This window comes from Desulfovibrio sp. (assembly GCF_018379785.1).
Lineage (GTDB): Bacteria > Desulfobacterota > Desulfovibrionia > Desulfovibrionales > Desulfovibrionaceae > Desulfovibrio.
The window spans coordinates 1-57,198 of record NZ_JAGZUV010000009.1; the positions used below are offsets into that span (position 1 = coordinate 1).

Here is a 57,198-nt window from a genome sequence, read left to right on the forward strand (position 1 = left end):
TCTGCGCACCGAGGCCGGGTACATTCCCGGCGACGGGGACGGAACTCCCCTGGCCCCCGGCTTGCTGGACTCGCCTTTGTCGCAGCCTGTGCTTGTCACCATGTACGCCATGCGGGGCGACGGCTCGGGAAACGGGGCAGCCGTGGCCACGCTCCGGCCGACAGGCAGCATCCTCTTGCCCAGAGCATACGCGAGAGAGGGCATCGTCGTTCTGGCAGTGGACAACGACGCGGCCGCGCCATAGAGCAGTTTAACTTTCAAAGTTAAACTGCTCTGACGGCCACGAAAGTGGCTGCCCGCGCCTGAAGCCAAGGTGGGACCGCGTTCCCGCCGCAGGCTGAAGGCAGCGCAAACTTTGAGAATGTCAATTCTCAAAGTGGATCTGCTCGAATGCGCCGGGGAGCGCATGTCGGCATCGACACGCGCGCCGACTGCCCCGCGAGCGGCGAACTGTTCGCCATCACCCTTCCCCACGGGGAGATCGTCCTGCGCCGACTGCTCTGGGAGGAGGATTATTTCCGCTTATGTGCCGTCCTGCGCCGACTGCTCTGGGAGGAGGATTATTTCCGCTTATGTGCCGAGAATCCGATGTATCCTGACCGCCGGATCCGGTTTGCCCGGACGGAATTGATTCTCGGGCGGCTGGCCTGGGTCATGCAGGAAGTGTGAGCAGGGCGTGAGGAGAGAAATGGAAGGAGCGAACGTTTTTGATACGCGGTTTAGAGCTGTTCCCGCATGAAATGCGTCAAGTGCACTGCAAGGAGTTGCAGACACATCCTTGCCGCGAAATATGAGCAGGCGGCTTTTGCTCGCTGCAAACGAGCATTTTGAGTGTCGAATGCTCTAACAAGGCGCGAGCGTGCCGCCCTTTTCCGGCCTTGAGGGAGCCGGGGGGATTGTTCCCCCCCGGCGGAATTTGGGGCTGCCGCCCCTGGCCTCTTCAGAACTGGTACAGAAAGACCGGCGTACGCCAGTCGCTGCCCGCGGCGTTAAGCCCGCTCACGGTTGCAAGGGCCGAAAGGTCCAGGCCGAACCAGGATTTGAGGCTGTCCGCGAGCCAGGAACTTTCCTTGGGTTTGGTCAGCAGCTTGCGCTCGGCGGGCACGCCGGTCCGCTCGGCCAGCCAGCGCAGGGCCGCGTTCTGGCCGCCCAGTTCATCCACCAGGCCCAGCTTCAGGGCCTCCCGGCCGGTAAAGATCTTGCCGCTGGCCAGCTGTCCGGCCCGCTCGCGCGGCATGTCCCGCCCCTTGGCCACAATGCCCACGAATTGCTCGTGCATGTCCTTGAGCACGCCCTCGAAATAGGCCCGGTCCTCGGGCGAAAGCGGGTGCAGATAGGAACCGGCGTTCTTGTAGGGCGCGGTGACCAGAGTTTCCTGTCCCACGCCGATCTTGCCCAGCAGGCCCTGGAGTTGCGGGATGTCCATGCGCACGCCGATGGAGCCGGTGACCGTGGACGGATTGGCGAAAATCCGGCCTCCTGCCATGCTGACCATCAGGCCGCCGGACGCGGCCATAGAGCCCATGCTCACCGCCAACGGGCGCTTTTGGGCCAGGCGGGCCAGCGCGTCGTAGACTTCCTGCGAGGCGGCGGCCCCGCCGCCGGGGGAATCCACGCGCAGCAGCACTCCCTTGACCTGGGGGTTGCGTTCGATTTTGCGGATCCAGGCCAGGGTGGGGGCCACGTCCATAATCGGGCCGCGCACCGTGACCAGGGCCAGGCGGTCGCCGCCGCTGAGCAGGCCCCGGCCGTCTTCGTCCCGGCTGAAAACGGCCAGGCCGATCAGAACCAGGACCAGGAGCGAGAGCCAGAAGATGAAGGGATGCCGCTTGCGGAAGGGGCGGCGCAACAGGGCTTTCCAGACAGGGGCCGGAATCCGGGCCAGCGGGCAGACCGCGGCGCAGACTGTGCCGTCAGGATCGGCATTCGAGGATGGGGCGCTGTTCAAGGCGGAGGCTGTCCTGGCCGGAGCGGCCGCATCATCAGGGGTCAGCGTAAAGTTTTCAGTGTTCATGGGCCGTTGATTAGCACGACGCGGGCTCGGAGAAAAGGCCGTCCCCAGGCAGCGCGGCACCGGGCTTGATGTCCCGGAGCCGCATGAGGCGTTGGGAGCGCTGATGCGTGAGGATTTTTGTTCTCTGCCGAGGAAAGCGAATGTGTATCAAGACATCCGTCGCGGGCAGAAGGCAAAAAAGGCGGTAATCGGCTCTTGGATTATTTTACCGGGGCGTAAAAGCAGCGCTTGGGGGACATGACTTTCCCCTCTTTTTTCAGGGCGGCGATGGCCTTGCTGACGTCCTTGGAATCAACGCCCAGCTCTTTGGCAATGTCGCCGGGGCGCAGGGGCTTGTCCGCTTTGGTCAATATTTCGAGAACCTTGTCTTCCATGCTGTCAACTCCTTTTCGGATGCGCGCCGTCCGGCGCGGGCCTTTTATTGCATGGGCTCGGGCCAGCGCTCGGCCGCCATTTCGCGCAGCTTGTATTTCTGGATCTTGCCGCTGGCCGTGAGCGGAAAGGCGTCCACCAGGGCCACGTATTTGGGAATCTTGAACCAGGCGATCTTGCCCCGGCAGAAATCGCGTATGTCTTCGGGCAGCAGGTCCGCGCCGGGCCGGGGGATGACGAAGGCCCCCACTTCCTCGCCGTATTTACGGCTGGGCACGGCCACCACCTGCACGTCCAGCACGCCGTCCATCTGGAGCAGAAATTCTTCCACTTCGCGTGGATAGACGTTTTCGCCGCCCCGGATGATCATGTCCTTGATCCGGCCCGTGACGCGCACGTAGCCGTGCTCGTCCATGACGCCCAGATCGCCGGAGTGCAGCCAGCCTTCCGGGCTGATGGCCCTGGCCGTGTCCTCGGGCATCTTGTAGTAGCCCTTCATGATGTTGTAGCCCCGGCAGAGGATTTCGCCCACTTCGCCGCGCGGCAGTTCCTCGCAGGTCTCCGGATCGCCCACGCGCACCTCGATGCCCGGCATGGCGCAGCCCACGGTTTCGCAGCGCACGGCCAGGGGATCGTGGATGTCGGACTGGGTCATGACCGGCGAGGCCTCGGTAAGGCCGTAGCAGATGGTGATCTCCTTCATGTACATGTCTTCCACCACCCGGCGCATGAGCGGCTCCGGACAGACCGAACCGGCCATGATGCCGGTGCGCAGGCTGGAGACGTCAAAGCGCTTGAAGAGCTTGTGCTCCAACTCGGCCAGAAACATGGTGGGCACGCCGTAAAGCGCGGTGCAGCGCTCGCTGTCCACGGCGGCCAGTACTTTCAGGGGATTGTAGGTTTCCAGAATGACCATGGTGGTGCCGTGGTTGACGCAGGCCGACACGCCCAGCACGCAGCCGTAGCAGTGGAAAAGCGGCACCGGCAGACAGAGCCTGTCCTGCTCGGTAAAGCCCTGGTGGCGGCCGATCCAGTAGCCGTTGAGCCCCACGCCCACGTGGGTCAGCATGACCCCGCGCGGAAAACCCGTGGTGCCCGAGGTATACTGCATGTTGATTTCGTCCCAGGGGTCCAGAGCGGCCTGGCGGGCCTCATATTCTTCGTCGTCCACCATCACGGACATGGCCAGGATTTCCGGCACGGAATACATGCCCCGGTGCTTTTCCGCGCCCAGAAAACAGACCCGCTTCAGATGCGGCAGCTCGGCGCAGCGCAGGTTGCCGCGTCCCTGGGTGCGCAGCTCGGGCACGATCTTGTAGAGCGTGGCGATATAGTCATGGTCGCGCAGATTGTCGATGAGGAAGATGTTTTCGCACTCGGACTGGCCCAGCAGGTAGCGCAGCTCGTGCTCGCGGTAATTGGTGTTCACCGTGAGCAGAACGGCCCCGATCTTGGCCGTGGCGAATTGCAGGGCCACCCAGTAGGGCACATTGGTGGCCCAGACCGCCACTTTTTCGCCCTTTTGCACGCCCAGGGCCATGAGCCCCTTGGCGAACTGGTCCACCACGCCGGCGAATTCCCGCCAGGTCAGGCGGTAGTCGCGGTCGGCGTAGACAATGGCCTCCCGGTCGGGAAAGCGGGCCACGGTATGATCGAGAATCTGCCCCAGGGTCCATTCGCGCAGTTCAAACCGCGCCTGCCGTTCGCGTACTTTTTCGTCCATGCCTTTTCTCCGCGCCCTCCGCTCGGGTCGTCGCGTCGCAATTGCAGAGTGAATCCGGTCCAGGGTTCTCTAAGGATTATACGCCACGGCCATGATCCTGACCGGCGCGTCCCCGGCCGCGCCCACAAAATGCGGCACAATGGAATTGTAATAGATGGTGTCCCCGGCCTTGAGCACATGACTCTCCCGCCCGTAGATCACCAGCAGTTCGCCCTCAAGCACCAGGATGAATTCCTCGCCCTGATGGGACGAAGTTTTGCGCTCCACCGAGGGGTCGGGGAAAATTTCAATGTAAAAGGGCTCCATGTTGCGGTCGCTCTTGCCCTTGCCCAGCGCATGATAAACATAGGTGGGCCGGGCCATGCGCCCGGTGTGCAGGGCCGGATCGCCGCCCTCGCCGCCGATGCGTCCGATGATCGGGTCGCGGGTGTACTGGTCGTCCAGAAAGGTGCCCAGGCGCACGCCCAGAGCGCGGGCCAGCTTCTGCATGGGGCCGATGCTGGGGTAAATCTCGCCGTTTTCCAGCTGGTTCAGGAATTCCACACTCAGATTGGTGTCCTGGGACAGGGTTTCCAGATCAATTTCACGTTCCTCGCGGAAGGAACGGATCCGGCTGCCGATATTGTGTTTTGTGGGCATGGGCGCTCCTCCTTGCCGCCGCAACGGCGGGGAACAGTTTAATGATCCGGTTATAACAGAAGAGAATACAGAAAAGCCGTTGGCACCGCAAGAGCGTTCAATCTTGAGCAATTGAACAGTCTGGCGGCATTTTTTCTTTTGGGCTACAGTGCGACAATGGACATGAAACAGACAGCGCGCCGGGCCTTTGTGGCTTCCGGCCAGGTTCAGGGCGTGGGTTTCCGCCCCTTTGTCTACCGGCTGGCGCAGGAGGGCGGACTCACCGGCACGGTGGGCAACACCTCCGACGGCGTGCGCCTGGAAGTGCAGGGCTCGCCGGCGGAGGTGGCGCGTTTCGGCCGCCGCCTGCGCGCGGAGTTGCCGCCTCTGGCCCGGCTGGTGGGCCTGAGCGTGGAAGAACTGGCGCCCCTGCCCGGCGAAACGGCTTTTGTCATTGTGCCCAGCCACGGCCACGCCGGGCACAGTGTGCTGGTCAGCCCGGACATGGGCATCTGCCCGGACTGCCTCGCGGACATGCGCGACCCGGCCAACCGCCGTTACGGCTATCCCTTTACCAACTGCACCAATTGCGGCCCGCGCTATACCATCACCCGCGCCATACCCTATGACCGGGCCACCACCACCATGAGCTGTTTTCCGCTCTGCCCGGATTGCGCGGCGGAATACGGCAATCCCGCCGACCGGCGTTTTCACGCCCAGCCCATCGCCTGCCCGGTCTGCGGCCCGCGTCTCTGGTTTGTGGACAGGCGCACGCGGCAGGGCGGCGACACCGGTCCCACGGCAACCAACCGGCATGAAGCCCTGGCCCGCGCCGGGCAGGTTCTGCTGGACGGCGGCATTCTGGCGCTCAAGGGCCTGGGCGGCTTCCAGCTGGCCTGCGACGCCCGCGACGCTGCGGCCGTGCACGAACTGCGGCGGCGCAAGAACCGTCCGCACAAGCCCCTGGCCCTGATGGTGGCGGATCTGGCCACGGCGCGCGCGCTTTGCGAACTCACGCCCGAGCACGAGGCCCTGCTGCAAAGTCCGGAAAAACCCATTGTGCTCTGCCCGCGCCGGACCGTCCCGGCCGGAGAGGCAGACCCCCTGCCGCCGGAGGTGGCTCCGGACACGCGCAACGTGGGCCTGATGCTGCCCTATACGCCCCTGCACGCGGCGCTTTTTGATCGGCTCGCGCCACGCGCGCCTCTGCCCCCGGTGCTGGTGATGACCTCGGCCAATCCCCACGGCGAGCCTCTCTGTCTGGGAAACCGCGAAGCCCTGGCCCGCCTGGATCATCTGGCCGACGCCTGGCTGCTGCATGACAGGGACATCCTGGTGCGCGTGGACGACAGCGTGCTCGGCGTGGCCCCGCGTCCCCCCCGGCTCCGGCAGCCCGAGAGCGGGAGCGGCAAGGCCGATGCGGCCACTGCCCCGCACGCGGTTGATCCGTTTTTCTATCGGCGGGCGCGCGGCTATGTGCCGCGCCCGGTCTTTCTGCCGCCATTCGGAGAGGGCGGGGAAGAAGGCGACCCCACGGTGCTGGGAGCCGGGGCCGAACTCAAGGGCACCATCTGCCTTATCCGCGGGCATGAGGCCTTTGTGGGCCAGCATATCGGGGACCTGGAAAATCCGGCCACCCTGGGCTTTTACGAGGAAGTGGCGGCCCATCTGGAAAGCCTGCTGGAAGTAAGGCCCAAGGCCATTGTCTGCGATCTGCACCCGGATTTTTTGTCCACCCGCTATGCCGAGGCCCGTGCCGCGCGGGAGGGCCTGCCGCTCTGGCGGCTCCAGCACCATGCGGCCCATGCCGCCTCGGTACTGGCCGAAAACAACTGCTATGAGCCCGCCCTGGCCCTGTGTCTGGACGGCACGGGCCTCGGCGACGACGGCACCATCTGGGGCGGGGAACTGATCCATATGGACCTGGGCCGTGCGGACTGGAGCCGCCTGGGACGCTTGGCCCCCTTTGCCCTGCCCGGCGGCGAGGCCGCCATCCGTGAGCCCTGGCGCATCGCCCTGGCCCTTCGGATTCAGGCCGGAGAGGATGCCGGTCCCGCGCCCTGGGACGCCGAATACGCCATGGCCGCAACGGCTGTGCGGGAAATGCTGGTGCGCGGCCTGAACTGCCCGCTGACCTCCAGTTGCGGCCGCCTGTTCGACGCGGTGGCCGCCCAGTTGGGCCTCTGCCTGGCGACCAGTTACGAAGGCCAGGCGGCCATCCGCCTGGAAGCGGCGGCGGACGAAGCCGCGTTGCGCGAGGGCGCGGCCTGGCCTCTGCCTCTGGTGGAGCGCAACGGCCTGTTGGAGCTGGACAGCACGGCCCTCTTCCGCCGGGTGTTGCAAGCCCAAGCGGCCGGCGAGCCCGCGGGACGCATCGCGGCCCGTTTTCATCTGAGCCTGGCGCACGCCCTGGCGGCCATGGCCGCCCAGGCGGCCCGAAAGACCGACACGCGCCGGGTGGGCCTTTCCGGCGGAGCCATGCAGAACGCCCTGCTGGCCCGGATCTTGCCGCAAGCCCTGGCGGAGCATGGCCTTGACCCGCTCACCCACCATGAATTGCCGCCGGGCGACGGCGGCCTTTCCCTGGGGCAGGCGGTCTGGGGACGTCAGCTTTTGCGCGAGCAGCGGCTTGGGTTGGCGTGATGCTGCATCAGGCGCGGTTTTGGCCTTGGAGACGTGGACGGGAAAGTATGCTTTCCTCGTCGGAAATTCGTTTCCCTTGTCCGGCGCCGGACCATATCCGCCCCCTCTTCCGTCGGGCCGGGGCATTGACGCGCTGCCCGCGGGCGGCTATGCACTCGTCTATCTTTCTTCCAATATCTTACAAGGAGTCGCATCCATGAAACGTCTTTCCGTCCTGGCTCTGGCCGCCGCCTTCTGTCTGGCCCTGAGCCTGCCCGTGGCCCATGCCGCCGACAAAAAGCTGATGATGGCCACCACCACCAGCACCCAGGATTCCGGCCTGTTGGAGTATCTGCAGCCCACCTTCAAGGCCGAGACCGGCATTGATCTCAAGTGGGTGGCCGTGGGCACGGGCAAGGCCCTGGAAATCGCCAAGAACTGCGACGCCGACGTGTTGCTGGTGCACGCGCCCGCCGCCGAGATGGAATTCGTCAAAGCCGGGCACGGCGTGGACCGCCGACAGATCATGTATAACGATTTCGTGCTGGTGGGCCCGGTCAAGGACCCGGCCCAGGTCAAGGGCAAGGCCACGGCCGAGGCCCTCAAGGCCATTGCCGGGCACAAAAGCCCCTTTGTGAGCCGCGGCGACCAGTCCGGCACGCACAAGGCCGAGCTCAAGCTCTGGAAGGCCTCCAGCCTGTCGCCGGACAAGGAAGCCTGGTATGTTTCCGCCGGGCAGGGCATGATGGCCACCCTGAACATGGCCGCCGAGAAAAAGGGCTATGCCCTTACCGACCGGGGCACCTGGATCAAGTTCGCCAACAAGCAGGGCGACAAGAACCCTCTGGCCATCCTGGTGGAGGGCGACAAGGCTCTGTTCAACCAGTACAGCGTGATCACGGTCAATCCGGCCCAGTGCCCCAAGGTCAAGAAAGATCTGGCCCTGGTCTTCGAAGACTGGTGGGTGAAGCCTGAAACCCAGAAGCGCATCGCCGACTATAAGCTGGAAGGCAAGCAGTTGTTCTTCCCCAATGCCGGGAAGTAGATGAGGAAAGCGGAAGCGGAACGGATGGTTCCGCTTCCGCGCTGCTCCTTTGCCGCAAGCTGGGAGAGGGCCGAGCCTAAGTGATGTTTGGCGTGCCCTGCGGGCGGCAGGCCCCAATAACTCCGCCCCGCAGGGTACACCTACGGTTATGGATTATCTGTCTCAAGGCCTCACGCAGGCCCTCGCCCTGCTCCTGCACATGGACGCGGCCACGCTGTCCGCCATCACGGCCACCCTGGTCTCCACGGCCTACGCCATGACGGCGGCCATGCTGCTGGGCCTGCCCTGCGGGTTTGCCCTGGGCTATTACGATTTTCCCGGCAAGCGTTGCCTGCGGCTCATTTCCGACACCCTGCTGGCCTTTCCCACCGTGCTCATCGGCCTGCTGGTCTATGCCTTCATCACCTACCGGGGCCCGTTGGGCGAATACGGCCTGCTCTTCACTCTGCCGGGCATGGCTGTCGGCCAGGCCGTGCTGGCCCTGCCCATCGTGATTTCCTGGACGGCCCAGGCCGTGGAAGGGCTGGACCCGCGCTGCCGCCAGACGTTGCTGACTTTGGGCGCATCGGGCGCGCAGGTGGCCTGGGGCTCGCTGAAGGAAGCCCGTTATGAAATCGGCATGGTCTGCGTTACGGCCTTTGGCCGGGTGATCACCGAAGTGGGCATCGCCATGATGCTGGGCGGCAATATCCGCTACGAAACCCGCACCATGACCACGGCCATCGCCCTGGAAACCAGCAAGGGCGAATTCGCCCAGGGCATTGCCCTGGGGCTGGTGCTGCTGCTCATGGCTTTTGTGGTCAACCTGGCTCTGGCGGTTTTGCGGCAGCGCGGCCGGGACGATCACGGCGGGCGGGGAGGCGGGGCATGAGCGTGTTGTACCAATGCCGGGCCCTGACGCAGCGCTACGGGGGGCGCACAGTGCTGCGCCTGCCGGAGCTGAGCATTGCTCGCGGCGAAGTGCTGGCGCTCACGGGTCCCAACGGCGCGGGCAAGAGCACCTTGCTGCGCCTGCTGGCCTTTCTGGAAAGTCCCGCTTCCGGCGAACTGTGTTTTCACGGCACGCCGGGCCGTCCGCCCCGGCAGGACGTCACCCTGCTGCTGCAGGAACCCTATCTGTTCAAAGCCTCGGTTTTTGAGAACGTGGTCTACGGCCTGCGTGTGCGCGGCCGCCGCCGGGATCTGCGGCGGGCCGCCGAGGAAGCCATGCTGGCCGTGGGCTTCGCGCCGGGACAGGACATGCTGCGCCGCTCCTGGAAGGCGCTTTCCGGCGGCGAAAAGCAGCGCGTGGCCCTGGCCGCCCGGCTGATCCTGCGCCCGCTGGTCCTGTTGCTGGACGAGCCCACCTCCAGCGTGGACGCGTCCAGCGCCAAGGCCATTGAGACGGCGGTGCGCGCCGCGGCCGTGGCCGGGACCACCGTGGTGGCGGCCAGCCATGACATGGCCTGGCTCTCCAGTCTGGACGCGCGCCGTCTGGATCTGGGCCGTCCGGCCTGACTATCCGGCTTCGTCCTGTTCTGTTTCGTTTTTTCTACAGATACTGGTAGGTGCCGCGCCAGCGCCAGACGAAAAAGGCCGCTACCAGCGCGGCAATGGCCTCGGCCAGGGGAGCGGCCAGCCACACGCCGGTCAGGCCGAGGAATTCCGGCAGCACCAGCAGGAAAAACGCGATAAGCGCGAAGGTGCGCAAAAAGGCGATGATGGCGGAAACTTTGCCGTTGGACAGGGCCGTGAACAGGGACGAGGCGAAGATGCCGTAGCCGCAGAACAGAAAGTTGAAGACGAAAATATGAAAGCCCTGGTCCGCGAGGACGAAAACCCGGCTGTCCGGCGGCGCGAAAATGCCGATGAGCCGGGACGCGCCCAGCAGGGCCGCGCTGAAGACCAGAATGGAACCCACGCAGATGAACAGCAGGCAGGAGCGGAAGATGCGGCGCTGGCGGGCATGGTTGCCGCTGCCGTAATTGTAGCTGATGACCGGCGCCACGCCCATGGAAAAGCCCAGAAAGAGCGTGACCAGAAAATATTCCGAATAGGCCGTGATGGTCAGCGCGGCCACGCCCGCCTCCCCGGCCAGGCGCAGCATGGTGATGTTGAACAGGTAGGTGGTCACGCTGATGGAGAGTTGGGCGATCATCTCGGAGCTGCCGTTGAAGCAGACCAAACCGAACTCCCGCAGGCGCATGCCGGGCCGGGTGAAGTGCAGCGGCCCCTTGCTGTACAGGAAAAAGCACAGCCCGCCCAAAGGCGGGATCAGAAAGGCGATGCCCGTGGCCAGGGCCGCGCCCGCCACGCCCATGCCCAGCAGCACGATGAAGACATAGTCCAGAAGCGTGTTGGTCAGGCCCGAGGCAATGATCAGGGCCATGTTCAGCGCGGGTTTTCCGGCGGTGACGAAAAGAAAGGCGAAAAGGGTCAGCAGCAGGGCCGCCGGGGTGAAGAGCAGCAGGGTGCCGAAATACTCCCGGCAGTAGGGCGCGAGAATGTCGCTGGCGCCCAGGGCGCGGATGATCGGCTCCAGAAAGAGCAGACCCAGGCCGGAAAAGAACAGGCCCAGCAACACTCCGGCCAGGATCAGCAGACTGAAGTTGCGTCGTGCCCCGGCAGCGTCGCCGCCGCCCATCTTGCGCGCGATGAGCGCGCTGCCGCCGGTGCCCAGCATGGTGCCCAGGCCCCAGAGCACGCCCATGGCCGGATTGATGATATTGATGGCCGAGAGCGCCTCGGTGTTCACGAAACGGGCCACAAAAATCACGTCCACAATGGTGTACAGGCCGTTGAAGACCATCATGACCATGGTGGGAAAGGCGAAGCGCAGCAGGGAAAGGAGGCCGGAAACCCTGTCAAGGGCGTTGGCCGGTTCGCGCGCGGGCGCGGCGGTACTGGTGGACATATTTGAACCCGGAACAACGCGGCGCGGACCGGAAGTTGTTTCTAAATCTTTCGCGGGAAAAGGGCAAAAAGGCCATTACGCAGTGTTTCCCTTAAGCCACGCCGTCCTCTTGGGCAAGCTCTTTTTCCCAGGGCAGGATCTGGATCACGGTCGTCACGGAGCGGAAGAAACGCCGGGCCGCCGCCGGGTCTGAAGGCCGGGGCGGCAGCGGACATCCGGGCCGGCGGGCGTACCAGGGCAGGGTGCGCAGCAGGGCGGCTGCCAGCAGGTCCGGGTCGGGCGGCAGCAGATCGGCGGGGCGGCTGGATGCGGCGTCCTCGCCGGAGGCGCAGGCTCTGCCCAGCACCAGATAGCGGCGGCAGGCCAGGGGCCGCACAACATAGGCCGCGCAACGGCCGTCAAGCAGCAGGGGGCAGTTTCGCCGCAACGGCGGCAGAGCCAGGGCGGCGGCATGGTTCCGGGCCAGGGCGGCGCGTTCTTCGGACCCGAGCCGCAGATGTACGAAGCGCGTCAGCAGCAGGGCTTCCAGCGGCGTGAGCGGGATGGGCTGGCAGCAGCAGGCCGCGCAGCCCGGCTCGCAAGCGGGCGCGCGCCCGGCCCGGCGCGCCCGCGCCAGAGCCTCGGCCACGCTCAAGTCCACCAGGGCGCAGGCATCCAGAGCCAGGTCCGCGCCGGGCAGGGATTTTTCCAGCAGGGAGTCCCGGTGGCGGAAGCGGGCGGCTTCGGGCCGCCAGCGCAGCAGGCTTTCCATGCGCGTCCCGCCCGCGTCAATCCCGCGATGCGGACGCGCCGGAGGGGGCGCCGTCGCGGGCGTCATCCAGAGCGATATTGTGCAATCGCGGCGCGTGCGCCAGGGCGAAACGGCGCACCTCGTCCTCCCAGAGGCGGAAGGCCGCGACCAGCTCCTCGCCCGCGGGCGTGAGGCTGTAGCCGCCACGCCGGTTGTCGCCGCTTTCCACCAGAGGCCGGCCCAGGGCTTCCTCCATTTTTTTCAACCTGCCCCAGGCCAGGCGGTAAGACATGCCCATGCTTTCGGCGGCTTTTTTCAGCGAGCCCAGCTCGGCCATGCGGCGCAAAAGCTCCACCCGGCCCTGGCCCAGCAGTTCCTGGCCCGCCGTGCCGGTTTTTTTGCCGTCGGCGCGGGTCAGCCAGATTTTCAGATGCATGTGCGCATTCACGGGCATGGGGGGCCTCCTTGCTTGCTCCAGGGAAATGAGAACAATTTGAAACAGAATCCGCTCTACCTGAACGCGGCCACGGCACGGCCCTGCTTGAGCGCAATTCGCCCCAGAGGCAGATCACGCCACCAGAGCCCGGCCTCACGGCCCGCCAGGCCGGTTTGGCGGCTCTGGCCCGAAAGCAGGGCCGTCAGGTCCGCAAGCTCGTCCAACACCAGGGCCGTGTCCGGTTCGGGCGGCTCCGGCAGCAGGCAACGCAGGCGCGGGGCCGGACTCAGGCGGCCGCCGGCCAGACGGCCCAGCAAGGCCCCCTGCCAGATGCATTCCGGCGGCAGCAGGCCGGCCGCCTGTGCGGGAATAAAGCGCACATGCCCGCCGTAGAGCGCGGCGCGGCCCGGCGGCAACAGAGCGGGGTCGCAGCAGGGTCCGGCCAGGCATTCCGGCGGCAGGGGGCGGCCCGCTTCGCGCCGCGCGCCGCGTTTTTCCGGGGCGGACGCGGGCGGCATGGGGGCCGTGCCCGCGCTGTCCGCCGTCTTGCGCAACAGAGCCAGATAAAAACCCTGGGCTCGCGATTTTTCGCCGTCCACCCGCAGCGTGCCCGCGCCGCCGGGGCGTTCTTCCCAGGCAAAGCCGGGAAAGGGCGGCAGCATTTCGCGCACGAGGCCCAGCTCTTCTTCGGCGAAACAGACCTGGGCCTCGTTTTCCGCCTCGTTGGTGGTGCAGGTGGAGTAGACCAGCCGCCCGCCCGGCGCGAGCAGGGATGCGGCGTGTCGCAGCAGACGCCGTTGCAGGCCGGTGAGACTGTTCAGTTTGTCTCCCTGCCAGAGCTTGAGCACGCGGGGATGTTTTTCCGCCGTGCCCCAGCCGGAGCAGGGCGGGTCCAGCTGGATGGCGCTCCAGGAGGACGGGACCAGGGGCAGGTTTTCGCCGCCGTAGGAGCAGGTGGCGGCCTGAAGCAGGTTGCACTGGTGCAGATTGGCCCGCAGGGTGCCCAGGCGGGCGGGCGCGGGTTCATTGGCCAGCACAAAGCCCGTGGGGCCGGTCAGCTGGGCCAGGAAGCCGCTTTTGCTGCCCGGGCTGGCGCAGATGTCCAGCACGGCTTCCCCCGTCCGGGGAGCCAGCGCCAGGGGCGGCAGCATGGAAGAGCGGTCCTGGATGTAGATATGCCCGAAAAAAGCCGCCAGGGAGCCGCCCAGAGGCCGGGGTTCGCGGCGGAGGCGGCGGCAGAGCGGGGAAAAGGGTTCGGGCTCGAATTCGTAACCCTGGGCGCGCAGCAGGGCTTCCACCAGGGGGATGTGCCGGGTTTCGCAGACCAGACGGAAGGAGCGGGAGTACTGTTTGGGCATGGTGTGCCCAGTATAGGGCAGATCAGGGGCAAAGTCAGCCGGATTCAGGCACCGCCTGCGGAGGCCGTTGCTTTCGTATTGCGCGGCGGGCCAAGTCTGCGTATACTGCGGCGATATGGCGGGGCTGGAGCCTTGCCGCGCCTCCGAAAAAGACTCCAAGGAGTACGGGATGAAATTTGCCATGCGATTGTCCTTGACGGCCTGCCTGCTGACGCTCGCCCTGGGCCTGGCCCAGGCTGTTCAGGCCGCGCCGAAGAGCTTTGTGCTGCTGCCCTTTACGGTCAATGCGCCGCAGAGCTATGCCTATCTGTCCAAGGCCGTGCCAGCCACCATGCAGGCGCGGCTCAACCGCCCCGGCGTGCTGGAAGGGCGCAGCGCGCAGACCAAGGCCGCTTCCGACGCCGAGGCCCGCAAGGCCCTGAGCGCCGCGGGCGCGGATTACGCGGTCTGGGGCTCGGTGAGCGTCATGGGCAATGAGTGCACCATTGACGTCCACAGCGTGGACAAGGCGGGCAAGACCTGGAGCAAGACAGCGCAGGGGCCGTTGAGCGGCCTTACCGCCACGGTGCAGCAACTGAGCTCCGCCATGGGCAGCGAAGCCTTCGGCGTGTCCGTGGCGGCCCGGCCCGGCTACGTGGCCCCGTCCGGCAAGGGCCAGCCGGTCAATCAGATGAATTCGGACATCGTGGTCAATGAGACGGGCCAGCAGCGGGTTTATCTGAACCCGCAGTTCCGTTACCAGGGTTCCGGGGCCAACGACGGTTCGCGCCTGCGCAGCCAGCGCATGAAGGAGAATATGGTGGACATGGCCGTGGGCGATTTCAACGGCGACGGCAAGAACGAAATCGCGGTGCTCGGCGACCACAAGCTGACGATCTACATCTGGGAGCCCGACGGGCGGCTCAAGCAACTGGGCGAAACCGTCATTTCCCAGTCCAACCTCAATTTCTCCATGCGGGCCATCGACCTCAACCGCGACGGGGCCAAGGAACTGGTCATCGCCACCTTTGAGGAGGACAGCAACCGTCCCTACTCCTATTTCTATTCTTTCAAGGGCAACAAGCTGACCCAGTACGCCGACCGCATTCCCTATTTCGCCAGCGTGATCAAAACCCCGCCCCATTTCATGCCCACTCTGGTGGGCCAGGGCTGGGATTCGCTCAAGCTCTTCTCTCCCGGCGTGCACGTGATGGTCAAGAGCGGCAACAAGTTCTCCCTGGGCGCGCGCCTGGATCTGCCCGCCGGCGCCACGGTGTTCAACGTGGCCTGGCTGCCCGGCGGCAAGGACGGCAAGGGCGACCAGCTGGTCATGCTCACGGACGACGAGCGCATCAAGGTCTTCCAGGGCAACGGCAATACCCTGATCCACACCACCATGGAGCGCTTTTCCGGCTCAGCCGCGGGCATGGATCACTACAAGGGCATGCCCGGCCTGGGCATTGACCGCAATTACCAGCTGCCCAGCAAATACTACGCGCCCATGCGCATGATCGCGGCGGACCTGGGCCGCACCGGCGAATATGTGCTGCTGCTGAACAAGCCCATTTCCACGGCTTCCCAGCTCTTTGACCGCTACCGCTTCTTTCCCCAGGGCGAAATACACGCCTTGTACTGGGACGGCGTGGGCCTGGGCCTGAAGTGGAAGACCCGGCGCATCCGGGGTTCCGTGGCTGAAATCGACCTGGCCGACGTGAACAACGACGGCATTCTGGATCTGGTGGTGGGCCTGAACACCTCGCCGGATCTGGGCATCGGCAGTCGCCAGAGCATGATCACCGCCTACCCGCTGGACGTGTCCCAGACCGACCCCAACGTGCCCGCGGATCTCAGCGACTTTGAAGTGAACCCCAACTAACGTGCGGCATCCGGCCCCCCGCCCGCCGGGCGGGGGGCTGTTTTTTATCCCTATTCTTCCAATTATCAGCCAAAGGAGGCCAAGGTGCGCATCCTTGTGATCGGTTCCGGCGGGCGCGAGCATGCCCTGGTCTGGAAGTTCCGCCAGAGCCCGAGGGTCAGTGAAATTTTTGTGGCTCCCGGCAACGGAGGCACCAGCGGCGCGGGCGCGACCAACGTGCCGGTGGCCGCCGACGATCTGGACGCACTGGTGGATCTGGCCCGCCGGGAAAAGATCGATCTGGTGGTGCCCGGTCCCGAACTGCCCCTGACCCTGGGCATTGTGGACCGCATGCGCGGGGCGGGCATCGCCTGTTTCGGCCCGGACGCCTATTGCGCGCGGCTTGAGGGCAGCAAGGCCTTTGCCAAGGAGATCATGGACCGGGCACAGGTGCCCACGGCCCGTTGCGCGGTGTTCAGCGATCCGGAAATCGCCAAAAATCATGTGGTCAAGGTGGGCGCGCCCCTGGTGATCAAGGCTGACGGCCTGGCCGCCGGCAAGGGAGTGGTGGTGGCCCGCGATTCGCAGGAAGCCCTGCAGGCCGTGAGCGACATCATGGAAGCCAGGGCCTTCGGCGCGTCGGGCGACCGCGTGGTGCTGGAGGAATGCCTGGTGGGCGAGGAAGCCTCCTTCCTCTGTTTCTGCGACGGCGAACGGGCCGTGCCCCTGCCCTCCGCCCAGGACCACAAGGCCGCCTGGGACAATGACCAGGGCCCCAATACCGGCGGCATGGGGGCTTACAGCCCCGCGCCGGTGCTGCCCGACGACCGGCTGGAGGAAATGGCCGATCTGACCATCCGGCCCATTCTCAGAGAACTGGCCAAGGACGGCCATCCCTTTGTGGGCGTGCTCTACGCGGGCCTGATGCTCACCGCCGACGGGCCCAAGGTGCTGGAGTACAACGTCCGCTTCGGCGATCCCGAGTGCCAGCCCCTGCTGGCGCGCCTGGAGGGCGATCTGGCCCGGGTCATGCTGGACTGCGTCAACGGCAGGCTGGACCCGGCCAGCCTCGGCTACAGCGCGCAGACCGCTCTGGGCGTGGTGCTCACCGCCAAGGGCTACCCGCGCGCCTATCCCAAGGGCCTGGTCATCAAGGGCATTGAGGAGGCCGAAGCCCTGCCCGGGGTCAAGGTTTTCCACAGCGGCACGGCCGTCAAGGATCAGGTGCTGGTTTCCAGCGGCGGGCGCGTGCTCTGCGTTACGGCTCTGGGCGACGACCTGCCCGCGGCCCAGAAGGCCGCCTATGCGGCCCTGGAAAAGATTCAGATGCCGGACGGCTTTTATCGCACGGACATCGGCGACAAGGGAATCCGTCGCCTGGAAAGCGAAAAGGACCACTGAGATGCAGGGCCGCTTCCCGGCACCGTAATGTCTGAAGCAAACAGGATGGAATCATGGCGCATGTTGTTATTTTGATGGGGTCCAAGTCCGACGAGGAAAAAGTCAGCCCCTGCGTGGACGTGCTGAAAAGCCTGGGCATTGACTATGTGTTTACCGTGAGTTCGGCCCACCGGACGCCGGAGCGCACCGAAGCCCTGGTGCGCGACGAGGAAGCCAGGGGCGCGCGGGTCTTTATCTGCGCCGCGGGCATGGCCGCGCATCTGGCCGGGGCCGTTGCCGCGCGCACCAGCAGGCCGGTGATCGGCATCCCGGTGTCCGGCGGCAGCCTGGCCGGTATGGACGCGCTTTTCTCCACCGTGCAGATGCCTCCCGGCTTTCCGGTGGCTACGGTGGCTCTGGACAAGGCCGGGGCGCGCAATGCGGCCTGGCTGGCCGCTCAGATCCTGGCCGTGGGCGATCCCGCGCTGCATGAAAAAGTCGAGGCGGCGCGCGCGAAAATGCGCGCCGACGTGGACAAGGCCGGGGAAGAGATCAGTAAAAAATACGCCTAGCCATTCAGGGCGCCGCAGGGTTGAAGATGCCACCCCAAAAGGCAATGTGTCCGCAATGAAAAGGGCCGCCGGAGTTCCGGCGGCCCTTTTGCGTTCGGCGGCGACAGGCGTGCTTGGAACAGATTAGAGCAATTTCAAGGTGAAATTACTCTAGGCCGTGCCGTAATATGGGGGGCGGCGCGTTTCCGAACCGGCGCTGACCCGAAAAATCTGGACCGTGTACTGGCCCTTGCTGCCGCACATGGGGCAGCCGTCCGTGACCAGCAGACAGGAGGCATCCAGTTCCAGAGGGTCGATGCCCGCCTGTTCCAGAATGCGGCTGGCCCGGCCCTGTTCCCACATAACGGGCGAGCCGCAACGGCCGCATTCCACATAGAGGAGTTCGGGGTCGTAGCCCTTGAGGGCCAACGGCCCGGGCGCGGAAGTTGTGATGGCTGTGGTCGTGTTGTGCATATTTTTCTCCCGGCAGGCGGCGCGCGCCTGGGAGCGCATGGTGCGGCGCAGCTTTTGCCTGCCTTTCTCAAAATAAGCACGACGCGCCGCAAGGCAAGGGCGCGGAACCGGTCGCCGTGACGGCTTGCTTTGCGGGAGTGAGCCGACTACACTGACTTCATGCCTGAAAATATGCGTCATATCCGTTTATTACCGCCTGAGTTGCGCAATCAGATCGCAGCCGGTGAAGTGGTGGAGCGCCCGGCCAGCGTGCTCAAGGAGCTGGTGGAAAACAGCCTGGACGCCGGGGCCGCGCGCATCGACGTGCGCCTGGAGAACGGCGGTCAGGCCTTGATCCGCGTGCAGGACGACGGCTGCGGCATCCCCGCCGATGAGCTGGAGCTTTCCGTCACGCGACATGCCACCAGCAAGATCGCCAGCATGGACGACCTGGAACGCATCCGTTCATACGGCTTCCGGGGCGAGGCTCTGCCGAGCATCGCCTCGGTTTCGCGCTTCCGCATCGTGTCCGCCTGGCAGGGGCCGGACAGCCAGAGCGCGGCCCATTGCGTGGAAGTGGAGCACGGCCGCCTGCTGGCGTCAAGCCCGGCGGCGCTGCACAAGGGCACCATCGTGGAGGTGCGCGATCTTTTTTCCAATATACCCGCCCGCCTTAAATTTTTAAAGACCCCGGCCACGGAATTCAAACGCGCCCAGGACTGGCTGGCGCGTCTGGCCCTGGCCCGGGCGGAAGTGGGCTTCAGCCTGCATTCCGGCGAGCGCGAGGTTCTGCACTTTCTGCCCGGCCAGACCTTGCGCGACCGCCTGGCCCTGCTCTGGCCCCGCCTGATCGTGGAGGCCCTGCGCCCCTTTGAGGGGGAGCGCCACGGCATCCGCGTGCACGGCCTGGCGGCCCTGCCCACGGTAAGCCAGCCGCGCGGGGACCGCATCCTGCTCTTTGTCAACAACCGTTCGGTGACGGACAAGCGCCTGCTGGCCGCCGTGCGCGAGGCCTACAAAGGCCGCCTGACCAGCCGCGACTATCCGCAGGTGGCGCTTTTTGTGGACATGGACCCGCGTGAGGTGGACGTCAACGTGCATCCGGCCAAGTCCGAAGTGCGCTTCCGGGATGAATCGGCGGTTTTTTCCGCCTGCCTGCACGCGGTGCAGGGCGCTCTGGTCACGTCGTTCACGGCGGCTCTGGAGGGCGAAGGCCCGGACGGGGCTGTTGCCCCGGGGCTCTTCGCGGACGGGCCGTCCACCAGCGGCCCGGCTGGCGGGCTGTCCGGCGGACTGTTTGCCGGGCGGGTGAATCCGGCCGGAACGGCTCCGGCTCCTGAAGCGGCCGCGCCCCGGCCGCGGGGATTCTGGGGCCGTCTGGATGATCCGCCGCTGCTGGCCCGCCCGGAAACGTCTTCCCCCCCGGGCGTTCCGGAGGAAGACTGGCGGGTGAGCGCGCCTCCCGATTGGAGTGCGGCCCCGCGCGTCTTCGCGCCCGTCGAGGAAGACGCCGCGCCCTACGGGCCGCCCGCTGAACACTCTTTTCCGCCGGAGCCCGCGAGCGCGCCCGCCTCCATGCCGGACGCGGCCTGGTCCGGCCGTGTTCCGGAACCGCCGACCGTGTCCGCTACCGCGCCGGAACCACGGGAGCGCGAACCGTTACGGGTGGGTCCGTTGTCCTATCTGGGACAGGCGGCCGACACCTATCTGGTTTTGCGCGACGCCGAAGGCGCGCTGCTTTTGCTGGACCAGCACGCGGCCCATGAGCGGGTGCTTTACACGCGGCTGCGCCGGGGCGGTTTCGCGGGCACGGGCCAATGTCTGGCCCTGCCCCTGGAGCTGGACCTGCATCCGGCGGAACAGGAACGCTTCCAGCAGTTGCGCGAGCGTCTGGAAAGCCTGGGCTTCGTCCTGGAATGCACGGACGGGACGCTGCTGGTGCGGGCCATGCCGCCAGTGCTTTCGCGCGCCGAGGCCCGCGACTTCCTGCGCGAGGCCCTGGCCGGGCGCAAGGACGATCTGGCGGGCATGTTCATTTCCATGTCCTGCAAGGGGGCCATCAAGGCCGGACAGCGTCTGACGGATGACGAGGCCGCCGGTCTGCTGCGCCAGTGGCTGGCCGTGCCGGAGCGCGAATACTGCCCGCACGGCCGCCCCTGCGTGCTGCGCTGGGATGCCGCCGCCCTGGAAAAATTCTTCAAACGCCGCCAGTAGAGCATTTCAAACGAAAAATGCTCTAACGCCGCGCACGGTGTGGATTCAGCCGAAAAGCGCGGTTTTCGGCTGGATGAATCTTTGAAAAACGAAGCATTTTAAAGGAAATCTGTCCTAAGTCCGGTTCAGTGTCCGGAATAATCCAGCACGTTGTTCAAGGGCGCGGAAGTGCTGCGTATCCGCCCCTGGTCGAACAGATGGCGGGTAAGCCGCCAGTTTTCCAGGTCCAGCACGTCCAGCTTGCCCTGGTGTTCCGGCCGCAGATGCCGTGCCAGGGCCGCCAGCACCTCGTCCACGGGAAAATAGACGCCCTCAAAGGAGACGCGGGCCATATCCCCTTCGCGGCACAGCACGGGCTCGTCCGCGTCGTCGGCCAGGGCGTCGGCGCAGGCCGCGTCCAGGTCGGCGTAAAATGCGTCCGAAACGGGATAGACATGGCCGTAGACCTTGAGCAGGGGCTCGCGCATCACGAGGCGGGGTCTCCTTCCGGCCGGTCCGGTTTATCCGAGTTCATCGGGTTTCCCTGTGCGGGCTCGGGCGTCTGTTTTTCCGTGTTTTCCGGAATCTGTCCGGCGGGCGCGGCAAGAAAGGACGGCGGCAGGCTGGCCGGAGCGGATTGCGGCGCGGTCGCTGCACGGGTCCGGCAATACTTCTGCGCGCGGGCCACGGCCAGGCCCTCGCAGTCACCCAGGGCGCAGGCCGCCGAAAAGTCAGCGCACATGCCCGGATAGTTGCGGCGCAGCATGCGCACCGCGCCGCGCGCCCGCAAGCGCCGTGCCTGTTCCGCGCCTTGGGGCGTGGAGGGGGTGCGGGTATGCAGAGCCGCGTTCAGATCGTCCTCGGCCAGGGCCAGCTGTTGCAGGCGCCAGTGGGCCAGTGCGCGGATATAGCGCGCCCGCCCGCTGATCAGGTTCGAGCCGGGTGCCAGACGCAGGGCCTCGGTACAGGATTCAATGCTCTGCTGGGGCAGGTTGCGCTGCAACTGGGCCTCGGCCAGCAGCAGCCGCACCGTGGGGCTGCGCGGGGCCTCTCTGGCCGCCCGTTCCAGTGTGCTTAGGGCATCGGCCCCGGTCAGCCAGCCTTCGGGCGTGAGGTCCAGGGCGGCCTGGGCCAGCCAGAGGCCGTTCAGGCGCGCACCCATGCGTTGCCAGTCGCGGGCCTGCCGGAAATCCCGTTTCGTCCGTTCCGACGGAGAGGCCGCCGTTTCCGGGGTTTTCGCGGCGGGGACCGTGCCCCGCACCGCCGCCGTACCGCCGGGCCAGTGACGGTCCATGATTTCCAGCGTGTCCCTGGTTTCGCTGATGAGCGTGTGGCGCAGGGCCAGCAGTTCGGGATTGCGTAACGCCAGGATCAGTTCCGTTCCGGCCTGGGGCCGGGACGTCAGGCTGAGCGCCACGTGCAGGGGGGAATCTTCGGCGGAGCCAGCGGCCTTTGCGGCATCGGGAGCGTCGGCAAGGGGCGGCGCGGCGGCCCGGTACAATTGCGCGGCCAGAGCCAGGCGCTCCGCCGGGGCTACCGCGCCCATGCGGATTTCCCGGCGCTGGGGAAAGGCACTTACGGCCCGGTGCAGAGCCGTAAGCCAAGCCGAGGCCCGGGCATGCGCCCAGGCCGCTTCGCGCGTCACCGGCGGGGTGACGGCGCGCATTTCCACCTCGGTAATCGGTCTCAGCTCCAGCGCGGGCGCCTGTACCGACGCGGAAGGCATATCCCCGGCACCCGTCGGAGCGGTGGAAACATGCCCGGATTCAGCCCGCGCGGGCCCGGCCCACGCCAGAAACAGCAGCAACGCAAGGCCCGCAAGCCCGAAACGCGGGACCGCCATGGCCGGTTATTTTTTGGCCTGGATGGTCTGGACAATCTTCTGGGCCATGGGCTTCACGAGATCCCGCAGGGTTTCCAGCATCAGGTTTTCCGCCGCTGCGCCCGAGGGCAGGCCGGTGCGGCTCTGGCTGGAAGTGAGCGACTCGCGCAGCAGGCGGCCCTGGCGGTTGGCCAGCACGTAATTGACCCGCAGATTGGTGGCGAGGTCCGTGGCCGAGGTTTCGCGCAGCCAGGCCTCGTCCACCTGGCCGGTGACCAGGTAGTCGGGATTGCCGCTGCGGGCCTGGCCCACGTTGAGAGCAAAGGTAACCTGCATGCCGTTGCGGGCCAGTTCGTCGGCCAGGGCGCGGCTGATCCACTGGGCCACGTCGTCGCTGGTCACAAAGGCGCTGTTGTCGCGGCGCACGCCCAGAGCGGACTGGTCCGTGCGTTTGTCGGCAAAGGTCACCACGCTGACGCGCGGGGCGTTGGGGGCGGGCAGCACGGAGGCGTCCAGCGGCGGCGGGGGAAGCAGGCGCACATTGTTGCTCGGTCCGCAGGCCGAGAGCAGCAGGACTGCCAGCAGCGCCGACAGCAGGGCGGCGGGAAAGACACGGCGGGTATGTTTCATGACGGCCTCGCGGAGTTCGAAAAATGTTTCGAAATTTTTATGATATTTTTTAGATATATCCGGAAAACAGTCGCCTTGCAAGGCAATGCTCCCCATGCTACAGGGCTGCTGTCTGATTTCTCGCGCGCCGTGCGTGTTCCGCCGAACTCCCGGCCGGGACGCGGCCTGAAGGCGCGGCGCTGGCGCCTCTCTCGGAAATTCATGCTAACAGGCTGACATGTATGGAGAGTTCTCGAATATGTCTGCCCTGCGGGAGCGATTATGATTGATCTCAAACTGGTGCAAAAACAGCCGGAAGTGCTGGCCAAGGCCTTGGCCGACCGGCATTCGGAACTGGACGTCAATGAATTTCTGGGCCTGGATGCCCGCCGCCGGTCCCTGCTCGCGGAAGTGGAGGCCCTGAAGAGCCGCCGCAACGCCGCTTCCGGCCAGGTGGCGGCCCTCAAGCGCGAGGGCCGGGACGCCGGTCCCCTGCTGGCCGAACTGGGCGGCCTGTCGGACCGCATCAAGGAGCTGGACGGCCAGACCGCCCAGGCCAAGGCCGATGTGGAAGCGTGGCTCATGCGCGCGCCCAACATTCCGGACGCTTCCGTGCCCGTGGGCCGGGACGAGACGGAAAATGTGGAAGTGGCCCGCTGGGGCACGCCGCGCCGATTCGACTTTCCGGTGCGGGAGCACGGCGATCTGGGCGTGGCCCTGGGCGGCCTGGATTTCGAGCGCGCCGCGCGCCTCACGGGCAGCCGCTTTGTGGTTTCCCTGGGCTGGGCCGCGCGTCTGGACCGGGCCCTGGTCAACTTTTTCCTGGACCAGCACACCCGGCATGAGGGCTACATCGAAGTTTGCCCGCCCTACATGGTCAACCGCGCCACCATGACCGGCACGGGCCAGCTGCCCAAGTTCGAGGAAGATCTCTTCAAGCTGCGCGAGTGGGACTATTACCTGATTCCCACCGCCGAGGTGCCGCTGACCAATCTGCACGCCGGGGAAGTTCTGGACGAAGCCGACCTGCCGCGCGCCTACTGTGCCGCCACGCCCTGCTTCCGCTCCGAAGCGGGCAGCGCGGGCAAGGACACGCGCGGGATCATCCGCATGCACCAGTTCACCAAGGTGGAGATGGTCCGTTTCGCCCACCCGGACGACAGCTTCAATCAGTTGGAGCTGATGTGCGGCCACGCCCGGCATCTGCTGGAACTGCTGGAGCTGCCCTACCGGGTGATCACGCTCTGCACCGGCGATATGGGCTTCGGCTCGGCCAAGACCTATGACGTGGAGGTCTGGCTGCCCGCGCAGAACACCTATCGCGAGATTTCTTCCTGTTCCAACTGCGTGGACTTCCAGGCCCGGCGCGCGGACATCCGCTTCAAACCCAAGGGCGGCAAGGCGGCTTTTGTCCATACGCTCAACGGCTCGGGCCTGCCTACGGGCCGCGCCATCGCCGCCATTCTTGAAAACGGCCAGCAGAAAGACGGCAGCGTGCGTCTGCCGAAAGCGCTTGTGCCGTACATGGATGGGGTGGAGGTCATCGAGCCTTAGGGCGGGTGGGCGACGTGTCTCTTTTCCAAACAGAGGGGGCTCCGTTAACGGAGCCCCCTCTGTTTCCGGCGATCAGAAGAGCTGTTTCAGTTTGACCACGGCTTTGCGGCGCAGCTTGTCTTTCTGGAATTCCCCGAAGGCCTTGAAGTGCGCGCTGGCGTTGTGCTCAACGATGGCCCCGGCCGAGGCCCAGGCTTCAAGAATGAAAAAACGGCAGGGATTTTCCAGATCCTCCGTCAGGTCGTAGGCCAGATTTCCGGATTCGGCCCGGCTGGCTTCCACCATGGCGCGGAATGCGGGCAGCATGGCTTCCCGGTGTTCGGGCATGACCTCAAGTTCAGCCACAATGCGGATTTCGTTCATGGTTGTTCCTTCAGCGTTGTCAGTCGGCATCATGGCGCGCGGCCGGAGGAAGTGCGGCGCGGCAGACAGGCCGCCGGGGCATTTTGGAGAGCGGGGAAATGCCGTTGGCTTTACGGGCTGCCGCTACACGATTCAGATTCGGGCAACGGCGCGTCTCTCTCTCTCTCTCTCTCTCTCTCTCTCTCTCTCTCTCTCTCTCTCTCTCTCTCTCAACGGCCGCTTCGTACTCCTGTTCAGGCATGGGCTTGAAAAAAATGTAGCCCTGCACCAGATCACAGTGGACGCTCTTCAGAAAGGCGACCTGGTCCGGCGATTCCACGCCTTCGGCCACGGTCTGGATATGGAGTTTGCGAACCAGCCCGATGATGCTCTCAACCAGAATGGCGTCTTTTTCCTTATTCTCGCCGTCAATGAAGAACAATCTGTCGATTTTGAGCGTGTCGATGGGCAGGCTTTTCAGCAGACTGAGCGAGGAATAGCCTTTTCCGAAATCGTCAATGGAACAGGAAAAGCCTTCCTGCTTCAGCTTTTTCACGATTTCGGTCATCAGCTCGGAGTTGTCGCAGGCGATGGATTCCGTGAATTCAAGGTCCAGCAGGCCGTTCGGGATCCGGTAACGGTTTTTGACGGCCGCATAGGCGGCCACAAAGTCCGCCTCGTAAAACTGGAGCCGGGAAATATTTACCGAAACCGGCAGGACGGGCCGCTCTTCGTCCAGCCTGCGGCGCAGGGAGCGGCAGACGTTTTCAAAGACGTACTGGTCCAGTGCGGCGATGAGATGGTTCTTTTCAAAAACAGGGATAAACCTGTCGGGCGGGATGATCCGGCCGTCGGGTTTTTTCCAGCGCACCAGGGCTTCGGCGCAGGCGATGGCGCCGGTGCGCAGATCCACCTTGGGCTGATAATAGATGATGAATTCCCCGCCGTTCAGGGCTTCCTGCATCTGGCTGACAAGGCCTTTTTCCTCCAGCAGGTTGTCGCGGATGCTTTCGTCGTAGAAAGCATATCTGGCATGGGCGCCGTTTTTGACCGTCTTGCGCGCGAAATTGGCCCGGTCCAGAATGTTGTCTATGACCAGGTCGCCGGGTGCGTCCTCCAGGCAGCAGATGCCGCAGCATACCGGCAGGGTCTGCTTGTACCGGGATTTGTGCATGAAATCCGTGATGTCGGCGTCAACGGCCTGCTGGCGCGCAAGAAGTTCTTCTTTGTCCTCATAGCGGCGCAGGATTATGAAATTGTCCGCCGAGACACGGCTGAAAATCTCATTTTCCTTGAGTTCCTTGCCGATAATGCGGGCGTATTCCCTGAGGACCGTGCTGCCGTATTCATAGCCGAACACATCGTTAATGTATTTAAAGTCGGCGAAATCAGCATAGGCCACGGCATAGCGCGTGCTTTCGCCGGTGCCGATCAGTTTCCTGGCCTCGCGCTTGAAGCGTTCCAGATTATACGCGCCCGTCAGGGGATCCCGGTCCGCCATGTCGTTCAGATTTTTGTTCAGATTCTCCAGCAGGAGCATTTTTTTGCCGTAGGCCCAGAGAATGAACAGCCAGGTCAGCAGCAGAAAAACCGCCATGAGCACGATCAGGCGCAAGAGCATGGAGGTTTCTTTGTGGGCGAAGGACTCCGCGGCAAAGACAGTCTTGTTCGCCAGATCAAAATAGTCTTCGCTGGCGCGCAGCAGGGCGGCGGACGCGGTCTTGTCCTGTCTGGCGGCCAGAATGTTCTCTTTCAGCGTTCCCCAGTGCCGCTGGAGCTGGGATAAATTATTGCTGTATTCCAGGTCGTCGGGCCTGATCAGACCGTACGGCCCTTCGCCGGTACGCAGTTCGTTCTGGATGCCGTCAAGATAGGCGATCAGATCGTCGCGCGGCTCTTGCGCCAACTCCAGTTTCACAAGGCGCTGGGTCGCGCCCCGCACGATGCCCACATAGTTGATCAGCCGGCCGTAGGTCTGGGATTGGTCGATGGAATAGATCGCGCCCACGCCAAGCAGAACCACCAGCAGGAAGAGGGTCTTAAGACCGAATTTCAGCATGTTCTGCATAGTTGCGCGGACCCCGGAAAGATTTTCACGCCACCCTACGGCATAACCAAACTTTTGTTAAGGGAATAAGGGCGGCCCGAAGAATTTCGGCGGGCCTGGCGGCCGTGGGCTTTGTGGTCCGGATCAGTTCCGGTAGGCCTCGCCGATGGCCTGGGCCAGCCCGCCCAGGGAGGTTTCCTTGTAGCGGGCCTGGAGGTCTGTTCCGGTACGGTACATGACCTCAATGATCTTATCCAGAGAGACCACGCGCTGGCGGCCGTCTTCCAGGCGGGAGAGCTGGGCGCAGTTCACGGCGCGTTCGGCGGCCACCCCGTTGCGTTCGATACAGGGAATCTGCACCAGGCCTCCCACGGGGTCGCAGGTCAGGCCCAGATTGTGCTCCATGCCGATTTCGGCGGCCGCCTCCACCTGTTTCACGCTGCCGCCGGTGACCGCGCAATAGGCCCCGGCGGCCATGGAGCAGGCCACGCCCACCTCGCCCTGGCAGCCCACTTCCGCGCCGGAAATGGAGGCGTTCAGCTTGTAAAACAGGCCGATGGCCCCGGCCGTGAGCAGAAAGTCCCGTTCGCCCGGCTCCGTGGCGTGGGGATAGAAGTTGGTATAGTACATCAGCACCGCCGGTATGATGCCCGCCGCGCCGTTGGTGGGCGCGGTGACGACGCGCCCGCCCGAGGCGTTTTCCTCGGCCACGGCAAAAGCATAGAGCATGGGCCAGAGGCTCAGGTCGCGGCGACCCGTGGCCTGGAGCGCGCTGACCTTGCGCAGCAGATTGGGAGCCCGGCGTCGTACCTTGTAGCCGCCGGGCAGCACGCCGTCCGTGCAGCAGCCCCGCTCCACGGATTCGCGCATGGTGCTGATGATGGTCGCCATGCGTGCCGCCACTTCCGCTTCGGAGCGCCAGAAAATTTCGTTGGCCAGCACGATGTCGGCAATGCTTTTGCCCTCCCGCTCGCAGATGGCGAACAGTTCACCGGCCGTGGCGTAGGAATAGGGCGGTGTGGGGTATTCTTCCCGCGGGGCGTCGAAATCCTCTTCGGTGCGGATGAAGCCGCCGCCGACGGAATAGTAGGTCCTGGACAGCAGGGGCGCGCCGTCGTCGGCAAAGGCCGAGAGGGTCAGGGCGTTGGAGTGGCGGGGCAGAAAGAGCCCCTTGTGCACCAGCATGTCCCGCGCATAGACAAAGGGCACGGCCCGCTCCCCGGCCAGCAGCAGGTCCGCGTCGTTTTTCAGCGCGTTGGCCCGCCCGGCCAGGTGGGCCGGTTCCACGCTGTGCGGCTGCTCTCCCTCTAGGCCGCTGAGCACCGCGCCCATGGTGCCGTGACCGTCGCCGGTGAGCGCCAGGGAACCGTAAAGATCAAGCTGGACGCGGGCCGTCGTGTCCAGCAGGCCTTTGCCGCGCAGCTCGTCGGCAAAGGCTTTGCCCGCCAGCATGGGACCTACTGTGTGGGAACTGGACGGGCCGATGCCGATTTTGAACAGATCGAACACGCTGAGCATGGTTTTCTCCGCCTAGGATTATTTATCATCAGTATGACGGAATATCCGCGCGGAGTCGAGGGGCGGCGGGCCCATACGGCGCAAGAAGGGGCATGCCGGTCCATGTGGAAAACCGGCATGCCCTGGTTGAGGGAGGAGGGAACTCAGCGTGCGGCGAGCTGGCGCTTGAGGTGGGCGATGAGGCCGCCCTCGCGGATCAGTTCCAGAATGTGCGGCGGCAGTACGGAGCAGAAGTATTCCTCACCGCGCGTGTGATTCCGAATGCGCCCGGCCGCGAAGTCGATTTCCAGGTCGTCGTCCTGGCGGATTTTGTCCGCATCCGCGCATTCCACCACGGGCAGACCCAGATTGATGGCGTTGCGGTAGAAAATCCGGGCGAAGAATTTGGCCACGATGGCCCCCACCTTGAGGTGGCGCAGGGAGAGCGGGGCCAGTTCCCGGCTGGAGCCGGAACCGAAGTTTCTGCCCGCCACGATGATGGTGCCCGGCTTCGCCCGCGCGGCGAAATCCGGGTCCACGCCGCTCATGGTCCAGGGCGCGGCCTCCTCGACGGAAAGCTCCATGTACTGCGGCGGCGAGATGATGTCCGTGTTGATGTTGTCTCCGAAAATATATGCCGGGCCTCTACGGATGTCTGACATGTCTGCTCTCCTTGCCTACAAAAATTCCCTGGGGTCCGTGAGCCGTCCGGTCACCGCAGAGGCGGCGGCGGTCAGGGGCGAAGCCAGGTAGGTTTCGGCCTTTTTGCTGCCCAAGCGGCCGATGAAGTTACGGTTGGTGGTGGACACGCAAATCTGCCCGTCGGCCAGCACGCCGGAGTGCAGCCCCACGCAGACGCCGCAGGTGGGCGCCAGGATGACGGCTCCGGCTTCGGAAAGCGCCAGCAGCGTGCCGTCGTCGGCGGCCCGCTCCCAGATGCTCTTGGAAGCGGGCGAAACCAGCAGGCGGCAGCCGGAGGCCACCTTGCGTCCCCTGAGCAACCGGGCCGCGGCGGCCAGATCCGTGTAACGGCCGCCGGTGCAGGAACCGATGTAGGCCTGGTCGATGCGCGCGGCGTTCGCTTCCGTCACCGGCCGGACGTTGTCCACCTCGTGCGGGCAGGCCAGCATGGGCGTGAGCGTTGCGGCGTCATAGTCCCGCCGTTCGCTGAAAACGGCGTCGATGTCGCTGTCCAGGCGCGGGAAGGGGCCAGCAAGGCCCTGGCCCAGCAGAAAGGCCTCGGTGGTTTCGTCGGTGGGGATCAGCCCGGCCTTGGCTCCCATTTCCACAGCCATGTTGGAGAGGCAGAAACGTTCGTCCATGCTCAGGGCGGCCACGGCCTCGCCCGTGTATTCCACGGCCTTGTAGGTGGCTCCGGCATGGCCGATGTCGCCGATGGTCGCCAGGGAAATGTCCTTGGCCATGACGCCGGGCGGCGGCGTGCCGCGCCATGTCACGCGAATGGTTTCGGGCACGCGCAGCCAGATCCGGCCGGTGGCCAGAATGCCCACCATTTCCGTGGAGCCCACGCCGCTGGCGAAAGCGCCCAGGGCTCCGCCCATGCAGGTGTGCGAATCCGTCCCCATGACCACCGTGCCCGGCAGCACGTGGCCGTGCTCGGCCATGACCTGATGGCAGGGGCCCACAAAGGCGTAATAGTTTCTGATGCCGTATTCCTGCGCCCATTCCTGGGTGAATTTGACGATGGCCGCCTGCTTGGCGTTGGCTGGAGGGGTGTAATGATCCGCGATGATCACTACCTTGTCCGGATCCCAGACCGGCACGTTCAGTTCACGCATACGTTCGGCGATTTCCACGCGCGGGCCCAGAATGTCGTCCATCATGGCCCGGTCCACATCGGCCCAGACAATTTCCCCGGCCCGCACTTCCTGGCGTCCGGCCGCCCCGGCGATGATTTTTTCAGCTATGGTCATGCCCATGTTTTTTCCCTTTGCCGGTGGCGGCGATGGAGAGGAACGGTCGGAGCCCGCGCGGCCGGGGACGGGATAGGCAAGCGCCGCACAGGTCGGAAAGTGCTGGGATTAACAAGATGCCTTGAGCACATAGACGTAACCGTCCATGATCCGGCGGGCCGTGCGGTAGACGCCCAGACGGGTGACGGCCACGCCGCCCGGTTCGTCCGGCGCTTCGCGGGCCTCGGCCTCCACCGGGATGACCCCTGAGGGGTGGCCGATGAGGATGGTCCGCGCCTGCTTGCCGCGTTCGCCGAGCGCCTCCCAGGCCACGCTGCCGGGAATGCGGCAGGCCGCGCCGGTGCAGACCGTGCCGGTGATGGGATAGGCCTTGTGCATTTTGAGCATGAACAGCAGACGGGAAACCAGGTCCGCGTCTCCGGCCCTGACCTTTTTGCCGTTGATGGCCGTGTAGTCCGCCGGGGGACTGACGATGGCGAAGAAAGGATTGTAGGGGCTTTGCAGGGCCGCGTTTTCCGGCGCGTCCGTCAGGCCGCAAAGCACGGCGGCCTTGCCCCGGATTTTTTCGATCACGGCCATCAGCGCCGCGTCGCCCTCTATTTCCGCCGGGCTTTCCGTGCCCTTCATGCCCAGGGAGGCGGCGTGGATGAAAACCAGGGGATTGCCCGCGTCCACCAGAGAGACGGGATATTCCCTTCCGTCGATGTGGAAAACGTCCTTGGGTTTGCCCGTGGGCAGCAGCTTGCCGGTGATGCCGCCGGTCACGCCGGACCAGTCCAGGGTCACGCGCGCGCCTGTGCCGGGGCAGCCGTCAATGGCAAAATTCCCGCTGACCCGCGCTTTGCCGTCCTTCACCGGCACTTCCGCCGTCAGCACGCTGCCGCTGTTGGTGAGGTGGATGCGCACCGTGGTCACGGGTTCCACTGCCCGCACCATGCCTTCGTCAATGGCGAAGCCGCCCACGGCCGAGGAAATGTTGCCGCAGTTGCCCTTGTAGTCGATGAAGGCTTTCTCGAAGCTGACCTGGCCGAAGGTGTAGTCCACGTCGCAGCCGGCTTTGCTGGAGGGGCCGATGATGGCCAGCTTGCTGGTCAGCACGTCGGCCCCGCCCAGGCCGTCGATCTGGCGGATGTCCGGGCTGCCGAAAACGGCCAGGATGACCGCGTCGCGCCTGGCCGGATCGGCGGGCAGGTCGTTGGCGCGCAGAAAAATTCCCTTGCTCGTGCCGCCGCGCACGATGGCACAGCGGATCTGTTCCATTTCGGGATGCATGTCCGTTCTCCTTGGAAAACCCGCGTTCGTCCTTATTGAACGTCGGCTTCCTTGATGGTTTCACCCAGAAATTCCCAGGTCTTGTCCACGACCTTCTGGAATTCGGCGGCTGAAAGATAGTCGGTGGAGAGCCCAGCCTTGGCGAACTTGGCCTTTACTCCTGGATCGGCTAGGGCTTCCTTGACCAAATTCTGCATGATTTCCACGCGCTCATCAGGTACGCGCCGGGGTGCCAGCAGACCGTGCGGGGAACCGAAGACGTATTCCGGCCCCGCCTGTTCCGCGAAGGTAGGTACGTCGGGAAATTCCGGCAGCCGTTCCGGACTGGTCACCCCGATCATCCTGAAATCGCCGGAGAGCACGTAGGGCTTTTGATTGGTGGTAACACCGAAGCCACTGGTCACATGGCGGCCCAGCAGGGCCGTGGAAACCTCCTGTCCGCTGGCATAGGTAATATGGGGCAGATCCACGCCGGGAAAGGTCTTTAAAATTCGGCGCATGAACAGGCTTTGGGTGGAATAGGCCCCGTGGGTCGCGTAGTTGACCTTGCCGGGATTGGCTTTAGCGGCTTCCATCAACCCCCTGATGTCCTTGATGTCCGAATCGGCGTTGACGGCCAGGCTCATCCACATGTTGGTGATCTGGACAACGGTGCGGAAATCCTTGAGGCTGTAACCGGTTTTTTTGAGGTGGGCCACAGTGGAGAAAGGGGCTATGCCGGGGAAGCCGAAGGTGTATCCGTCGGGCCTGGCCCTGGCCACGTCCAGCATAGCCGGCGCGCCAGCCCCGCCGCCCTTGCAGACAATGTTCAGGATGATGTTGTGCTTGGTCTGAAAATATTCGGCTAGAACGCGGGCGGCGATGTCCACAGCGCCGCCGGGCCCGAAGGGTACGATGATGGTCACGGGCCGGTCGGGATAGGCGGCTCGGGCCGACAGGGGGAAAGCCGGGAACAACAGGGCGCAGACGAGAAGAGCGGACAGAATACGCGAGTTTTTTTTCATGGTTTTTCTCCTTTGACAGTCAGTGGGGTGCGCGGATGTTACAAGCGTGCTTTCGGCGCGGCGGTGAAGACGTGCGCGGCCTGAAGCGCCGTAAGCGCCATCAGTTTGCAGCGCGGAATGAGGGTGGAAGGGCGAAAATATTCTGCGGGCGAGTGCATGTCCGCCCCCTCGGGACCCATGCTGCAGAGCACGGGCAGACCCAGCACGCTTGAACAATAGCCGGATTCAGCCGCGCCCTTGGAGTGCTCGGCGTGGATGTAGTAGTCCAGACATTCCCCGGCATGGGCGGCCAACTCGTAAAGTTGTCGTACCGTGGGCGTGGTTTCCAGCGGCGGCAGGCGCACGCCTCCGCTGACATGGGCATGGGTGCCGGGCACCTTGCAACAGGCCGTTTCTTCGCGCACCCTGTCGGCCAGGGCCAGACCGTCTTCCAGTCTGGCGAAGGAGAGATGCAGTCGAGCCCAGGCGTTGGGGGCCACGGAATTGGCGGAGATGCCACCGCTGATCAGTCCGGTGTTCACCGTGGTGCCGTTGGTGAGATCCAGATGTTCGTTAAAAGCCAGGATGTTGTGGGCCAGCTCAAGAATGGCGGAAGCGCCTTCTTCGTAATTACGCCCGGCATGGGCGGCTTTGCCCGTGATTTCCAGCAGCATGTGCCCTGATCCCTTGCGTTCGATGGTCACGCCGTTGCCAGGATACCCTGCTTCCGAGCAGAGCACGGCGTGTGCGCCGTTGAGCTGTTCGCCCAGTATGGATGCGCTGGAGGCCGAGCCCAGTTCTTCGTCGGGGGTGAAGGTCAAGGTCATGGGTACGGGCATCAAACCAAGCTCCTTCAGCGCTCTGGCCACAAACATGTTCTGCACAAGGCCAGCCTTCATGTCCGCCGCACCTGGACCGGTGGCTCTGTCGGCGGCGCGGTCCAGGCGGAAGGGGCGGGCCGCCGCCGTCCCGGCCGGAAAGACCGTGTCCATGTGCCCGATGAAAGCCACGCCCGGTCCGGCCTCCTCAGCATGGCTGCGGGCGCAGAACACGTTGCCCAGGGAGTCCATCCAGGGCTCATCGGGCGGCGAGGGTCTTTTGGGCAGTCTGGCCGTCTGAAAGCCCACTTCGGCCATCCAAGCGGCGAGCGTCTCGCCCACTTTGTTCACATCGTCGCCGTCGTGGGAAAAAGAATCCATGTTCACGATACGTTCCAGAAGGGTAAGCATTTCTGGCTCCTTGTCATTGAACCAGACATCCAGCTTTTCTTTCCATTGCGTGAGTTCCATGTAGGGCTCCTTGTCTGTGTTGGTCAGGATTTGCTCGGGTTCTTCCGGGAATCGCGCAGGTCGTTCCAAACGGACTTGATCAGCACAAAGAGGCTGAGTCCCAGGATGATGCAGGCCACGGGGCTGGTGTAGAAAATGGCATAGTCGTTCTGGGAAATGCTCAATGCCCGGCGGAAGTTAGCTTCGGCAATGGGTTCCAGGATCATGGCCAGCAGCAGCGGCGGCAAGGGGAAGTCGCACTTGATCATCAGATAGCCCACAGTGCCGAACACCGCTACCACCAGCAGGTCAAAGGTGGAATTGTTTACTGCAAAGCCGCCCACCACGCAGAGCGTGACCACGATGGGCATGAGCACGCCGCCGGGGATGGAGGTGATCTTGTTGGCCCCGCGCACGGCGATCAGCCCGCAGACCAGCATCACCACATTGGCGATGATGAAGGCCGCGAAAATGCCGTAGACCGTGACCGGATGTTCCACAAAGAGCAACGGGCCGGGGGTCAACCCCTGGATCATCAGCGCGCCCAGCATGATGGCGGTGATGATGTCGCCGGGCACGCCCAGCGTCAGCAGGGGGATCAGCGCGCCGCCGCAGACCGCGTTATTGGAGGATTCTGTAGCGGCGATGCCCTCCAGGCAGCCCTTGCCGTACATTTCCGGCGTCTTGGAGTGGCGCTTGGCTTCGGAGTAGGCGAAAAAGGTGGCCGCGCTCACGCCCGTGGCCGGGATGATCCCGATGGCCGTGCCGATGGCCGAGGAGCGCAGGAAGTTTACGGCATTGTCGGTAAGATCTTTAAGAGAAAGACCGCGCCTGGATATCTTACCTTCCTTGAGCGACACGCCCCGGATCACGTCCTCCACGGTCACCAGAACTTGGGACATGGCGAACAGGCCCACCAGCACGGGCACCAGGGACAGGCCGTTGAAAAGATCCGGAATGTTGAATGTGTTGCGCATGTCGCTGGTGACCGGGTCCAGTCCGATGGTGGCGAGAAACAGGCCCACACAGGCGGAAACCAAGCCTTTGATCAGGTGGCCGGAGGAGAGCGAGGCCACGATGGTCAGGCCGAAGACCGCCACAGCAAAATACTCCGGAGCGCTGAAGGACATGGCCGCGCGGGCCAGCAGCGGCGCCACGGAAACCAGGACAAGAGCGCTGAAAATGCCGCCGATGAAGGAGGCCACGGTGGCCATGTCCAGGGCTCGGCGGGACTCGCCGCGCGCCGTGAGGGCCGGACCTTCCAGCATGGTGGCTGCGGCGGAAACCGTGCCCGGTGTGCCCACCAGAATGGCCGTGATGCAGCCGCCGTAAATGGCCCCGCAGTACATGCCCAGCAGGGCGGAAAAGGCGTCCACCGGGGCCATGCCGAAGGTCAGGGGAATGAGCAGGGCCACGCCCATGGCCGCCGTCAGTCCTGGCAGCGCGCCAAAGACGATTCCCAGGGCCACGCCCATGAGGTTGGCCAGCAGCGCGCTCATACTAAGGGCGCTCATGATGCCGTCAAAGATATTTGCAAGCATGTCTTTCTCCTCTGAAACTGATGCCGGTTATGCCGGAAAGCCGGGACTTCAGGGCAGCATGATCTGGAAAAACCAGCCAAAGGCCGCGAGCAGGACGGCCGTGGTCAACACAGCCACCAGCAGGACCTCCACGGGCTTGCGCCTGCCGAGCAGGGGCAGGGCAATCAGAAGAAAGAGACAAGTGCTGATGCAGAAGGCTCCGCCCGAAGCGAAGGGCGGGTTTTCCATGGCAGCGAAAAGGTCGCCGAGACCGGTCAGAGTGATCAGATAAAGATAGATAAGGCCGAGGAAGCAAAGAACTTTTTTGAAGACGCGGGGTTCCGGCCAATAGCGCTTATCGGGCATCTGGCGCAGACCCTTGACGATCAGAATGCAACTCAGGACGGCGAGAATGACGAGAACCGCTCTGGGCACGCCGCCGGGCCCCACGTTTTCGGTGCTTCCGGCCGCAGGCAGCAGGCTGACGCTGTATGCGCCCACGGCGCACAGTCCGAGCAGAATAAGGCCACTGACAACGTCTGTTGGGCTTTTCATTATATTCCTCGCTGGGTTGGCATGGGATATCAGCCAGAGCGTTTCGCGTTTGAAGACGGGGGCTATCCCGGCGGCCGCTTTTATTTCATGCTGCTGTCGCCCCCATCCTCTTCCGTTTCAGCAATATTCGGACGTTCCCGCAGTTTGCGCCAGAGGCTGACCCGGCTGATGCCCAGGCGCCGGGCCGCGCGCGCGTAATCGCCGTTACAGGCGGAAAGCTGCCGGGTAATGGCCTCGTATTCCGCGCGCCGCGCGATTTCCCTGAGTGTTTCGCCGTTGTCCGAGGACGGAGGAGTGAAGGGATCGCCCCCACCGCAGACGCACGGCCCGCTTTCCTGGGCGCGGGTGCGGGAGAAGAGTTCCCGCAGGGATCGCTGCGGAAAAAGGTCGGAAATCAGGGCCAGACGTTCCATGACGTTGGCCAGTTCGCGCACGTTGCCGGGCCAGGCGTGTTCGCGCAGCAGGTCGCCCAGCTCCTTGTCCAGCGCCTCTCTGTCCAGACCCGTGCAGGCCGCGCCGCGTGCGCCCTTGCGCAGGAAGTGGCAGGCCAGATAGAGGGTGTCGTTGCCCCGCTCGCGCAACGGGGGAATGTGGAGCGGCAGGACGTTGCAGCGATAGAAAAGGTCCTGGCGGAAGAGCCCGCGCGCCGCCAGGGCTTGGAGATTCCTGTTGGTGGCGCAGATGATCCGCACGTCAATGGGAATCATCTGCGCGCCGCCGACGCGCATGACTTCCCGCTCCTGCAGGACGCGCAGCAGGCGGGCCTGGAGGTGGTAGGGCATCTCGCTGATCTCATCCAGAAAAAGCGTGCCCTCGTGGGCCAGCTCGAAATACCCGGCTTTACCCTTGCGCCGCGCGCCGGTGAACGCGCCCTCCTCATAGCCGAAAAGCTCGCTTTCCAGCAGGGACGGGGGAATGGCCGCGCAATTGACCGCCACAAAGGGCGCCGCGGCCCGGCGGCTGGCCAGATGCATGCCCTGGGCGAAAAGTTCCTTGCCGCTGCCGGATTCGCCCTGGATCAGTACCGAGGCATCGGCTTCAGCATAGCCGGCGGCCAGTTTTTTGAGGTCCTTCATGCCCGCGTTGCGGGTCAGGATGTCCGCGAGCCGCCAGCGGGCCTCGAAGCCGTGGGCGCGTTGGCGGCCCCGCAGGCGCTGCTCCGCCTGGCGGATGCGCTCGGCCCCGGCGAAGGTGCAGACCACGCCGATGCTGCGGCCGTTCATCCGGATGGGCACGCGGTTGGTCACGATGGTCTGGCCGTTGATGTCCTGCAGCTCGTTGAGCTCGGACGTGCCGTTGTGCAGCACGTTCCAGGTGCGGGTGTTGGGCACCACGTCGCGCGCATCCCGCCCCACGGTCTCGTCGGCCTTGATCTGCAGAATGTTTTCCGCCGCCGGATTGATCAGGGTCAGGGCGTTGTTTTCATCCGTGACCATGATGCCCTCGGCGATGGTGTTCAGAATGGTCATGGTCCGGGCCTGGCGCTGCAACTCCACCCGGCGGATGCGGGCGATGGCGAAGGCCTCACGCAGGGCGCGCCGTACCGCGTCCTCGCCGGCTTCCAGCACGATGCCGTCCACGCCGCAGAGTTCGCGCATGCCCGCCACCAGCGCTCCACCCACGCCCAACTGCGCGCCTTCGGCCGCGGCCTCCAGCATGCGGGAGGATTTCTCCTCGCGGGTGTGGAAAAGATATTCGCGGATTTCCATGCCCAGGGCCCGGGCCACGGCCTGCACCTCCGGCAGGGGCTCCTGGTAGTTGAAAAAGGCCGCTTTGCGGATTTTTCCCTGAAAAGGCAGGAGAACCCGCAGTAGGTCCAAGGCCGTAGTGGAAACCGTCACCACGGGGACATCCACCTGGGACTGGATGTAGTCGGCGCTGCCGCCGCGGCTGCAGATAACTTCCGGCTGTTCGCTGTTGATGAGTTGCCGGGCCGCCGCCACGGCCTCTTCCAGGGCAACGCCCATACGCACCGCCAGACTGCAGGGAAGGCCCTCCGCCACGCGGGCGAACATGGCGCTCAGATTGCCGTAGGGGGCCACCAGGGCGATTTTGTATGGGGGAGAGGCGTATTCAATCATGGTCTTTCCTGTGGCGGATGGTGCGTCGGCGCTGCGGCTTCGCATGACCGGGGCCCGGCCGGGCCGGACCCCGGACCCGGGGTTCAGCCCGCGTACTTCCGGCTGAGCGCGTTGTAGGCGTCCAGGCCGATGAAGGCGTTGAATTCCGGGAAGGTCAGCAGATGGTCGAAGAAATCCGCCGTGGTGTTGTGGGTTTTGAGGTGCTGCATGTAATTGCGCACGGCCAGGGCCGCCGCGTACAGCGGGCCGGTGCAGTAGATGGCGATGCCGAAACCCATGTCTTCCAGCTCTTTGGTCGTGGGGATGGGCGTGCGTCCGCCCTCCAGCATGTTGGCCAGAGTCGGGGTGTTGGGGAAGACCTCGTTGATCTTGCGCATTTCGTCCAGATTTTCCGGGGACTCGATGAAAATGAGATCAGCCCCGGCTTCTTCGTAGGCCTTGCCGCGCTCAAGGGCTTCCTCCAGGCCGTGGTCGGTGCGGGCGTCGGTGCGGGCGATAATCACGAAGTCGTCGTCCCGACGGCTGTCCGCGGCGGCCTTGATTTTCTGGACCATTTCTTCCCTGGGAATGACCTTGCGCCCGAGCATATGTCCGCAGCGCTTGGGGAAAACCTGGTCTTCCAGCTGGATGGCGCAGACCCCGGCCTTTTCGTATTCGCGCACGGTGCGCATGACGTTGAGCGGATTGCCGTAACCGGTGTCGCCGTCGGCCAGCACCGGCACGTCCACCGCCTCGGCCAGATTGCGGGCCCGGTCCACCATTTCGGTCATGGTCAGCAGGCCTACGTCGGGCTGGCCCAGAATACTGGCCGAGGTGCCGTAGCCGGTCATATAGACGGCCTTGAAACCGGAATGTTCGATGATTTTGGCGCTGAGGACGTCATAGGCTCCGGGGGCCACCAGCAGTTCCGGGGCCCGCAGCATCTGCTTGAGGAGGGTGGTCTTTTTCATGTCTTTTCCTTGCTTGTTTGATGAAGTGCCTGGCGTTCCGCCCGCGCGGAGTACGGAAATTCAGGCCGGCTTTTCCTCCTTAGATATCAATATTTGTGCCATGCTATAATTAATTGAAATAAATGGATAAATTTTTAAGAGCGGGGTTGCAGTTTTGATAAAAGCTGCAGAGTTGAAACAAGCGGGAAGATGCGGCATGGCCGCCGAGGGGGACGAAACGGAAAGAAGAGGGTGTCATGGCGACCGGGACGTGGGAAATCCCCGGCGTCCCGGCCGCACAACGGCAATCTGGAGCTTTTTGTGAATGAAGGTAGCCGCTTGCCGTTGAATCTATGGCTCAGCCAGCGGCAAAAACGTGTTTTTGTCCCGCTTTCACCTGTGGGCCTGTTCAACGGTAACGTTCTACAGCGGCCGTTTGCTGTTGTAGAAATTGATCAGGCAGCCGTCCAGAATGATTTGGCGTTCGTCGTCCGTAAGTTCCTTGAGGGTCAGGGCGATCTGCTCGGCCCAGATTCTGTGCTCGCCGTCCGCCTCGCTTTCATGCACCAGGCAGGCCAGGATATTGGGATGGGCCTTTTCCACGGCCTCGCGGATATGCGGAACCACCAGATAATCGCCCACGCGCAGATCCTTGGCCAGGTCCGCGTCAACCACAAAGGGCAGCATGCCCCAGTTGATCAGGTTGGAGCGGTAGCGCTTGGTGGCGTATTCCACGGCCAGGTTGGCCCAGCCGCCCAGCACCTTCTGGCAGGAGGCCGCCTGCTCGCGCGCCGAGCCGTCGCCCGGCTTGACTGCGAAAATGGTGCTGCCCAGGCCGATATTCGCCAGCGACGTGAGTTCGTCAACGAATTCCCCCACGCCGCAGGGCGTGCAGATTTCGCGCACGCGGGCCAGCAGAGCCGGGTCCGCCGGGTTCTTCAGCCGGGCTTTTTCCAGGGCCAGGAAGGCCTTGGCCCGCGCCACGTAGCCGGGATCCTTGCGGGACAGGGTGTATTCCGCCAGCTTGAGCGGATTGGAGCGCAGGGAGGAGGTCTCGCCCGAGGGAATCAGTTCGTCCGTGGTGGTCACCGGGTCGGTGATCACGCTGGCGACCTGGAGGATCAGATGCCGGGGCAGGGGGTTCATTTCCGGCCAGTCCGCGATGTTCGGGCCGAAGACCAGCGGGGTTTCCGGCTTGGGCGCGCCGAAGCCGTTGTACACGCGGCGCTGATAGATGACGGGCTCGAAATGGTAGCTGAGGTCCACGTTCAGGCCGGGATCCTTCCAGTCCAGATCCGTGGCCGGGGTCAGGCGGCCGCCGTTGGCCGCGGTGGCGGCGATGGAGCGGGCGTCCATGAGCGCCACGGCGGAAAGCTGGCCGCCTGAGGGCTTGGAACCTTCGCGGTTGGGGAAGTTGCGGGTGGAATGGCGGATGGACAGGGCCCCGTTGGCCGGGGTGTCGCCCGCGCCGAAACAGGGGCCGCAGAAGGCGTTTTTGAGCACGGCCCCGGCGGCCATCAGTTTGGTCGTGGAGCCGTTGCGCACCAGGGCCAGGGCCTGCGGCTCGCTGGCCGGGTAGACAGAGAGGCTGAAGGCCTGGTTGCCTGTGCTCTTGTCATCCAGAATGGCGGCGGCCAGGCTGATGTTTTCAAAGGAACCGCCCGCGCAGCCCGCGATGATGCCCTGGTCCACCCAGACGCCGCTCTCGCGGATCTTGCCGCGCAAGTTCAGGCCCTTGCCCGCCTCGCCGAACTGCTTCACGGCTTCTTCGTCCACGGCGGCCAGCAGCTCGTCCGCGCGGCGGACCACTTCGGCCACGGGCCAGACGTTGCTGGGATGGAAGGGCAGGGCGATCATGGGCTCGATCCTGCCCAGATCCACCCGGATCAGGCCGTCGTAGCAGGCCGGTCCCTGGAGTTCCAGGGGCGCGAAATCCTGTTCCCGCTTATGCAGGGCCAGATACTGACGCACCTTGTCGTCCGTGCGCCAGATGGAGGACAGGCAGGTGGTTTCCGTGGTCATCACGTCGATGCCGCAGCGGTACTCCACCGAAAGGCCGTCAATGCCGGGGCCCATGAATTCCATGACCTTGTTTTTCACAAAGCCGTTCCTGAACACCGCGCCGATGATCGCCAGGGCCACGTCCTGCGGCCCCACGCCGGGCGCGGGCGTTCCTTCCAGCCACACGGCCACGACCTTGGGCGCGGGCACGTCGTAGGTCTTGCCCAGGAGCTGCTTGACCAGTTCCGGGCCGCCCTCGCCCACGCCCATGACGCCCAGGGCCCCGTAGCGGGTGTGGCTGTCCGAACCCAGAATCATGCCGCCGCACTTGGTCATCATTTCGCGCACGTACTGATGGATGACCGCCAGATGCGGGGGCACGAAAATGCCGCCGTATTTCTGCGCGGCGGAAAGGCCGAAGAGATGGTCGTCCTCGTTGATGGTGCCGCCCACGGCGCAAAGGCTGTTGTGGCAGTTGGTCAGGGCGTAGGGCACGGGGAATTCCGTCAGGCCGCTGGCCCTGGCGGTCTGGATGATGCCCACGTAGGTGATGTCGTGGGAGGCCAGAGCGTCAAAGCGCAGGCGCAGGCCCGCGTCTTCGGCCGGGGCGGCATTGTGGGCCGCCAGAATGCGGCGGGTCAGGGTCTGGGCGCGGGCGGCGTCCGGGTCCACGCCCCGCGCGCGCGCCTCGTCGGCGGCAAGGACTTGCGCGCCGTCAATAACGGTGGTCTGGTCAAAAAGCTGGATCATGGGAAACCTTCTTCAGTAGTGTTGACGTTGAAGCCGCCCGGTCAGTCGGCATGCGCCGCGGCCAGTTTGAGGCCGAAGGCGATGAACACGGCGCCGGTGCAGCGGTGCAGCCATTGCTGGAAACGAGGATTTTCAAAGGCCCTGCGCACCTGGCCCAGAATATAGGCCAGGGACACGTACCAGAGCAGACAGAGCAGCGACATGATGCCGCCCAGCTCCAGAAACTGGGGGACCAGGGGCATGCGCGGGTCCATGAACTGCGGCAGGAAAGTCAGAAAAATCAATACGGCCTTGGGATTGAGCAGATTGGTCAGAAAACCCTGCTTGAAGGCGCGCCACAACACGCGGGGCGCGGGCCGAGCCGTTGCGCCCGCCATGCTCTCCGGTTCCCGGCCGGGCAGGGGAGCGGTGCGGACCACGGCCCGGCTGACGGCCCGGCCCTGGCGCAGGGCGTGGATGCCCAGCCAGAGCAGATAGGCCGCGCCCACGTATTTCAGAATGCTGAACAGAAACACGGATTGCGCGATGATGGCGGAAATGCCCAGCATGGCCGCGCTGGTATGGATCACGATGCCCAGGGCCACGCCGCAGGCCGCGGCCTGGCCCTGCCGCCTGCCGTCCAGCAGGGAAATTTTGGCGATCAGGGCAAAATCCGGCCCCGGCAGGATGACCAGAATGGCGGCCAGGGGCACGTAGAGCAGCAGGTTTTCCAGCGAAATCATGACAGGGCCTTATTGAGAGAGGATAAAAACGCCTCCAGAGGCCCAAGGGGCGTGGTCCCTTGAGAACCCCTTTATGTATTTTTCTGAGGGCGCCCATGTGAGCGACACCCTGCTCGGCACGCTGAAGAATAAAAGTTTTGACGGGTTGGGGACCGGAGGAGGGGAACTTTTACAAAAGTTCCCCTCCCCCGGAAAGGCGATCCCTACAAATTTTCTCCTATGATCTCGCCGAACTCCCGGCAACCGACCACGCGCGCGCCGCTGACCTGGGCGGCCAGGTCCACGGTGACGGCCTTTGCGGCGATGGCCTTGCCCACGGCGAAGCGGATGCGCTCCGCGGCCTTGGGCAGGCCCAAATGCTCCATGAGCAGCGCGCCGCAGAGGATCACGCTGCCGGGATTGGCCTTGTCCTGCCCGGCGATGGTGGGCGCGGTGCCGTGGGTGGCCTCGAAAAAGGCCAGACTGTCGGACATGTTCACGCCCGGCGCGAGGCCCAGCCCGCCCACCTGGGCGGCCAGGGCGTCGGAAATGTAGTCGCCGTTAAGGTTGGGCGTGGCCAGCACCTGGTACTGCTCGGGCCGCAACAGGGCTTCCTGGAACATGGCGTCGGCGATGCGGTCCTTGACCACCAGACGGCCGGGCATGGGCTCTTTTTCCGTGCAGGTCTGGCCGCCGAATTCCCGCGCGGCCATATCGTAGCCCCACTGGCGGAACGCGCCCTCGGTGAACTTCATGATATTGCCCTTGTGCACCAGGGTCAGACTGTCGCGGCCGTTGTCCAGGGCATAGCGCAGGGCCCGGCGCACCAGCCGCTTGGAGCCCGCCTCGGTCATGGGCTTGATGCCCACGGCGGCGGCCTCGCCCACCTTGGTCACGCCCAGCTCGTCGCGCAGAAAGGCGATGAGTTTGCGGGCCTCGGGCGTATTCGCGGCGAATTCCACGCCCGCGTAAACGTCTTCCGTATTTTCGCGGAAGATGACCATGTCCACCCGCTCGGGATGCTTGACCGGGGTTTCCAGGCCGTCGAAATGGCGCACGGGCCGGATGCAGGCGTAAAGGTCCAGCCCCTGGCGCAGGGCCACGTTCAGGCTGCGGATGCCCGTGCCCACGGGCGTGCCCAGGGGGCCTTTCATGGCAATGTCCGCGCCGCGCAGGGCGTCCATGGTGGTTTCGGGCAGGGGGGAGCCGGTTTCGGCCACGGCCTTTTCCCCGGCCAGCAGTTCCTGCCAGTCCAGGCGGAGATCAGATTCCTTGGCCAGGGCCGCGTCAATGACCGGGCGCGCGGCCCGCCAGATTTCCGGGCCGATGCCGTCGCCTTCGATCCAGTAGATTTTTTTACGCATGTTCCTTTCCCGAGTTAGCGTGTTCCCTATGCAAAAGCCGTTTTGCCGCGGACGGCGAAACGGCTTTTTGTGCTAATCGTTCTCTCCGTCCGCCTCGTCCTGCGAACCGACTTCCTGTTGCAGGGCCCGGGCGCGCTTGAGCAACTGCTCCAGCTGGATGTCGCCGCTGACCACGCCCACGATGCGGTCCTTCTCGTCGGTCACGGCGCAGGACACCGTAATGACCAGTTTGCCGGTGAAGTGCGACTGATAGACATCCATGATGTGCAGGTCGCCGGTCTTCATGGGCATCTTGAACCATTCGCGCTGCGAGAAGTCATAGCCCACGGGCAGGGCTTCGTAGACTTCCTTGTATTCCGGGTCCGTGACGGCCGAGCAGCGCATCTTGCCCTGGGCGTCCGCAAGGCAGCAGAACTGGATGAAGGGATACTCGTGCACGAATTCATCCAGCCGGGCGCAGGCCTGCTCGCTGAGGTCGGTCAGGCCGGGACTGCGGGACAGGCGCACGATGAGATGCGCGGCCAGATCCCCGGCCAGTTGTTTCATCTGGTCGAATTCGGTGGCGAAGAGTTCGGGCATGAAGCGCTGGACCAGGGCTTCCATTTCGTCGTGGGAAAAACTGGTGGTGCGCCCGGTTTCCTCGTATACGGCCATGATGGCGTCGTAGATCTGGCCCACGGCGGGATGCTTTTTGGAAACCTGCTTGTCTTCCGGCAGGTTCAGGTTGTTGTTGATCCAGTAGGCCACGCCCGCGCGGCCGGTTTTGTCGGTGATGATGATCGGCACCGGGCGGCCCAGAAGGTGCTTGGTGTCGAAGATATTGTAGATTTCCTCGTTCTTGGCCAGGCCGTCGGCGTGCACGCCCGCGCTGGTGGCGTTGAAGTCGCGTCCCACAAAGGGATAATTGTGCGGAATGCGGTAGTGCAGCTCTTTTTCGAAGAATCGGGCCACTTCGCTCAGAACCGTGGTGTCCGCCGCGGCGTCGTCGCCGGTGAGAGAGATGTATTCCACCAGCAGGGCTTCCAGGGGCGTATTGCCCGTGCGCTCGCCGAAGCCGAACAGGGTGCCGTTGACCGCGCCGCAGCCGTACAGCCAGGCCGTGACGCCGTTGACCAGCACCTTGTGGAAGTCGTTGTGGCCGTGCCATTCCAGCCACTGGCCGGGCACCCCGGCCTCGTCGGTAAAGGCCCGCACGATGCGCTGCACCGAGCGGGGCAGGGCCGCGCCGGGCCAGGGCACGCCGTAGCCCATGGTGTCGCAGAGGCGGATCTTCACCGGCATGCCGCTCTGGCGCGAAAGCTCCATGAGCCGCTGGGCCAGGGGCAGACAGAAGCCGTAAATGTCGGCCCTGGTCACGTCCTCGAAGTGGCAGCGCGGAATGATGCCCCATTCCAGGGCCTGGCCGGCCAGATCCACGTACATGTCCATGGCCTGCCGGCGGGTTTTGCCCAGCTTGAGAAAGATATGGTAGTCGGACACGCTGGTAAGCATGCCGGTTTCGTCGAATTCCATGTCCCGTACCAGCTTGAGGTCTTCCTTGGTGGCGCGGATCCAGGCCGTGACCCTGGGAAAGCGGTAGCCGCGCGCCCGGCAGACGTCGATGCACTTGCGGTCCTTGGCCGAGTAGAGGAAGAATTCCGACGCCGTGATCAGCCCGGTTTTGCCGCCCAGGCGGTGCAGGAAGTCGAACATCTTGGCCACCTGTTTGACCGTGTAGGGCGGCCTGGCCTGCTGGCCGTCGCGGAAGGTGGTGTCGGTAATGCGCATCTGTTCCGCCGGACGCGGAGCCAGCAGCACTTCGTCGAAAGACGTGCGGCAAATGCTCGTATAGGGAAAGAGTTCACGGTAGAGCTGGGGCTTTTCCGGTTCGTGCAGGTTCAAGACGCGGTTGCCGCCCGGCTGGTGAATGATGCTCATGGGCTGTGTCTCGCTCGTGCGCGCCCCCCTGGGGCACGGTAGGAATTGGGGCTATAAAAGTTTTGTATAGCCGCTTCCCGCCCGCCCGTCCAGTACGCGGTTCTTCTTCCGTTCCTCCGGCGCGTCGGAATTTCCGGCCGAAGCGCGGGCCCGCGCCACAGACCCGCCGCATTTGTTCCGGATTGCAAAAGTATTCGATTACGGTAACACTGATATGGAAACGGTCTTCCCGCCGTGGTTATGGCGGCATGCCAGGAATGGACCGTATGGGCAATATATACAAAAGGAAAATAAACATGACCACCAACATAAAACGACGCGACTTTCTCCGCCTGAGCGCCATCGCGGCCCTCGAAGCGGGGCTTTTTTCTCTGGGCGTTCCCCGTTCCGCTCCGGCCACGCCTGTGCAGAAGGAGGGCCTGGCCTATCTGACGGCTGTTGAACAGATCAAATATTACAAACAAGGTGCTCTTTCTCCGGTGGACGTCCTGAAGGCGCAGATCGAGAGAATACAAAAGTATAACGGCCCCCTGAACACCAGCGGCCAGGAACTGGAAGACCCCATGCGGTTCAACGGCAAGGTCAATGCCGTGGCCTATGAGCATTTCGGTCAGGCCATGAAGGCCGCCGGAGAGTCGGAACAACGCTACAGGGCGGGCACCGCGCGCACCCTGGAAGGCGTGACCGTGGCCGTCAAGGATGAAAACGAGGTGCGCGGGTGGCGGGTGAGCATGGGGTCGCTTATCCTGAAGGACTCCCCCCTGATCAAGGAGAACGCCGCCATCATCGACATGCTGCTGTCGGAAGGGGCGGTCCTGCACATTCAGACCACGGTTCCGGAATTTTATATCCACACCCAGACCTGGTCCCGGCTCTGGGGCGTCACGCGCAATCCCTGGAACCTCCATTATGCCGTGGGCGGTTCTTCGGGCGGCTCCGGCGCGGCCCTGGCCGCCGGGTTCACAACCCTGGCCACCGGCTCGGACATGGGCGGCTCCATCCGCATTCCCGCGTCCCTGTGCGGGCTGTATGGCTTCAAAGCGCCGTTCGGCCGCGTGCCCACGTCTGAGACGACCTTTGAAACGCTCGGCCCTCTGGCCCGGACCTTCGAGGATATGGCGCTGATGCAGAACGCCGTTGCCGGGCCGCATCCCAAAGTGCATGCCGCATTGCGGCCCAAGCTGGACTATCCGCTTAAGTATGAGAGCCTCAAGGGCGTGAAGATCGCGCTGGATTATTTTGAGGACTGGCTGCCGGAAGGCATCGACGCTTCCGTGCGGGATTCGCTGCGCAATGCGGCGGAAGTGCTGCGCGGGCAGGGAGCCGTGGTGGAGGAGGTCAGACTGGGCTGGACCAACGCTCAGATCTTCCCCGTCTATATGAACGGCCTGCTCTCCACCGGCATCGGCGCCATGCTGCTGGCCGCCGAGCCTCAGCAGGAGCTGATGACAAGCTACGCCCGGCAGGCGCTTAAATCGGCGCGCAACGGCGGGCCCGAGGCCATGGCCGCCGCCGATGAGCTTGCGGCCGGGCTCCACCGGCATCTGCAACAGGAGGTTTTCGGCAAGGGCTGCCGGGCCTTGCTCATGCCGACCCTTGCCACGCCCTATTTCCCGGCGGACAACGATCCGACGAAGGATGCCCTGACGATCAACGGCAAGCCTGTGAAGGGACCCGGATATATATTGACGTATATCTGGAACCTGCTGAGCCGTTATCCGGTGGTGGACGTGCCGGTGGGCGTGGCCCCCAATAATATCCCCATGGGCATGCAGGTGGTGGGCAATACCTTTGACGATCTGGCCGCCTTCCGGGTGGCCGCCGGATACGCGCGGACGGGCCTGCGCCTGTACCACGGCGATCTGTTCCCGGATTATCGGGACAAGGCCTAGGATCCGGCGGCCTGGGGCCGTCGGGCCGTGTTATCGCGCCGTCTGAAAAAATCCGCGCCCTTTCTGTGGAGAAGGGCGCGGATTTTTTCAGACGGCGGCGTCAAAGCGGTTTCATCTTGAACTTATTCCGGCCGGGCGGACGTTGCGCCGCCCCGAGATACCCCTGGCGGGCCTGGCCGTTGCTGGCGCAGAAGTCCCGGACAGTGAAGCCGCCGCCTGAGCATGGACGCATTTTCACCGCAACACGGCCCTAAAACTCGAACTTCATGGTCAGCCTGCCGGTATGCACCTCCTGCTGCGCGCCGTATTCGCCGATATAGGCCCGGATTTCCTCTCCATTGAGGGCGAAGACCTCGCGGGCCACCGCCGCGCCAGGCGGCCCAAATGCCGGGAGGCGTAAAGCCCCCGCACCCGCAGGGCAGAATAAAACAACGGACGGGGAACGGAATGACCCCGGCAGAGGCCCAGGGCTTGCCAGAACGGCAAAAATACCGGATTCTCTGCGTCGGGCTGCCATGAGGATGTTCGGACTAAAGGAGCGTTTATGCCGGGTTGTGTGCGCTATCCCGCGCCGGGCTGCATTGTGGAATATATGGAAGGCAATGCCGTCCAGATCGCCATGGTCACCGAGGAAGCCGGGGGCCGTCTGCGGCTTTTGCTGCCCAACCGGCGCGAAACGCGGCTGACGGCGGCGCGCCTGCTGCCCTGGCTCGGGCCGCTGCACGCGGCCGACGCGGGCCGGGAAGAGGCGGTGCGCCTGCTGGAAACGCACAAAAAGGCCAGAGAGGAACTGGCCGCCGCGGTGCCGGTCATGGACGTCTGGGAACTGGCCCAGGGCGAAGTGGCGACGGCCCAGGCCCAATGGTTCGCCGAGCTCTTTGTCAGCGATCCGGACCCGGATCAGGTGGCCGCTTACGGCCGCGCGCTGCTGGCCTGCAAAAGCCATTTCCGTTTCCAGCCGCCGGATTTTCAGGTCTTTTCCGCTGAAACCGTGGAAAAGCGCCTGGCCGAGCAGAAAAGCCGGGAGGAACGCGAGGCGCTTATCGCGGGGGGGGCGGCCTTTTTCCGCCTGCTCTGGGAGGTGGCCTGCAAAAAGCGTTCTCTGCCGCCGCCCTCCGCGCGGTCCGGCGCGGAAAGCGGTTCGGAATGGCCTGCGCCCGAAGTGGCGGACCGCCTCAAAGAGTTGCTGCGCGCCCGGATGATTGATCCGGAAAGCCAGGAGCATGAGACCCTCTGGCACATGCTGTCCAAGGGCCTGCCCGACGTGCCGCATCTGCCCCTGCAACTGCTGATCGCCTGGGGCGAACTGCCCCCGCACTACAATTTCTGGCTGGACCGGGCCGACTACGCGCCGGACGATACATGGTGGCGGGAGCGCGCCGACGAGGTGGAGGCCCTGGCGCGGGCGGCCCGCGGGGACGATCCGGCAGCGGCGGACCTGCCGCTCTGCGAGCTGCCCTTTGTGAGCATTGACAGCGCCAGCACCCGCGATGTGGACGACGCCTTTTTCGTCCAGAGCGACGGCACGGGGTGCAGCCTGACCCTGGCCCTGGCCTGCCCGGCCCTGCTCTGGCCCTTCGGCGGCTCTCTGGACAAGGCCGTGCTGCACCGGGGCACCAGCATTTATCTGCCGGAAGGCACCTGCCACATGCTGCCCGAGACGCTGGGCACCGGGGCCTTTTCCCTGCTGGCGGGCGAGCCGCGCCCGGCGCTCTGCGTGCGGGTGCCCGTGGACAGCGAAGGCTTGGCGGGCGCGTGCGAGGTTTTTGTCGCCAGGGCGCGCCTGGCCGCCAATCTGACCTACAAGGACAGCCAGGCCGTGCTGGACGCCCTGGCCACGCAAGGGCGGGCGGAAACGCCCGGCGGCGCGGAGGCGGCTCTGCCGGACAACCCCGCCGCGCCCCATGCGGAGCAGCTGCGCCTGGGCCTGGATCTGGCCCGGCGGCGGCAGAAGGCGCGCATCGCGGCCGGAGCCGTGATCATGGATCGGCCCGACCCGGTGATCCTCCTGGAAGGTGAAGGCGCGGAGCTGCGCGTGGATGTGGCCCCGGACGATCCGGCCCCGGACGCCCAGATGCTGGTGGCGGAAACCATGATTCTGGCCAGCGCCGCCGTGGCCGAATGGGCGCGGGAGCGCGGGCTGCCCATGCTCCACCGGACCCAGGACGTGGCCCTGCCCAGGGAATACGCGGGCGTCTGGACCGCGCCCCAGGACATGACCCGGATCATGCGGGCGCTGACGCCCTCCAGCCTGGAACTCCAGGCACGGCCCCACGCGGCTCTGGGCCTGCCCCGCTATACCCCTGTGACTTCGCCTTTGCGCCGCTACCCGGACCTTGTCAACGAGGCCCAGGTGGTGCATTTTCTGCGCGCCGGGCAGGCACGCTGGGATGAAAACGGGCTGGCGGAATTGCTGAACAGCCTTTCGCCCGTGCTGGAAGCCGCCGGGCAGGTACAGCGCTTCCGGCCGCGTTACTGGAAGCTGCTTTTCTTCCGCCAGAAGGGGGACAAGGTCTGGTGGCCCGGCGTGATCACCGAGGAGAACGACGCCTTTGTCAGCGTGAGCCTGCCGGATCAGGGCCTTTTCGTGCGCGGCAAGCGCCGGATGTTCGACGAGCGGGCCTGTCCCGGCATGGCCGTGGAAGTGCGGCTGGGCAAGGTGCACCCGCTGTACAATGAGATTCAGATTGTGGAGGCCGTTACCCTGGAAAGGTAGGCCCGCCGGGCAGGTGCAACTGTAAAGTTATTGAAAGACAGCAGGGTACATTCAGGAAATATGATTCTGAATGTTGCCCGGCATTGTTGGGCAAAGCCTCCTTTACTCCGCCGGAGCGTAGCGGAGGCGGATGGCTGGTGCCGGGGGAATCCGGCGGAGAATAAGATTTTCGTGCGCTGCCGAGGAATCCGGCATTTTTCGCGCGCAGCGTACGCAGGTACGTGAGCAGCAAAAAATGCCGGGTGACGCGGGCAGCGTGCGTGAGGCTGTTCTCCCCGGAGAATCGCGGCGGGCAAGATACGCCTGCCTTGGGTCAGTCCGGTTTTTCGGGAGGAGAAAAACATGCTTGTGCAGGCGCTCTGGATAGCGGTGGCCTATGTGCTGGGTTCCGTGCCCTGGGGACTGGTCATCGCCAAAACCTTCTGCGGCATCGACCCCCGCACGGACGGCAGCCGCAGCACCGGGGCCACCAACGTCTCCCGGCTCTGCGGTTTCGGCTGGGGCGTGGCAACCCTGCTCTGCGACGTGCTCAAAGGCGCGCTGCCGGTCTGGGCCGCGCTGGCCATCAATCCGTCCCCGGTCTTCGTCAGCCTGACCGGCCTGGCCTGCGTGCTGGGACATGTCTTTTCCTGCTTCATGAAGTTCAAGGGCGGCAAGGCCGTGGCCACCAGCATCGGCGTGTTTCTGCCCCTGGCCTTCTGGCAGTTGCTGATCGCCGCCGCGCTCTGCCTGCTGGTGATCTGGCGCAGCGGCTACGTCTCTCTGGGGTCCCTGACCCTGGTGGCGACCCTGCCCCTGCTTCTGCTGCTCAGCGGCATCTGGAGCTGGCTGCCCCTGAGCCTCTGTCTGCTGGCCCTGGTGGTCTGGAAACATCGCGAGAACATTGCCCGTCTGCGGGCGGGGACGGAAAAAAGCTGGTTAAAGAGCAAAAGCTGAAACGCGCCTTTCTTTCCCTGGGCTGCGGCAGAAGGCGGTTCCGGCCCGGGGCTGTACCATAAGAGTACTATCCCCGAACCGGAACCGCCTTCTTTCTTGCCAGGGGAAAAAATCCATCGTTTCAGAACGCCATCCACTATGGAGGAATGTTTCGTGGTACATCCTGATTTTCCGGCCTATCGCGGCCGCATGGAATATGTCTGTCTGGACTGCGGGGCGCGCTATCCCGGCGACAGCCTGCTCTACGCCTGCCCGCAGTGCGGCGGCGTGTTCCTGCTGGAAAACCTGGACTTCGACCGCCTGAAAGAGCGCGACGGCGCGGCCTGGCGGGAGCTGTTCGATGCCCGCGCGGCCACGCGCGACACGGCGCTCAAGGGTATTTTCCGCTATTACGAACTGCTGGCCCCGCTGCTGGAGCAAGAGGACATCGTCTATCTGGGCGAAGGCCTGACCCCCATCGTGGAGGCCGCGCCCGCCCTGCGCGACCGCGTGGGCCTGCCCTTCGCCTACAAGAACGACGGCCAGAATCCCAGCGCTTCCTTCAAGGACCGGGGCATGGCCTGCGCCTTCAGCTATCTGAAATGGCTCTGCCGCCGCCACGAGTGGGACGAGGTGCTCACGGTCTGCGCTTCCACCGGCGACACCTCCGCCGCCGCCGCCCTGTACGCGGCCTATGTGGGCGCGCCGCTCAAGTCCGTGGTGCTCCTGCCCCACGGCAAGGTCACGCCCCAGCAGTTGTCGCAGCCCCTGGGCAGCGGTGCCACGGTCCTGGAACTGCCCGGCGTGTTCGACGACTGCATGAAAGTGGTGGAACATCTGGCGGAAAACTACCGCGTGGCTCTGCTCAATTCCAAGAACAGCTGGCGCATTCTGGGCCAGGAATCCTATGCCTATGAAGTGGCCCAGTGGTACGGCTGGGACGTGTCCGGCCTCTGCCTTTTCGTGCCCATCGGCAACGCGGGCAATGTCACGGCCGTCATGTCCGGCTTTCTGAAAATGCGGGAACTGGGCATCATCACCGGCCTGCCGCGCGTCTTCGGCGTGCAGTCCGAACACGCGGACCCTGTCTGGCGTTACTACGCCGCGCCCAGGGAGGCCCGCCACTGGCAGCCGGTGACGGTCACGCCCAGCGTGGCCCAGGCCGCCATGATCGGCAATCCCGTGTCCTTCCCGCGCGTGCGGCGGCTGGCCGAGCGCTTTGTGGAGGCGGGCGGCGAAACGGCCTTCCAGGTGGTTCAGGTCACGGAGCAGCAGATCATGGACGCCATGATCCAGGCCAACCGCCACGGGCACATCGCCTGCACCCAGGGCGGCGAATGCCTGGCCGGTCTGCTGAACGCCCGCGCGCTGGGGCTCATCGGCGGCGACGAGCACGCGGTGCTGGACGCCACGGCCCACAGCCTGAAGTTCGCGGGCTTTCAGGACATGTATTTCAACGATGCCTTTCCGCCGGAATACGGAGTTACGCCGGACAAGAGTCTGGCGAACCGGCCCGAACTGCTGTTGCCGGAAAGCGCGCGCCGGGGCCGGGACGTGGCCGAATTCGCCCGCCTGGGCGCCGAGGCCGTGGTGGAACGGCTGGGTCTGAAGAGGAAATAGGCGCTCGTGGCGACAGTCTCTGATGCATGAATGCCGCGCGGGGCGGAAAGGTTTTCAACGGCCTTTCCGCCCCGGTTTTTTGGGCGTTGCCTATCGTTGATCCCATTTTCTGCGGCACACCGCACAGGCCGCGTATTCCACCAACCCGCAGATGTCGTAGACCGGGATGCCCGTCGCCTTCTGAATCGGCTCGGCAAAGGCCGAGAGATCCGTGCATTCCAGCAGCAGGGCGTCCAGAGCCCGCGTCCGCGCGAAGGCTTCGGCCGTACCGACGATTTCCTGTTCCAGGCGGTCCAGGTCAAAATCGTGCCGTTTGTTTTCCAAGATGGTTTCCCGGAATTCGGGCTGCTCGTCCATGCCTTGAATGCGCACCGCGTCCCTGTTCGAGGCGCAGGCCGCGAAAAGCTCCGGCGTGAGCGCCGCGGCGCTGGCCGTGAGCACGCCGATGACCGCGTTTTCGCCGTGCAGCAGGCGCAGCAGCGGCAACTGCACGAGGCTTGAGAGCAGTACCGGCACCTTGAGTTCCCGCGCGATCTGCCCCTGGAAGCGGGCCATGAAGCCGCAGGAGCCGGTGACGGCGCGCACGCCGTCGGCTTCCAGTTCCCGCGCGGCCTGCAGAAAGGGTTCCAGCAGCTCGGGCGTGGGATTGAAGAGCAGGCGCGGGACGTCCACGCCCGTGATGACCCGCGTCACCACCGGAAAGCCGAAGGTCAGGGGATTGCGCAGATGCCCCCTGGGTTTGGGAAAGAGAGAGTCCAGGCAGAGCACGCCCACGGGCGTGTCATAGTATCGTGTGCCGCCTTTCAGAATCATGGCAGTCTCCTTGCAACGCGGAAGAAGCGCGGAAAATCAGTTTTTGCGCAGATCGCGGATCCAGCCGATGATGCCGAAAAAGACCCAGACGCCGCAGGCGATGTTCAGCACAAAGGATGTATAGATAAGTATCTTGGTGAATTCCAGCATGGGAGTCTCCTGACGGATGGCGTGAATGGACGCGGGTTACAGTTGTTCCGGGGCGTACATGCCGCTCCGGGGCGGGCGGTTTTTCATGAGCTGGTGGATGACGAAGAGGACCAGGCAGTTGATGCCCATGCCCACCAGGTTGGCCGGAATGCCGAAGGGCTCGCCCAGCACCTTGTCGCTCCACAGCAGGTAGCTCAAGCCGCCGATGACCATGGCGGGCGCGCCCGCGTAAGGCGAAATCCTGCCCCAGAGCAGGCCGCAGAGCAGGGGCGGAATGATGGTGGAGGGCCAGAGTTTGAAGACGTAGAGCATCAGGCCGAAGACGTCCTGAAAGGTGATGGCCGCCAGAATGGCCCCGCCGCCCACTACCAGGGTGGAAAGGCGCGACTGGCGCAGCATCTGGGCCTGGGTCGCCTGGGGATTGATGAACTTGTTGTAGATGTCGCGCGTGTAGGAGACGCAGGCGGTGTTGATGAAGGCCGCGGCCGAACTCATCACGGCGGCCAGCAGGGCGGCCAGCACCAGGCCCGTGACGCCCACGGGCAGCACGTCGCGGATCAGGTTGGTGAAGGCCAGGTCCGGCTTGACGTCGGGTTGCAGGGCCATGGAGGCCAGGCCGATGCCCGCCGTGGTGGCCAGGAAGAAGATCCAGTGCACGGAGAAGATCAGCACGCCCGCCTTGCTGTCCTTGGCCGACTTGGTGGAGGCATAGCGCTGGATGAAGTAGGGCGCGCAGAATTCGCCGAACAGGAAGCCGAAAAAGAGGCTGACCACCTGGACGGGTGACCAGTCCGCGAAGATTTTGAGATTGTCGGCATAGGCGGGCGCGGCCTGAAGGTTTGCCATCATGACGTCGAAGCCGCCGGCGTGGTCAATGGCCAGCCAGCCGCAGAGGCTTATGCCCACAATGATGATCACGTACTGGATGGCGTCGGTCATGGTCACGCCGAGCATGCCGCCGCAACAGGTGTAGGCCAGGGTGATGGCCGAGGAGATCAGGGCCGCCGGGATCAGGTCGATGCCGGTGGCCGTCTGCATGATCGCGCCCATGGCCAGAATCTGCACGCCGAACAGCCCGAGGCAGAAGAGAAAGGAAACCACGGCGGACACAAGCCGCCCGGCATGGCCGTAGTAGAGGCCGCAGAGGTCGCCCAGGCCGTAGACGTTTTTGATGTTGTGCACGCGCCCGGCGATGTACAGGCCGGAGAAAATCTGGTTGATGACCACGCCCATCAACCCGGCGAAAACCACGATGCCCGTGGTGTGCATGAAGGCCACCCGGCCGATGGTGGCACCGCCGCCGCAGAGCGTGGCCGCGATGGCCGCGAAAAAGATGCTCATGGGCAGGCCGCGTCCGGCCACGGCGTAGTCGTCGAAGTTGGAGACCTTTTTCATGGCCCACCAGCCGATGTAAACGACCACGAAAAGGTAGAGGATGATGATGGAATAATCTATCCAGTTAATGGGCATGTCCGTCACTCCTGGGGGTTCGGGCAATTTCACGTTGAAACGGCCCTGGTGGCTGCGGAAGCAGCCGCCCGACGCGTGGGCGTATGCGCAATCCGTTTGCGCGGAGAAACGCCGAAGCGGGCCTGCTTCAAATTCCGGGGATATATATTCTCAAAAGCTTTTCTCTTTACTCTTGCGCGGGATGGCGATCATTCCGGCGTGTGGAGATTGCAGTAGGTTTCAAGTTTCACGGGGCGGAAGGGGCTGCGCATGTGCAGGCAGCCCACGGTGTCGGGCCGCGCGCCCTGAGCACGAGCCGTAATCTCCGCCAAGGCCGGGCCGCACATGCGCCCCTGGCATTGGCCCATGCCGCAGCGGGTCACGCGTTTGACTTCGTTGACCTCGAGGAAGCCCTCGGCCACGGCCTTGCGGATGGCGCCCGCGCTGACGCACTCGCAGCGGCAGACCAGGGTTTCGTCCGGCACGTCGAAAATTTTCGGGTCAGGCGCGAAGACGTAGCGCAGAAAGCCGCGCGCCGCGCGCAGCACGGCCAGTTTGCGCCGGGCCCCGGCCGCGCGGCGTCCGGCCTCGGCCGGGGAGATGACGCCCAGACGCCGGGCCGCGTCGATGCCGGCCAGCCAGCCCTTGAGGCGGCTGGCGTCGCCGCCGTGCACATAGGCGCCGTCGCCCGCCACATACAGGCCGTCCAGGCTGGTGCGACCGTTGGCGTCCACGTCCGGATACCAGCAGCGCTGGACCCGGTCCCAGCGCAGGCGCGCGCCCAGGGCGTTACAGATCTGGACGCGGGGGATGATGCCCTCATGGCGCAGCAGCACGGCGGCCGGAAGTTCCCTCGTTTTGCCCTTGGCGGCGTAGGAAACCTTTTCCAGGCTGTCCGCGCCCAGAGCCCGGATGTCCCGCGCATTGCGGATGACGGGCACGCCGCCCCTGAGCACGCGCAGGGCCATGCGCAGGCCCTTGCCCAGATAGGGCGGGTCCAGCAGGGCGGCGGGCATGGCCGCGCCGGAGAGCAGACGTTGCGACAGGCTGCCCGTATCCAGCCAGGCCGCGATACGCACGCCCGCGTCCAGCAGATGCCCGGCCAGCAGAAGCAGCAGGGGGCCGTTGCCCGCCAGCACCACGGGGGCGTCCTTGTCCGCCGTGAGGCTGCCGCCGGAGCGCAGCAGAATGTCCGCCCCGCCCGCGCCCAGGACGCCGGGCAGGGTCCAGCCCGGAAAGGGCACGGGCCGTTCCATGCCGCCGGGGGCCAGAATGACGTTGGCCGCGCTCAAACGTTGCGGCACATTGTCCACGCTGAAGGAAAGGCAGCGTCCTTCCATGCCCCAGACCACGGCGCGCGGCACGTATGTCGCGCCGCTGCCGCGGAAATCCTCCACCAGGCGCAAACCCGTTTCGCGTTCTTTGGGGTCCATGAGGGCCTGGGCCAGGGGGCTTTCCACATTGCGCAGCAACTGCCCGCCCGGCGCGGCCTGCTCGTCCAGCAGGGTCACCGCCAGGCCGCAGGAACGCGCCGCGCAGGCCGCGGCCAGACCGGCCGGACCCGCGCCGACAATGACGACATCCGTATGCTTGTCCATCACTTGTCCTCCGGGGGCGTCTGCCGGTTCACGACCATGCCTTCCCGCACGGGCACCAGGCAGGACTGGACGTCGGCTTCGCCGTCGATTTCCATGAGGCATTCAAAACAGACGCCCATCAGGCAATAGGGCGCGCGCGGGCTGTGGTCCACGGGATGCGTCGCGGTACGCCCGGCGTGGGCGTGCCCCAGCACTGCGGCGGCCACGCTGATGCCCGCCGGGACGTCCAGGGACCGCCCGTCAAAGATGATGCGCACAGTGGCTGTGTTGGCGTTGTGCATGAAAACTCCTTTCAGCAGGCGAAGCCGAAGCGTTTGAGCGTCATGCCGCGCGCGGTTTCGGGCAGCTCCCCGCCCAGAATGAAATCGGGCAGCAGGCGGCTGTGCGCGGCGGCCATGGTCACTGCGCTGTGGGTATTGATCAGGCTCACCTGGGGGTGACCGGGCAGGCGGCTGTAAATGGCCATATTGTCTTCCGGCATGACGCGCAGGCCGGACCAGGTCCGGATCAGGCGCTTTTTCGCCAGTTCCGGCCAGACCCGCATGGCCCAGCGGCCTTCCGTGGCCACCGAGGCGGGAACGACGCCGCTGTCGTGTCCCACGCGTTCATGCTTGAAGCCGATGATCACCGTGCCGCCGAAGGTCTGGGTGGCCCCCAGCACCGGAATGGGCATGACC

At 64.8% G+C, this 57,198-nt stretch carries 47 protein-coding genes and 1 pseudogene (1 of these 48 only partly in view); 15 read left to right on the forward strand and 33 right to left on the reverse strand.

Annotated elements, in window-relative coordinates; genetic code table 11:
• Positions 1-244 (forward strand): annotated as a pseudogene (locus tag KH208_RS02915) (Cro/Cl family transcriptional regulator); the annotation flags it as partial.
• Positions 245-390: 146 nt separating this feature from the next.
• On the forward strand, positions 391-669 hold the full coding sequence (locus KH208_RS02920; protein ID WP_291433694.1) for a hypothetical protein: 279 nt from the start codon (positions 391-393) through the stop codon (positions 667-669).
• Positions 670-940: 271 nt separating this feature from the next.
• On the opposite strand, the gene sppA is transcribed toward KH208_RS02920, so the two are convergent.
• From sppA to KH208_RS02940, 4 genes are all read right to left on the reverse strand, one after another.
• Positions 941-2,014, reverse strand: a complete 1,074-nt coding sequence (sppA, locus tag KH208_RS02925) for a signal peptide peptidase SppA (RefSeq protein WP_291433695.1) — start codon at positions 2,012-2,014, stop codon at positions 941-943.
• 200 nt (positions 2,015-2,214) lie between these two features.
• Positions 2,215-2,388 carry an HTH domain-containing protein gene (locus tag KH208_RS02930; RefSeq protein WP_291433696.1) on the reverse strand — a complete coding sequence of 58 codons (174 nt, stop codon included), beginning with the start codon at positions 2,386-2,388 and terminating at the stop codon, positions 2,215-2,217.
• A 44-nt stretch (positions 2,389-2,432) separates the two neighbouring features.
• Positions 2,433-4,109, reverse strand: coding sequence for an AMP-binding protein (locus KH208_RS02935; RefSeq protein ID WP_291433697.1), 1,677 nt, complete (start codon positions 4,107-4,109; stop codon positions 2,433-2,435).
• 69 nt (positions 4,110-4,178) lie between these two features.
• Positions 4,179-4,748 carry an XRE family transcriptional regulator gene (locus KH208_RS02940; protein ID WP_291433698.1) on the reverse strand — a complete coding sequence of 190 codons (570 nt, stop codon included), beginning with the start codon at positions 4,746-4,748 and terminating at the stop codon, positions 4,179-4,181.
• A 156-nt stretch (positions 4,749-4,904) separates the two neighbouring features.
• Between KH208_RS02940 and KH208_RS02945 the strand changes: the two genes are divergently transcribed.
• The 4 genes from KH208_RS02945 (at position 4,905) to KH208_RS02960 (ending at position 9,891) form a co-directional block, all read left to right on the forward strand.
• A complete protein-coding gene (locus KH208_RS02945) occupies positions 4,905-7,370 on the forward strand; it encodes a carbamoyltransferase HypF (protein ID WP_291433699.1) in 2,466 nt (821 codons plus the stop codon).
• 196 nt (positions 7,371-7,566) lie between these two features.
• Entirely contained in the window at positions 7,567-8,394 is an 828-nt protein-coding gene (locus tag KH208_RS02950; protein WP_291433700.1) for a substrate-binding domain-containing protein, read from the forward strand.
• A gap of 148 nt (positions 8,395-8,542) precedes the next feature.
• Positions 8,543-9,265: an ABC transporter permease gene (locus tag KH208_RS02955; RefSeq protein ID WP_291433701.1), complete on the forward strand. Its 723-nt coding sequence runs from the start codon at positions 8,543-8,545 to the stop codon at positions 9,263-9,265.
• Positions 9,262-9,891, forward strand: coding sequence for an ATP-binding cassette domain-containing protein (locus KH208_RS02960; RefSeq protein WP_291433702.1), 630 nt, complete (start codon positions 9,262-9,264; stop codon positions 9,889-9,891). The genes KH208_RS02955 and KH208_RS02960 overlap by 4 nt, the downstream gene beginning before the upstream one ends.
• Before the next feature lie 34 nt (positions 9,892-9,925).
• Here the strand turns inward: KH208_RS02960 and KH208_RS02965 are convergent, their stop codons facing one another.
• The 4 genes from KH208_RS02965 to KH208_RS02980 all read right to left on the reverse strand — a co-directional run bounded on the left by KH208_RS02965 (position 9,926) and on the right by KH208_RS02980 (position 13,811).
• On the reverse strand, positions 9,926-11,287 hold the full coding sequence (locus KH208_RS02965) for an MATE family efflux transporter (RefSeq protein WP_291433703.1): 1,362 nt from the start codon (positions 11,285-11,287) through the stop codon (positions 9,926-9,928).
• Positions 11,288-11,378: 91 nt separating this feature from the next.
• Entirely contained in the window at positions 11,379-12,038 is a 660-nt protein-coding gene (locus KH208_RS02970) for a hypothetical protein (protein ID WP_291433704.1), read from the reverse strand.
• 16 nt (positions 12,039-12,054) lie between these two features.
• Positions 12,055-12,471, reverse strand: coding sequence for a LysR family transcriptional regulator (locus KH208_RS02975; protein WP_291433705.1), 417 nt, complete (start codon positions 12,469-12,471; stop codon positions 12,055-12,057).
• Positions 12,472-12,527: 56 nt separating this feature from the next.
• Positions 12,528-13,811 (reverse strand): RsmB/NOP family class I SAM-dependent RNA methyltransferase, encoded by a 1,284-nt coding sequence (locus KH208_RS02980; RefSeq protein WP_291433706.1) that lies wholly within the window; start codon positions 13,809-13,811, stop codon positions 12,528-12,530.
• Between the two features lie 181 nt (positions 13,812-13,992).
• Between KH208_RS02980 and KH208_RS02985 the strand changes: the two genes are divergently transcribed.
• From KH208_RS02985 to purE, 3 genes are all read left to right on the forward strand, one after another.
• Positions 13,993-15,666, forward strand: coding sequence for a VCBS repeat-containing protein (locus tag KH208_RS02985; protein ID WP_291433707.1), 1,674 nt, complete (start codon positions 13,993-13,995; stop codon positions 15,664-15,666).
• Positions 15,667-15,750: 84 nt separating this feature from the next.
• Positions 15,751-17,046 (forward strand): phosphoribosylamine--glycine ligase, encoded by a 1,296-nt coding sequence (gene purD / locus KH208_RS02990; protein ID WP_291433708.1) that lies wholly within the window; start codon positions 15,751-15,753, stop codon positions 17,044-17,046.
• A 53-nt stretch (positions 17,047-17,099) separates the two neighbouring features.
• A complete protein-coding gene (purE, locus tag KH208_RS02995) occupies positions 17,100-17,597 on the forward strand; it encodes a 5-(carboxyamino)imidazole ribonucleotide mutase (RefSeq protein ID WP_291433709.1) in 498 nt (165 codons plus the stop codon).
• Positions 17,598-17,747: 150 nt separating this feature from the next.
• Here the strand turns inward: purE and KH208_RS03000 are convergent, their stop codons facing one another.
• Positions 17,748-18,050 (reverse strand): hypothetical protein, encoded by a 303-nt coding sequence (locus tag KH208_RS03000; protein ID WP_008683037.1) that lies wholly within the window; start codon positions 18,048-18,050, stop codon positions 17,748-17,750.
• 159 nt (positions 18,051-18,209) lie between these two features.
• Here KH208_RS03000 and mutL point away from each other — a divergent pair, with 159 nt between their 5' ends.
• Positions 18,210-20,243: a DNA mismatch repair endonuclease MutL gene (gene mutL, locus KH208_RS03005; RefSeq protein ID WP_291433710.1), complete on the forward strand. Its 2,034-nt coding sequence runs from the start codon at positions 18,210-18,212 to the stop codon at positions 20,241-20,243.
• Positions 20,244-20,368: 125 nt separating this feature from the next.
• On the opposite strand, the gene KH208_RS03010 is transcribed toward mutL, so the two are convergent.
• Genes KH208_RS03010 through KH208_RS03020 form a run of 3 tightly spaced genes read right to left on the reverse strand, consistent with a single transcriptional unit; the run spans position 20,369 to position 22,674 of the window.
• The gene (locus tag KH208_RS03010; protein WP_291433711.1) at positions 20,369-20,710 is read right to left on the reverse strand and encodes a hypothetical protein; all 342 of its coding nucleotides are present in this window, start codon (positions 20,708-20,710) and stop codon (positions 20,369-20,371) included.
• Entirely contained in the window at positions 20,710-22,065 is a 1,356-nt protein-coding gene (locus KH208_RS03015; RefSeq protein ID WP_291433712.1) for a tetratricopeptide repeat protein, read from the reverse strand. The genes KH208_RS03010 and KH208_RS03015 overlap by 1 nt, the downstream gene beginning before the upstream one ends.
• Before the next feature lie 6 nt (positions 22,066-22,071).
• Positions 22,072-22,674: a hypothetical protein gene (locus KH208_RS03020; protein WP_291433713.1), complete on the reverse strand. Its 603-nt coding sequence runs from the start codon at positions 22,672-22,674 to the stop codon at positions 22,072-22,074.
• Positions 22,675-22,935: 261 nt separating this feature from the next.
• Here KH208_RS03020 and serS point away from each other — a divergent pair, with 261 nt between their 5' ends.
• Positions 22,936-24,207, forward strand: a complete 1,272-nt coding sequence (gene serS, locus KH208_RS03025) for a serine--tRNA ligase (protein WP_291433714.1) — start codon at positions 22,936-22,938, stop codon at positions 24,205-24,207.
• 72 nt (positions 24,208-24,279) lie between these two features.
• On the opposite strand, the gene KH208_RS03030 is transcribed toward serS, so the two are convergent.
• The 16 genes from KH208_RS03030 to KH208_RS03105 form a co-directional block, all read right to left on the reverse strand.
• On the reverse strand, positions 24,280-24,570 hold the full coding sequence (locus KH208_RS03030; RefSeq protein ID WP_291433715.1) for a putative quinol monooxygenase: 291 nt from the start codon (positions 24,568-24,570) through the stop codon (positions 24,280-24,282).
• 19 nt (positions 24,571-24,589) lie between these two features.
• The gene (locus KH208_RS03035; protein ID WP_291433717.1) at positions 24,590-26,617 is read right to left on the reverse strand and encodes a bifunctional diguanylate cyclase/phosphodiesterase; all 2,028 of its coding nucleotides are present in this window, start codon (positions 26,615-26,617) and stop codon (positions 24,590-24,592) included.
• 123 nt (positions 26,618-26,740) lie between these two features.
• A complete protein-coding gene (locus tag KH208_RS03040; protein ID WP_291433718.1) occupies positions 26,741-28,114 on the reverse strand; it encodes an L-serine ammonia-lyase in 1,374 nt (457 codons plus the stop codon).
• A gap of 143 nt (positions 28,115-28,257) precedes the next feature.
• Positions 28,258-28,755, reverse strand: coding sequence for a 3-isopropylmalate dehydratase (locus KH208_RS03045; protein WP_287703271.1), 498 nt, complete (start codon positions 28,753-28,755; stop codon positions 28,258-28,260).
• 15 nt (positions 28,756-28,770) lie between these two features.
• Complete coding sequence (locus KH208_RS03050) at positions 28,771-30,033, reverse strand: 3-isopropylmalate dehydratase large subunit (protein ID WP_291433722.1); 1,263 nt, start codon at positions 30,031-30,033, stop codon at positions 28,771-28,773.
• 102 nt (positions 30,034-30,135) lie between these two features.
• Positions 30,136-31,299, reverse strand: coding sequence for a 2-methylaconitate cis-trans isomerase PrpF family protein (locus KH208_RS03055; RefSeq protein ID WP_291433723.1), 1,164 nt, complete (start codon positions 31,297-31,299; stop codon positions 30,136-30,138).
• A gap of 32 nt (positions 31,300-31,331) precedes the next feature.
• Complete coding sequence (locus tag KH208_RS03060; RefSeq protein WP_291433725.1) at positions 31,332-32,303, reverse strand: tripartite tricarboxylate transporter substrate binding protein; 972 nt, start codon at positions 32,301-32,303, stop codon at positions 31,332-31,334.
• Positions 32,304-32,341: 38 nt separating this feature from the next.
• Positions 32,342-33,571 (reverse strand): M20/M25/M40 family metallo-hydrolase, encoded by a 1,230-nt coding sequence (locus KH208_RS03065; protein WP_291433726.1) that lies wholly within the window; start codon positions 33,569-33,571, stop codon positions 32,342-32,344.
• Between the two features lie 23 nt (positions 33,572-33,594).
• Positions 33,595-35,091 carry a tripartite tricarboxylate transporter permease gene (locus KH208_RS03070; RefSeq protein WP_291433729.1) on the reverse strand — a complete coding sequence of 499 codons (1,497 nt, stop codon included), beginning with the start codon at positions 35,089-35,091 and terminating at the stop codon, positions 33,595-33,597.
• A gap of 48 nt (positions 35,092-35,139) precedes the next feature.
• The gene (locus KH208_RS03075) at positions 35,140-35,625 is read right to left on the reverse strand and encodes a tripartite tricarboxylate transporter TctB family protein (protein WP_154508765.1); all 486 of its coding nucleotides are present in this window, start codon (positions 35,623-35,625) and stop codon (positions 35,140-35,142) included.
• A gap of 80 nt (positions 35,626-35,705) precedes the next feature.
• On the reverse strand, positions 35,706-37,706 hold the full coding sequence (locus KH208_RS03080; RefSeq protein WP_291433731.1) for a sigma 54-interacting transcriptional regulator: 2,001 nt from the start codon (positions 37,704-37,706) through the stop codon (positions 35,706-35,708).
• A gap of 83 nt (positions 37,707-37,789) precedes the next feature.
• Positions 37,790-38,656, reverse strand: coding sequence for an isocitrate lyase/PEP mutase family protein (locus KH208_RS03085; RefSeq protein WP_154508769.1), 867 nt, complete (start codon positions 38,654-38,656; stop codon positions 37,790-37,792).
• A gap of 402 nt (positions 38,657-39,058) precedes the next feature.
• Positions 39,059-41,386 carry a hydratase gene (locus KH208_RS03090; RefSeq protein WP_291433732.1) on the reverse strand — a complete coding sequence of 776 codons (2,328 nt, stop codon included), beginning with the start codon at positions 41,384-41,386 and terminating at the stop codon, positions 39,059-39,061.
• Positions 41,387-41,427: 41 nt separating this feature from the next.
• A complete protein-coding gene (locus KH208_RS03095) occupies positions 41,428-42,108 on the reverse strand; it encodes a LysE family translocator (RefSeq protein WP_291433733.1) in 681 nt (226 codons plus the stop codon).
• A 203-nt stretch (positions 42,109-42,311) separates the two neighbouring features.
• Positions 42,312-43,451: an NADP-dependent isocitrate dehydrogenase gene (icd, locus tag KH208_RS03100; protein ID WP_291433734.1), complete on the reverse strand. Its 1,140-nt coding sequence runs from the start codon at positions 43,449-43,451 to the stop codon at positions 42,312-42,314.
• 72 nt (positions 43,452-43,523) lie between these two features.
• A complete protein-coding gene (locus KH208_RS03105; protein WP_291433735.1) occupies positions 43,524-45,368 on the reverse strand; it encodes a histone-lysine N-methyltransferase in 1,845 nt (614 codons plus the stop codon).
• A 296-nt stretch (positions 45,369-45,664) separates the two neighbouring features.
• On the opposite strand from KH208_RS03105, the gene KH208_RS03110 reads away from it, so the two are divergent.
• The 4 genes from KH208_RS03110 to thrC all read left to right on the forward strand — a co-directional run bounded on the left by KH208_RS03110 (position 45,665) and on the right by thrC (position 52,511).
• Positions 45,665-47,260 carry an amidase gene (locus tag KH208_RS03110; protein WP_291433736.1) on the forward strand — a complete coding sequence of 532 codons (1,596 nt, stop codon included), beginning with the start codon at positions 45,665-45,667 and terminating at the stop codon, positions 47,258-47,260.
• A gap of 544 nt (positions 47,261-47,804) precedes the next feature.
• On the forward strand, positions 47,805-49,976 hold the full coding sequence (locus tag KH208_RS03115) for a ribonuclease catalytic domain-containing protein (protein WP_291433737.1): 2,172 nt from the start codon (positions 47,805-47,807) through the stop codon (positions 49,974-49,976).
• A gap of 342 nt (positions 49,977-50,318) precedes the next feature.
• Complete coding sequence (gene plsY / locus KH208_RS03120) at positions 50,319-50,912, forward strand: glycerol-3-phosphate 1-O-acyltransferase PlsY (RefSeq protein WP_291433739.1); 594 nt, start codon at positions 50,319-50,321, stop codon at positions 50,910-50,912.
• 189 nt (positions 50,913-51,101) lie between these two features.
• Positions 51,102-52,511: a threonine synthase gene (thrC, locus tag KH208_RS03125; RefSeq protein WP_291433761.1), complete on the forward strand. Its 1,410-nt coding sequence runs from the start codon at positions 51,102-51,104 to the stop codon at positions 52,509-52,511.
• 90 nt (positions 52,512-52,601) lie between these two features.
• Here the strand turns inward: thrC and KH208_RS03130 are convergent, their stop codons facing one another.
• From KH208_RS03130 to KH208_RS03150, 5 genes are all read right to left on the reverse strand, one after another.
• Positions 52,602-53,324, reverse strand: a complete 723-nt coding sequence (locus KH208_RS03130; protein WP_291433741.1) for an aspartate/glutamate racemase family protein — start codon at positions 53,322-53,324, stop codon at positions 52,602-52,604.
• Between the two features lie 186 nt (positions 53,325-53,510).
• Positions 53,511-54,944 (reverse strand): sodium:solute symporter, encoded by a 1,434-nt coding sequence (locus KH208_RS03135; RefSeq protein WP_291433744.1) that lies wholly within the window; start codon positions 54,942-54,944, stop codon positions 53,511-53,513.
• 188 nt (positions 54,945-55,132) lie between these two features.
• Positions 55,133-56,521 carry an FAD-dependent oxidoreductase gene (locus KH208_RS03140; RefSeq protein ID WP_291433745.1) on the reverse strand — a complete coding sequence of 463 codons (1,389 nt, stop codon included), beginning with the start codon at positions 56,519-56,521 and terminating at the stop codon, positions 55,133-55,135.
• Positions 56,521-56,802, reverse strand: coding sequence for a (2Fe-2S)-binding protein (locus tag KH208_RS03145; protein WP_291433747.1), 282 nt, complete (start codon positions 56,800-56,802; stop codon positions 56,521-56,523). The genes KH208_RS03140 and KH208_RS03145 overlap by 1 nt, the downstream gene beginning before the upstream one ends.
• 11 nt (positions 56,803-56,813) lie before the next feature.
• Positions 56,814-57,198: the end of an FAD-binding oxidoreductase gene (locus KH208_RS03150; protein ID WP_291433749.1), read on the reverse strand. Its footprint extends 749 nt past the window's final position; the window shows 385 of its 1,134 coding nt (coding positions 750-1,134); the start codon falls outside the window, past its right edge; its stop codon occupies positions 56,814-56,816.

Excerpts from the sequence above, each read along its gene's own strand:
- KH208_RS03040 (WP_291433718.1), bottom strand. The coding sequence starts at position 28,114 with ATGCTCAGCGTGTTCGATCTGTTCAAAATCGGCATCGGCCCGTCCAGT.
- mutL (WP_291433710.1), top strand. The coding sequence starts at position 18,210 with ATGCCTGAAAATATGCGTCATATCCGTTTATTACCGCCTGAGTTGCGC.
- KH208_RS03030 (WP_291433715.1), bottom strand. The coding sequence starts at position 24,570 with ATGAACGAAATCCGCATTGTGGCTGAACTTGAGGTCATGCCCGAACAC.
- purE (WP_291433709.1), top strand. The coding sequence starts at position 17,100 with ATGGCGCATGTTGTTATTTTGATGGGGTCCAAGTCCGACGAGGAAAAA.
- KH208_RS03060 (WP_291433725.1), bottom strand. The coding sequence starts at position 32,303 with ATGAAAAAAAACTCGCGTATTCTGTCCGCTCTTCTCGTCTGCGCCCTG.
- KH208_RS03145 (WP_291433747.1), bottom strand. The coding sequence starts at position 56,802 with ATGCACAACGCCAACACAGCCACTGTGCGCATCATCTTTGACGGGCGG.
- thrC (WP_291433761.1), top strand. The coding sequence starts at position 51,102 with ATGGAATATGTCTGTCTGGACTGCGGGGCGCGCTATCCCGGCGACAGC.
- sppA (WP_291433695.1), bottom strand. The coding sequence starts at position 2,014 with ATGAACACTGAAAACTTTACGCTGACCCCTGATGATGCGGCCGCTCCG.
- serS (WP_291433714.1), top strand. The coding sequence starts at position 22,936 with ATGATTGATCTCAAACTGGTGCAAAAACAGCCGGAAGTGCTGGCCAAG.
- KH208_RS02955 (WP_291433701.1), top strand. The coding sequence starts at position 8,543 with ATGGATTATCTGTCTCAAGGCCTCACGCAGGCCCTCGCCCTGCTCCTG.
- KH208_RS02960 (WP_291433702.1), top strand. The coding sequence starts at position 9,262 with ATGAGCGTGTTGTACCAATGCCGGGCCCTGACGCAGCGCTACGGGGGG.
- KH208_RS03095 (WP_291433733.1), bottom strand. The coding sequence starts at position 42,108 with ATGATTTCGCTGGAAAACCTGCTGCTCTACGTGCCCCTGGCCGCCATT.
- KH208_RS03075 (WP_154508765.1), bottom strand. The coding sequence starts at position 35,625 with ATGAAAAGCCCAACAGACGTTGTCAGTGGCCTTATTCTGCTCGGACTG.
- KH208_RS03140 (WP_291433745.1), bottom strand. The coding sequence starts at position 56,521 with ATGGACAAGCATACGGATGTCGTCATTGTCGGCGCGGGTCCGGCCGGT.
- KH208_RS02985 (WP_291433707.1), top strand. The coding sequence starts at position 13,993 with ATGCGATTGTCCTTGACGGCCTGCCTGCTGACGCTCGCCCTGGGCCTG.
- plsY (WP_291433739.1), top strand. The coding sequence starts at position 50,319 with ATGCTTGTGCAGGCGCTCTGGATAGCGGTGGCCTATGTGCTGGGTTCC.
- KH208_RS03080 (WP_291433731.1), bottom strand. The coding sequence starts at position 37,706 with ATGATTGAATACGCCTCTCCCCCATACAAAATCGCCCTGGTGGCCCCC.
- KH208_RS03090 (WP_291433732.1), bottom strand. The coding sequence starts at position 41,386 with ATGATCCAGCTTTTTGACCAGACCACCGTTATTGACGGCGCGCAAGTC.
- KH208_RS03050 (WP_291433722.1), bottom strand. The coding sequence starts at position 30,033 with ATGGGCATGACCATAGCTGAAAAAATCATCGCCGGGGCGGCCGGACGC.
- KH208_RS03020 (WP_291433713.1), bottom strand. The coding sequence starts at position 22,674 with ATGAAACATACCCGCCGTGTCTTTCCCGCCGCCCTGCTGTCGGCGCTG.
- KH208_RS03065 (WP_291433726.1), bottom strand. The coding sequence starts at position 33,571 with ATGGAACTCACGCAATGGAAAGAAAAGCTGGATGTCTGGTTCAATGAC.
- KH208_RS03135 (WP_291433744.1), bottom strand. The coding sequence starts at position 54,944 with ATGCCCATTAACTGGATAGATTATTCCATCATCATCCTCTACCTTTTC.
- KH208_RS03110 (WP_291433736.1), top strand. The coding sequence starts at position 45,665 with ATGACCACCAACATAAAACGACGCGACTTTCTCCGCCTGAGCGCCATC.
- KH208_RS03015 (WP_291433712.1), bottom strand. The coding sequence starts at position 22,065 with ATGGCGGTCCCGCGTTTCGGGCTTGCGGGCCTTGCGTTGCTGCTGTTT.
- KH208_RS03010 (WP_291433711.1), bottom strand. The coding sequence starts at position 20,710 with ATGCGCGAGCCCCTGCTCAAGGTCTACGGCCATGTCTATCCCGTTTCG.
- KH208_RS02975 (WP_291433705.1), bottom strand. The coding sequence starts at position 12,471 with ATGCCCGTGAATGCGCACATGCATCTGAAAATCTGGCTGACCCGCGCC.
- KH208_RS03085 (WP_154508769.1), bottom strand. The coding sequence starts at position 38,656 with ATGAAAAAGACCACCCTCCTCAAGCAGATGCTGCGGGCCCCGGAACTG.
- KH208_RS03115 (WP_291433737.1), top strand. The coding sequence starts at position 47,805 with ATGCCGGGTTGTGTGCGCTATCCCGCGCCGGGCTGCATTGTGGAATAT.
- KH208_RS03000 (WP_008683037.1), bottom strand. The coding sequence starts at position 18,050 with ATGCACAACACGACCACAGCCATCACAACTTCCGCGCCCGGGCCGTTG.
- KH208_RS03035 (WP_291433717.1), bottom strand. The coding sequence starts at position 26,617 with ATGCAGAACATGCTGAAATTCGGTCTTAAGACCCTCTTCCTGCTGGTG.
- KH208_RS02950 (WP_291433700.1), top strand. The coding sequence starts at position 7,567 with ATGAAACGTCTTTCCGTCCTGGCTCTGGCCGCCGCCTTCTGTCTGGCC.
- KH208_RS02970 (WP_291433704.1), bottom strand. The coding sequence starts at position 12,038 with ATGGAAAGCCTGCTGCGCTGGCGGCCCGAAGCCGCCCGCTTCCGCCAC.
- icd (WP_291433734.1), bottom strand. The coding sequence starts at position 43,451 with ATGCGTAAAAAAATCTACTGGATCGAAGGCGACGGCATCGGCCCGGAA.
- KH208_RS03105 (WP_291433735.1), bottom strand. The coding sequence starts at position 45,368 with ATGAGCATCATTCACCAGCCGGGCGGCAACCGCGTCTTGAACCTGCAC.
- KH208_RS02965 (WP_291433703.1), bottom strand. The coding sequence starts at position 11,287 with ATGTCCACCAGTACCGCCGCGCCCGCGCGCGAACCGGCCAACGCCCTT.
- KH208_RS02940 (WP_291433698.1), bottom strand. The coding sequence starts at position 4,748 with ATGCCCACAAAACACAATATCGGCAGCCGGATCCGTTCCTTCCGCGAG.
- KH208_RS03070 (WP_291433729.1), bottom strand. The coding sequence starts at position 35,091 with ATGCTTGCAAATATCTTTGACGGCATCATGAGCGCCCTTAGTATGAGC.
- KH208_RS02945 (WP_291433699.1), top strand. The coding sequence starts at position 4,905 with ATGGACATGAAACAGACAGCGCGCCGGGCCTTTGTGGCTTCCGGCCAG.
- KH208_RS03130 (WP_291433741.1), bottom strand. The coding sequence starts at position 53,324 with ATGATTCTGAAAGGCGGCACACGATACTATGACACGCCCGTGGGCGTG.
- KH208_RS02920 (WP_291433694.1), top strand. The coding sequence starts at position 391 with ATGCGCCGGGGAGCGCATGTCGGCATCGACACGCGCGCCGACTGCCCC.
- KH208_RS03055 (WP_291433723.1), bottom strand. The coding sequence starts at position 31,299 with ATGCATCCCGAAATGGAACAGATCCGCTGTGCCATCGTGCGCGGCGGC.
- KH208_RS02930 (WP_291433696.1), bottom strand. The coding sequence starts at position 2,388 with ATGGAAGACAAGGTTCTCGAAATATTGACCAAAGCGGACAAGCCCCTG.
- KH208_RS03045 (WP_287703271.1), bottom strand. The coding sequence starts at position 28,755 with ATGTCAGACATCCGTAGAGGCCCGGCATATATTTTCGGAGACAACATC.
- KH208_RS02935 (WP_291433697.1), bottom strand. The coding sequence starts at position 4,109 with ATGGACGAAAAAGTACGCGAACGGCAGGCGCGGTTTGAACTGCGCGAA.
- KH208_RS02980 (WP_291433706.1), bottom strand. The coding sequence starts at position 13,811 with ATGCCCAAACAGTACTCCCGCTCCTTCCGTCTGGTCTGCGAAACCCGG.